The sequence below is a fragment of the Kineococcus anabasis genome (assembly GCF_054590795.1).
Genome location: NZ_BAAIHU010000006.1, coordinates 230,687 through 288,033 on the forward strand (window position 1 = coordinate 230,687; position 57,347 = coordinate 288,033).

Sequence of the window (57,347 nt, forward strand, 5' to 3'; positions counted from 1 at the left end):
GCTGGTCTTCGACGGGGACTCCCTCGTGGTCTCCCCGGACGGGGAGCTGCTGGCCCGGGGGCCGCAGTTCCGCGAGGACCTGCTGCTCGTGGACCTGGACCTGCCCGCCGCGGCGCCGGGGCCCCGGGAGCACCCGCACGTGCGGCGCGTCGTCGTCTCGGAGGAACCCACCGCCCCGTACGAGCCGGTGCCCGCGGCGCGGCACGAGCCGCTGCCGGACGTGGCGGACGTCTACGCGGCGCTGGTGACGGGGCTGCGGGACTACGTGCGCAAGAACGGTTTCCGCTCCGTGGTGCTGGGCCTGTCCGGCGGGATCGACTCCGCGCTCGTGGCGGCGCTGGCGGTGGACGCCCTGGGCCCGGAGAACGTCGTGGGCGTCTCGATGCCCAGCGTGTACTCCTCGGAGCACTCCCGCGGCGACGCGGCGGACCTCGCGGAGCGCACGGGGCTGCGCTACCGCACGGTGGCGATCGCGCCGATGGTCGAGGCGTACCTGGCGAACGTGGAGCTGACGGGCGTGGCGGAGGAGAACCTCCAGGCCCGCGTCCGCGGCACGACCCTGATGGGCATCTCCAACCAGGAGGGCCACCTGACGCTGGCCACCAGCAACAAGAGCGAGCTGGCGGTGGGGTACTCCACGCTCTACGGGGACTCCGTGGGCGGGTTCGCCCCCCTGAAGGACGTGCCCAAGACGCTGGTGTGGGAGCTGTCCCGCTGGCGCAACGCCGACGCCGCCGCGCGCGGGCAGCGGCCACCGATCCCGGAGAACAGCATCACCAAGCCCCCGTCGGCGGAGCTGCGGCCGGGCCAGGTGGACCAGGACTCCCTGCCCGACTACGCGGTCCTCGACGACATCCTCGACGACTACGTCGAGGGCGACCGGGGCCGCTCGGACCTCGTCGCGCAGGGTTTCCCCGCCGAGGTCGTCGACAAGGTCGTGACCCTCGTGGACCGCGCGGAGTGGAAGCGCCGGCAGTTCGCCCCCGGCACGAAGATCTCCCTCAAGGCGTTCGGGCGGGACCGGCGCCTGCCCGTCACCAGCCGCTGGCGCGAGCCCGCGGCACCGGAGGCCCTGGCGCCCCCGGCGATCCCCGAGGACGCCGGCCTCGGCACCGCCGCCGGCGCGGACACCCCCACCGGCACGGACGGAGCACCCTCGTGAGCGAGCAGGCCCCCTACGGCACCGGCCCGGCCGCCCCCGCACCGGGGCGCCGGCGCACCCGGCTGCACCACCTGCGCAACTGGAAGGAGAGCGGGCAGCGGTGGGCGATGCTCACCGCCTACGACCAGCTCAGCGCGGAGGTCTTCGACGAGGCCGGCATCCCCGTCCTGCTCGTCGGGGACTCCGCCGGCAACAACGTCCTGGGCCACGAGACGACGCTGCCGGTGACGGTGGACGAGATGGTCACGATGGTGCGCTCGGTGGTGCGCGGCGCACCGCACGCCCTGGTCGTGGCGGACCTGCCGTTCGGCTCCTACGAGGTCTCCGACGCCGACGCGGTGCGCTCGGGCGTGCGGATGATGAAGGAGGGCCCCGCGCACGCGGTCAAGCTGGAGGGCGGGCGCCGCTCCGCCTCCCGCATCCGCGCCCTCGTGGACGCCGGCATCCCGGTGATGGCGCACATCGGCTTCACCCCGCAGAGCGAGCACGCCCTGGGCGGCTACCGGGTGCAGGGCCGCGGCGCCGCCGGGGAGGACGTCGTCGCCGACGCCCTCGCCGTGGAGGAGGCCGGGGCGTTCGCCGTGGTGCTGGAGATGGTCCCCGCCGACGTGGCCGGCCGGATCACGAAGCAGCTGCGCATCCCCACCGTCGGCATCGGCGCGGGCCCGGACTGCGACGCGCAGGTCCTCGTGTGGCAGGACATGGCCGGCCTGCGCGGCGGGCGGGCGCCGAGGTTCGTCAAGCGGTACGCCGACCTGCGCGGCACCCTCGCCGACGCCGCCCGCGCCTACGCCGCCGAGGTCCGCGACGGCGCGTTCCCCGCGCCGGAGCAGTCCTTCGAGTCCTGAGGCCCGCCCCCGCGGCCCACCTCACGCACCGCCGTAACACGCGAGAGGCCCGCGTAACGCCCGCGGGCACGCGCCGACACGTCCCCGCAACGGCCCCTTCCTACCGTGGCGGACGGGGGCGGGACGTGTGCCCGCCCCCGCCACCACAGGCGCGAGGGAGGGCGGGGACGTGACCGCAGGAGCGACGCACCCACCGGACGGCGCGCCCGAGCGCGTGCGGACGGTGTGCTCCTACTGCGGGGTGGGCTGCGGCATGGTCCTCGACGTGGCCGTGCAGCCCTCCGGCCGGCGCATCCCCCTGAAGGTGGTGGGCGACCGGGAGCACCCGGCGAACGCGGGCCGGCTGTGCACCAAGGGCGCCACGAGCGTGGAGATGCTCACCGCCCCCGGCCGCCTCGACACCGCCCTGGTGCGCCCCACCCGTGGCGCCGAGCCCGTCCGCACCCCCGTCGACGAGGCGGTGGAGCTGACCGGGCGCCGGCTGCGGCAGGTCCTCGACGAGCACGGCCCCGACGCGGTGGCGCTGTACGTGTCCGGGCAGATGAGCACCGAGGCGCAGTACCTGGCGAACAAGCTCGCCAAGGGCTTCGTGCGGACCCACCAGATCGAGTCCAACTCCCGGCTGTGCATGGCCAGCGCCGGGACCGGCTACAAGCTCTCCCTCGGCGCGGACGGCCCGCCCGGCTCCTACGAGGACTTCGACACCGCCGACGTGTTCCTCGTCATCGGCTCCAACATGGCCGACTGCCACCCCATCCTGTTCCTGCGGATGATGGAGCGCGTCCGCGCCGGGGCGAAGCTGGTCGTGGTGGACCCGCGCCGCACCGCCACCGCGGACAAGGCGGACCTCTTCCTGCAGATCACCCCGGGCACCGACCTGGCGCTGCTCAACGGGCTGCTGCACCTGCTGCTCGCCGAGGGCCGCGTCGACGAGGAGTTCATCGCCCGGTACACCGAGGGCTGGGAGGCGATGCCGCAGTTCCTGGCGGACTACACCCCGGACGCGGTCTCCCGCACCACGGGCATCCCCGAGGCGGACGTCCGGGAGGCCGCCCGCCTCATCGGCGGCGCCGCGAACTGGATGAGCTGCTGGACGATGGGCCTCAACCAGAGCACCCACGGCACGTGGAGCACCAACGCGCTGGTGAACCTGCACCTGGCCACGGGCGCGATCTGCCGCCCGGGCAGCGGACCGTTCTCCCTCACCGGCCAGCCCAACGCGATGGGCGGGCGGGAGATGGGCTACATGGGCCCCGGTCTGCCCGGCCAGCGCACGGCCCTGTCCCCCGCGGACCGGGAGTTCGTGGAGGACCTGTGGGACGTGCCGCGCGGGACCGTGCGCGGCGAGGGCTTCGGGCGCGGCACCGTGGACATGTTCGAGCAGATGGCCGCGGGGCGGATCAGGGCGTGCTGGGTGATCTGCACGAACCCGGTGGCCTCCGTCGGCAACCGGGGGACCGTCGTGGCCGGGCTGGAGGCGGCGGAGTTCGTCGTCACACAGGACGCCTTCGCCGCCACGGAGACGAACGCCTACGCGGACGTGGTGCTGCCCGCCGCGATGTGGTCCGAGGCGGACGCGGTGATGGTGAACAGCGAGCGGAACATCACCCTGGCCCGGGCCGCGGTGGACCCGCCCGGGGAGGCGCTGCCGGACTGGCTGCTGATCTGCCGGGTGGCCCGCGCGATGGGCTTCACCGAGGGGTTCGCCTACGCCTCCTCGGAGGAGGTGTTCGAGGAGATCCGGCGCACCTGGAACCCGCAGACGGGCTACGACCTGCGGGGCGTGACGTACGAGCGGCTGCGCACCGGCCCGGTGCAGTGGCCCGCCGCGCCGGGCGGGCCGGAGCGCAACCCGGTGCGCTACCGCAACGACGGGGTCAGCCAGCGGGTGCTGGAGCTCGGGGACGGCACCCGCCCGGAGCTGGTGTTCGCCACGCCCAGCGGCCGGGCGGTGTTCTTCGCCCGCCCGCACGTGCCGCCGGCGGAGATGCCGGACGAGGAGCACCCGTTCGTGCTGAACACCGGCCGGGTGCAGCACCAGTGGCACACGCTCACGAAGACGGGCAAGGTCGCCAAGCTCAACAAGCTCAACCCGGGGCCGTTCCTGGAGGTGAACCCCGCGGACGCCGCCGGGCTCGGCGTGGTGGACGGGGACCGCGTGGAGGTGCTCTCCCGCCGGGGCCGGGCGGTCCTGCCGGCGGTGGTGACCGACCGGGTGATGGCCGGCAACTGCTTCGCCCCGTTCCACTGGGGCGACCTCTTCGGCGAGGACCTCGCCGTCAACGCCGTCACCAGCGACGCGGTGGACCCGCTGTCGTTCCAGCCGGAGCTGAAGGTGTGCGCGGTGGCGCTGGCGAAGGTGGCCGGCCCGACCACGGCGCCCGTGCCCGGGGCGGTGCAGGGTGCGCAGCCGGGCGTGCAGGTCCCGGCGCCCCGGTCGGGAGTGGACGCGGCGGCGGGCACCGCACCCGAGCCGGTCCAGGCGCCGGTCCAGGTTCAGGTGCCGGCGCTGGGTTCGGCGCTGGGCCTCGCGGACGTGCGCCCGCCGGAGTTCAGCGAGGCGGAGCGGCGCTGGCTGGCCGGGCTCGTCGCCGGGCTGCAGGCCGCGCCGCAGGCCGCACCGGCGCAGGCCCGGACGGTTCCCGCCCTGCCCGCGGGTTCCCCGCTGACCCCGGAGAACGCGCTGTGGGTAGAGGGTTTCCTCGCCGGGGTGTTCGCCCGTCCCGGCTCGACTGCCCCGGCGGCCCCCGGCCCGGGGAGCGCGCCGCTGCCGGCCGTGACGGCGACGGCCCCGGCGCGCCCGCTGCTGGTGCTGTGGGCCTCGCAGACGGGCACGGCGGAGGAGTTCGCGCAGACCGCGGCGGCCCGCCTGTCGGAGGCGGGCCTGCAACCGCAGCTCGCCGGGATGGACGAGCGGGAGCCGGGGGCCCTGCCGCGCCCGGTGGACCTGCTGCTGGTGACCAGCACCTTCGGCGACGGGGACGCCCCGGACAACGGCGCGGACTTCTGGCAGGCGCTCGTGGCGGCCGACGCACCGCGCCTGGACGGCTGCCGGTTCGCCGTGCTCGCCTTCGGCGACCCGAGCTACGACGACTTCTGCGGGCACGGCCGCCGCCTGGACGAGCGGCTGGCCGCGCTGGGCGCCACCCGCCTCGCCGGGCGTGCCGACTGCGGCCCGGAGGACGACGGCTCGGCCGCCGGGACCTGGCTGGACCGGGTGCTCGCGGCACTGGCGGACGACGCGGCCACCGGGGCCGCTCCCGGCAGCTCCCCCGCCGCGCCGCCCGCCCCGGGCGCCGAACCCCCGGTGCCGCTGCCCGCCGCCCCGCCCGCCCCCGCCGAGCGGGAGGTCCCCGCCGCCACCGCGCCCACCACCACCGCGCCCACCACCACCGCGCCCACCACCACCGCGCCCACCACCACCGCGCCCACCACCACCGCCACGCCCACCGCGGCGGGCGCCCCGGCCGCACGCCCCGCGGCCCGCACCGGCCGCTCAGCCACCGGCACGGCGCGCCTCGTCGGCAACCGGCTGCTGAGCCTGCCGGGGGCGACGAAGGAGGTGCGCCGGTTCGTCCTGGACACCGGCGACAGCGAGGTGCCCCTGGACTACGAGGCCGGCGACGCCCTGGGGGTGCTGCCGGTGAACGCCGCCGGGCTCGTGGCGGAGTTCCTGGACGTGACGGGGCTGGACCCGGAGGAGGTCGTCGACGTCGCCGGCGCGGACGGCGTGCCGCTGCGCGAGGCGCTGGAGCACCACCTGGACATCGCCCGCATCACCCCCGAGCTGCTGCGGTTCGTCACCGAGCGGACCGCGCGGCGGGAGCTGAAGTGGCTGCTGCGCCCCGACAACCGCGGGGAGCTGGAGAAGTGGGCGTGGGGCCGGCAGGTCGTGGACGTCCTCGCCGAGCACCCCGTCCCGGCGAGCGCGAAGGAGCTCGCCGGGGTCCTCAAGCGCCTGCAGCCGCGGCAGTACTCCATCTCCTCCAGCCCGCTGGTGGACCCGCGGCGGGTGGCGCTGACCGTCTCGGTGCTGCGGTACGAGTCCCCGCTGGGCAGGCCCCGCACGGGCGTCTCCTCCGCCTTCCTCGCCGACGCCCCGGCCGGCAGCCCGGTCCGGGTCTTCGTGCAGCGCAACGCCACCTTCCGCCCGCCCGCCGACCCGGCCACCCCGGCGGTGATGGTGGGACCGGGCACGGGGATCGCTCCCTTCCTGGGTTTCCTCCAGGACCGGCGGGCCCGCGGGCACCTGGGCCGCAACTGGCTGTTCTTCGGCGAGCACCGCCGCGCGCACGACTTCACCTACCGCGACGAGCTGGACGAGCTGTTCCGGGACGGCACCCTGACCCGGCTGGACACGGCGTTCTCCCGCGACCAGCGCGCCAAGGTGTACGTGCAGGACCGGATGCGCGAGCACGGCCGGCAGCTGTGGTCGTGGCTGCGGGACGGGGCGCACCTGTACGTCTGCGGCGACGCGGCGCGGATGGCCAAGGACGTGGACGCGGCGCTGCGGGAGGTCGCCGTCACCCACGGCGGTCTGGACGAGGCGGGGGCGGCGGCGTGGCTGAAGCAGCTCGCCAAGGAGCGCCGCTACGCGCGGGACGTCTACTGAGGCACCGCGTCCGGCGCGCCGCGGCGATCGTCCTGCGCGCGCGGGTGCGGGCGTCTACCCTGACCGCGGGTCGAGGAGCTGGCTGCTAGCTCCGCCACGCCCGAGGGAGAACCGGCCGGATGACGAGCGCACCGCAGGACCTGCCCGCCGATCCCGGGAGGGCACTCGCGGGAGTGCTGCTCACCGAGGTCGACGCGGGGTTCGCGGCGCTGTTCGAGCACCTCGCGGACCCGGCGTACCTGTGGGCGCGCAGCGGTGACGACTTCGTGCTCGTCGGCTACAACGCCGCGGCGGCCGCGCTGCCCTACGGGGACATCCACCTGCGCGCCGGGCAGCGGCCCACGGACATCCTGGGCCTGGCGGGCAACGGGCTGCGCGGCCGGCTGGAGCGCTGCGCCCGCTCGCAGCGGCCCATCACGCGCAGGCAGTCGATCCAGTACGACGCGCAGAACCGCCGGCACGTGCGGATCTCCATCCAGCCGGTGACGGCGGAGCTGGTGATGAGCAGCACCGTCGACGAGACGGAGGTCGTCGGGCAGGTGCTGCAGGCGTGGGAAGAGGAGACCGCCCACCTCGGCGAGCTGACCCGCTCCCTCGTCCACACCGGCGACCCGGCGCAGGCCCGCGAGCTGCTGTGCCGGGCGTCGCTGACCCTCTCGGGGGCGGACCGGGCGTACCTGCTGGAGCCGCGCGGCGGCGCGCTGCGGGAGAGCGCCTCGGCGGAGCGGGCGGGGCTGCCGGGCAGCGCCGGGCCGGTGGAGGTGGACCTGGCGGACGCCGCCTCGCCGTGCGTGCGGGCGTTCCTGACGCGCCGGCAGCAGTGGGCGGGTGACCTGGCGACGGGCCCGGCGGGCACGGCCCGCCTCGCGGACGCGCTCGGGGCGCGGGCGGTGCTGGTGGAACCGGTGGACCGCGAGCCGGACGTCCTGGGGGTCCTGACGGTGTGCTGGGCCGGTCCCAAGCCGGCCCCGCCGCCGCGCGCCCGGCGGCTGCTGCCCCTGCTGGCCGGGCACGCCGCAGCGGCGCTGGAGCGGTCGGACCTCGTGGCGAAGCTGCAGCGCGAGGCCCTGCTCGACCCGCTCACCGGGCTGCCGAACCGGCGCTCGTGGGAGGAGCACCTGGAGCGGGCGAGCACGCACGCGCAGCGGACGGGGCAGCCGCTGAGCGTCGCGGTGCTGGACATCGACGGCCTGAAGCAGACGAACGACACGCTCGGGCACGCGGAGGGCGACCGGCTGCTGCGGGAGGCCGCGCGGGAGTGGTCCTCGACGCTGCGCCGGCACGACGTGCTGGCGCGGGTGGGCGGTGACGAGTTCGGCCTGCTGCTGGTGGACACCGACTCCGCGGTGGCCGAGGAGGTGCTGGCGCGGATGACCGCGGCGGTGCCGGGGGTGGGGTTCTCCCGGGGGGTGGCGCAGTGGCGGCCCGGCGAGCCGGTCAGGGAGGTCGTGCACCGGGCCGACACCGCGATGTACGCCGACAAGCAGTGCCGCCGCGCGGCGCGCGACGGGGGGCCTCAGAGCCCGCGGCCGTAGCAGAGCGACAGCGGCGCACCGGCGTAGGGGCCGAAGTTCTCCACCCGGGTGTACCCCTCGCGCTCGTAGAAGCGCGCGGCCTCGGGCTGCTCGCTCCCGGTCTCCAGCAGCATCGTCGTCACGCCGAGGCTGCGGGCGCGCTCCTCCAGCCCGCGCAGGAGCGCGACGGCCACGCCGGTACCGCGGGCCGCGGGCTCGACGTACATGCGTTTGATCTCGGCACTGGAGGCGGACAGCAGGCGCAGCGCCCCGCAGCCGAGAGCCCGGCCCGCCCCGTCGCGGGCGACGAGGAAGACGCAGACGTCCGTGGCGGAGGGCGCGGCACCGGGCTCGTGGTCCTCGCACCCGTATCGGGCGTCGAGCTCTGCGCGCTGGGCGGCGCGCAGCCGGGCGCCGTCGGGGGCGTTCCAGTCCTCGGCGATGACGCGCACGGCCGGTGCGCGGGTGGTGCCGGCGGGGGTGGTCGTGGTCATGGGATCCTCCTCTGCGGGACGTGACAAGCGTTACCGTAACAGTTGTTACGGTAAGTCGGTGCGGACAGGGGGACCTCCCCCGGCACGGAGGAGCGGTGGCACGACGGCGTGACGTGGCCGGCCAGCAGGAGCGGCTGTCGGCGGCGGTGTGGGACGTGCTCGCGGGTGAGGGGCTGCAGGGCCTCACACTGCGGGCCGTCGCCGCGCGCGCCGGGTGCACCACCGGTCTGGTCCTGCACGCCTTCGGCGACAAGCGCGCCCTCCTCCTGCACGCCCGCGACCTGCTCCACGAGCGCACCGCGGCCCGCGCCGACGCCCTGGAGGCCGCGGGCGCACCGCCCGCGCAGGTGCTGCGCTCGCTGCTGCACCAGGCGGCCAGCCTGGACGAGGCGGAGCGGGAGGAGGCGCGCGTCTGGGTGGGCTTCCTCGCCGCCGCCCTCGCCGACCCCGACCTCGCCGAGCGGCACGTCCGCAACAGTCGCCGCTTCCTCGACCGCGTCACCCGCCTGCTCGGCGCCTGCCGCCCGGACACCGGTGCCACCGCCTCCCGGCAGGCGGCCGCCGGGCTCGTCGCCCTCGTCGAGGGCCTGAACGCCCTCGCCGCCGCGGACCCGGAGACCTACTCCCCCAGCACCCAGCGCGCCGCGATCGACGCGGCCCTCGAGGCGGCGGGGGTCGCGCCGGAGGCGGCGCCGGGCGGTGGGACGGCTGGTGAGGAGCGGACGAGCGCCGAGCGGCGCCGCTGAAGCGCGGCGCCGGATCAGCGCCCGGCGCCCACCGCCTCCCCCGCGCCCACCCGCGCGAGGAACCACTCCGCGATCTCCTCGCCCGCAGCGGCCCCGGAGGCGGCCGTCACCGGCACCGCGGGGCTGTGCCAGCCGGCGGCGAGCAGCTCCCCGTGCGCCGGGCGCCTGCCCTCCCGCGCCGCCAGCAGCAGGTCCGCGTCGAGCAGGGAGTCCCCGGCGGCGAGGAACCCCGCGGCGCCCGTGCGGCGCACCACCTCCGCCGCCGCCGCCGACTTCGTCAGCCCCCGCGGCACCGCGTACAGCTTGCGGCCCTGCAGGGACAGCCCGTACCGCCAGCCCGCGAGCAGGAACCCCAGCTCCTCCAGGCGCTCCGCGGCGAGGGCCTCGCGCTGCCCGGGCCGCAGCACCGCGTACGCGAACAACCCCGGCACCGTGTGCAGCCCGGCCGGCTCCGAGCCGGGCGCCGCGGCGAGCAGCTCCGCGGCGAGGTCGGCCAGCGCCGCCGAGACGTCCTCCAGCGGCGCGCACGCGGCGACGTGCGCGCGCACCCCCTGCGCCCACTCCTCGTCGGGCAGGCCGTCCACGAGCAGCACGCCGCCGTTGGCGCACACCGCGAACCGCGGCGGCGGGCCGGGCAGGTGGATGCGCGCGTACTGCGCCGGCGTGCGCGTGGTGACCGGCACGAGCAGTCCCGTGCCCGCCAGCGCCTCCAGCAGCGCGTGCGCGCGGGGGGTGACCCAGGAGATCTCCCGCCCCTGGTAGGTCTCCACGCACACCAGGCCTGCCACGTCCGCGCGGGCGGAGCGGGCGGAGAAGACGAGCGTCTGGTCGAGGTCGCTGGCCGCCAGCAGGGCGCTCACACCGCCCTGCCGTCCGCGCCGGTGGCGCCGCGGGTGAAACGCGGGTGGATGAGCCCGACCGCCGAGTACGCCAGCCCCGGCACCTCCTCCACCGGCACGCCGCGCTGGTCCGCCAGCAGCCGCACGTGCTCCAGGGCGCCGGGGTCGGCCAGCTCCTCCGCCGGGCGCACCAGGACCCGCCACGGCACCCGGCGCAGCAGGACCCGCGTGGTCTCCCCCACCCCGGGCTTGACGAGGTTCACGTCCCCGATGCCGTACGCCGCGGACACCTCCTCCACCGCACGCCAGCCCGCGAAGGTGGCCTCGCGCTCCCCCGCGGCCACCGCGTCCGCCTCCGCGGCGACGAGGGGCGCGACCTCCCCGAACCGCGCGCAGACCGCGTCGAGGAACCTGCTGGAGACGTCGGCCGCCGCGAGCTCCGCGTAGGACTTCGCGCCGTGGAACTGCCCTGGCCGCAGCAGCCGATCGTTGAGGACGGTGCGCGAGACCAGCCCCGAGACGGTGCTGTTCAGGCACGCCGACGGCACGAGGTAGTCCTCGCGGCTGCCGAAGGTGCGCACGCACTGCCCGGGGTCCGCCAGGACGGCCAGGTCGTCGCTGAAGCGCTGCCCCCAGGCGGAGGCGTGCCGGTCTAGGGCCGCCGACAGCTCCCGGACGATGGCGCCCTTGCCGGTCCAGCCGTCCACGAACACCACCGCGGCGGGGTCGTGGTGCGCGGCCAGCCAGCGCAGCGCCACGGTGTCGATGCCCCGCCCGCGCACGATGGACACCGCCAGGTGCGGCCAGTCCAGCTCCCAGCGGCGCTGCGCCCAGCGCCGCAGCAGCACGCCCACGGGGGTACCCGCGCGCGCCAGGGAGGCCAGCACGAGGTGCTCGCCGCGCTCGCGCCGCAGCAGTTCCGCGACGACCCCGACGCCGAGGGCGACCCGCCGCGCGCTGCGCTCCAGCGCCGCGTCGAAGAGGTGGGTGTACTCCGCGCTGGGCTGGTACTCCACCGGCAGGGACTCGGCGTAGTGGGCGCCGCCGGACTGGATGGCCTCCTCCCGCTCCTCCGCCGGCGCCTCCAGGCGCACGCCGGAGAGGTCGGTGAGGAGCCAGCGCACGTCCTGCGGGGCGTAGGAGCCGAACGCGGGGCCGGCCAGCGGCTCGGGCAGCGGGTCGGCCGGCGGCTGGGCCGGCGGCTGCGGGCGCGGGGGCGGCACGGAGCCGCGCGCGGGGGGTGCGGGCACCTCGGAGGGGGCGCCGGGGCTGTCGGCGGGCAGCGTCACGAGGAGCAGCCTGCCCGTGGTGGGCAGCAGGGCGAGCAGCGGCCCCCCCGGCGCGCGCAGGGCCTGCGGCTCGCTGGCGTCGTCGACGACCAGGACCGTCACGTCCCACGGCCCGGTGCCCGCCACGTTGTGGGCGTAGCGCGCGCCGGGCCCGTCGACGGCGGGGTCGGTGCTGTCGAAGCGCACGGTGGAGCGCAGCGCGTAGCCCGCGTCGTCCACCGCCAGCACCGGCGAGCGCGTCGTGCTGGAGGAGCGCACGCGCGCCCCGTCGAGGGCACCGGCCAGCACAGCCGCCAGGCGCGCCGGCACGTGCAGCAGCTCCTCGGTGCCCAGCACCAGGACGCGCCCGGCACCGGCCGCCCCGGCACCGGCGGTCCCGACCTCCGCCAGCGCCCCGCGCACCGCCGCCACCAGGCGGGCGCCCGCCACCTCCAGCGCCGCCTCCAGCCGGGCGTGGACGGCCGCGGGGGCGCCGTGCCGGCCGCCCACCGGCAGGCCCGCCGGCCAGCCGACGTCGACGGGCACGAGACGGGCGAGCTCCGCCGCGTCAGCCGGGGCGGGCACCGGCTCCCCGGGGGTGGCGGCCACCAGCGCCTCGCCCGCGGCCAGCACCCCGGCGGGCAGCTCCACCGTCCCCGCGGCGAGGGAGACCACGTCGACCCGGCAGCCGAGCTCGGCCGCGAGCGAGGCCAGCACCGCCCGGTCGTCCTCGGGGCGCAGGTCGAGCAGGCTCGCCACGACGTAGCGCTCGCGGGGCGTGGCGGCGTGCAGCGCCCGCACCGTGTTGGCGACCGTCCGGCCGGTGGAGAGCTCGTCGTCCACGAGGACCAGCGGCACCCCGGGCGCGGCGAGCGCGGCCAGCACCTCCGGGTCCGTGGGCAGCAGCCGGTGGTCGCTGGCGTGGGAGTGGTCCTCGGTGAACCCCGCGTACGGCGGCGCCGCGACCGCGCGGCGGGTGGAGTGCAGGTGCGGCGCGCCGAGCGCCTCCGCGACGCACTGGCCGAGGCCGGTCGCCGTCTCGGCGTAGCCCAGCACCAGCGGCGGCGCCGGGAGCGCGGCCAGGCGCCCGCTCACGTCCCGCTCCAGCAGCGCGGCGGCGCTCCCGTCACCGGCCAGCGCGGCCCGCCACACCGGCGCGCCCGCACCGGCGGGCACCGGTCCCCCGCGCAGCGCCGCCGCCACGACCTCCCCCAGGCGCAGCCCCGCGGCCCGCACGAGCCGCGGGTCGGTGGGCACGTGCTTGCCGAGGACCGTGGAGACCAGCAGGTGCGCCCGCCGGGGGTTGCGCCGCACCGCGAGCCCGGCGAGGTCCGCTAGGTGCAGGCCGTCGACGGAGGCGGTGGTGCGCAGGGTGATCCCGAGCCGCCCGGCCACCCAGCGGCCGGACCACCCGGCGGGCACCGGGGCCGCCGCGGTGGCCCGCGCCGCCGTCCCCGCGCTCACCGCGGCCCCCCGGCATCGGGCACGACGGCCTCCGGCACGGCGCCCGCCGGTGCGGCGGGGGCGGGCGAGGTCCCGGCGGCGCGCTGCCGGGCGGGGAACGCCAGGCGGTCCAGCCGGTCCGCGGCCTCCACCTGCGCCGCGACGACGTCGATCACCGACACCCCCTCCGCGGCCACCCCGAACGTCGTCGCGCGCGCCAGCACCCGCTCGGCCCACGCCCGGTGCGGCTTCGCCTCGTTCATCTTGTTGCCGTACGCGCTGGCCATCACGCCGTCCCCCGCGCCGACGACGTCCACCGCGTCGCAGAACTCCTCGTGCGGCACCACCGACATGGCGTGCACGACCGGCACGTGGCCGGGGTGGATCACCGTCTTGCCGACCAGGCCGTTCACCCGGTCCAGCTCCACCTCCCGCAGCAGGCCGTCGAGGTCGTCGCGCAGCATCCGCGGGCGCAGGTCCCGCACGTCGACCTGCTCGAAGGGGGTGGCCCGCAGCCCGGTGCGGAAGAGCCGCTCGCCGGAGGTGAAGTGCTCCCAGACGGGCCCCGTCACGCAGAACCCCGTCCCGTCGAGGCGGCCCAGGACGTTGACGACGTCACCGAGGACGTCCGCGACGACGCGCACGTCCCACACCGTCACCCCGCGCGGGCGGCGCAGGCCGTGCACGGCGGACAGGTCGGTGGCACCCGTGCGGACGGCCAGCACCACGTCGCGGGCCGCGCTCAGGACCTCGCGCACCCGCAGGAGCGCCTCCAGGCGCGTCTCGCGGTGCAGGACGTCGGCGGTCTCCACGACCGGCATGGCCCACAGCGGCCGCCCCAGCGCGCTGCGGGCCTCCACGACGGCGCCGAGGAAGCGCTCCGGCTCCGCCTGCCCCGGCGCGCCGAACTTCGGCAGCACGAACCCGGCCACCCCCGCGGCGTCCTCGCCGAGCCGCTCCACCACGGAGCACAGCTGCTCCGGGGTGCGGACCCGCACGAACAGCATCAGGGGCGCGGCCAGGCCGTCGGCGACGTCGCGGTGGTGCCGGCGCAGCTGCTCCACCAGCCGCGTCTCGGCCTCCGCCAGGCGCGCGTCGGGCACCGCGTCCTCCAGGCACGCCACGGCGCTGAGGAGTCCCCGCGCGGCCAGCCGGCCGAGGTCGGCGGCCAGCTCGGGCCGGGTCGCGGGGCAGTACAGGGTGGCGCCGAGGGCCCACGCCAGCTCCGGCACCGGGGAGGAGTGCGTCACCGGGTGCGGGTCGCGGTGGAAGAGCTGCGCCCGCACGTCCGGCGGGAGGTGGGCGAAGTGCTGCACGGGACCTCCTGGCTGGACCACGTGGGTGGACGGGGCGGGCCCCGGCGCGCCGGGGCGGGCACGACGGGGGTGGCACAGGGGCGGGTCCCGGGGGCGCCGGGCCGGCCTGGCGCGCCGGCCCGGCGTGCTCGCGGCGCCGCGGGAGCAGGCCCCGCGGCGCCGTCCTCGCCGCCGGCGGGCCGGCGGCGAGGGCTCACAGGTGCGGGGTGACCGCCGGCAGCAGGTCGCGGAACGTGCGCCCGTTGGCGGTCCCGCCCAGTGCGGTCATCGCCCAGCTGCCGCCCTCGCGGGTGAGCTTGGCCATGATCTGGGCGTTGTGGCTGCCCGAGCCGGACAGCTGGTAACGCGCCACCTCGGTGTTCGTCGTGGAGTCCACCAGCCGGCAGAACGCGTTGTCGATCTGGCTGAAGTCCTGCCCGGTGAAGCTGTTCACGACGAACACGAGGGTCTGCACCTGCGGGGGCACGGTGGTGAGGTCCACCGTGATGACCTCGTCGTCGCCCTCGCCGGCGCCGGTGAGGTTGTCGCCGGTGTGCAGGACGGAGCCGTCCTTGCTGCGCAGCTGCGAGAACCACACCTGGTCCACGAGGGCACCGGAGGTGTCGAACATCAGGCACGAGGCGTCGAGGTCGATGTCGGCGGACTTCTTCCGGCCGAACAGTCCCTTCTTCACCACGGCGTCCCAGCCCAGCCCCATCGCCACGCTGGTCAGACCGCCGCCACCGCTGCCGGACTTGGCCAGGGAGATCTTCTGGCCCTTGCCGAGGTTCACTGCCACGTCGTCGTCCTCTCGTCGTCCCGGCACGGTGCCGGGGTGTGCACTGTCAGGCAACTCCCGGAGCCTCCCACCGGTGCCCCGCACCGCGGCGCCGGGGGCGCTCGGCGGGTGCGGCGCCGGGGGCGCTCGGCCGATGCGGCGCCGGGGGCGCTCAGCGCGTGGTGGGCACCGACGTGCCGTCCGGGCCGAAAGGCAGGTCCCAGCCGTAGGCCTCGGCCACGGCGCGCTGCGGGCCGTCGAGGTAGTCCAGCTCCCGGCGCAGGACCAGGTCACCGCCGACGTTGTGGACGCTCACCACGGCGCAGCTCAGCGCGGGCCCGGGCGGCGGCTCCAGCGCGACGCGCAGCCGCTCGCCAGTGGGCAGCCGCACGGTGAGGACCGCGTCGAGGGCGGCCCAGTCCGGGCTCCTGCGGCGGCCGGTGGCGAAGAGGACCATGCGGCGCAGCGCGTCGACGTGCCGCAGGTCCAGCAGCAGCTCCTCCCCCGTCTCCTCCGAGCGGGGCCCCAGGCGCAGGACCTGCCGGGCGCCGAACCCGGGGGCGCTGAACGCACCGCCGAGGTCCTGCACGATCCCGGCGGGCCCGTCCCGCAGCTCCCACAGGCAGCCGAGGTGGACGTCCGTGGACAGCCGCACCCCGGCGCGGGAGAGCTGGGGCCGCCAGGTGAGGGTGGCGCGGACGGTGCCGCCGGAGCGCTGCGCCGCCCGCAGCGTCGTGACCGGCCGCTCCCGGTCCAGCACCGTGACCTTCTCGCTCACCCGCGGGGCGCCGACCTCCGCCGCCGGGGGCGGGGCGCTCGCGGGCGGGGCCGCGGCGGCCGGCTGCCGCGCCGGCGCCGGGTGCGGTGGCCGGGAGAGCACGAGCGGCGCAGGCCCGGGGACCGCGGGCGGCGGCGGCGTGGGCGCGGCACGCGGCGCCGGCCGGGGTGTCGCGGGCCGGGGGGCCAGGTGGTCGGCCAGGCCCCGGGTGCTGCGGGCGGGGCGCGGACGCCCCAGGAAGGTGTGCACGAGCGGGGAGGGCTGGTGCGGCCCGCGGTGCGTGTACTCCAGCGGCACTGCCCCTCCCTCCCCGCTCGGTGGCCGGCGTGCACCACGGCGTGCTCGGGGTCGCGCCGGTTGCGCACGATCGAGGACGCCAGGGCGGCACCGATGAACGCCACACCGATGAGGCCGGTGATGATCTCGCTGATGTGGATCTCGATGCTGATGATCAGGATGACCGCCAGCGCGCCGATGGCCCACATCGCGCCGTTCTCCAGGTACGGGTACCGGGAGAGGGTGCCGTCGCGGACCAGGTGGACCGTCATCGAGCGGACGAACATGGCGCCGACGCCGAGACCGATCGCGATGATGATCGGGTCGTAGGTGATGGCGAACGCCCCGATGACCCCGTCGAAGGAGAACGACGCGTCGAGCACCTCGAGGTACAGGAAGAGGAAGAACGCGGCCTTGCCGCCCACGCGGGCGGCCTCGCTGGGACCGCTGCGCGCCGGGGCGGACGCCGCACCGGCCCGCTCGGTCTGCTGGGCCTGCGCCGCGAGGTGCTTGTCCGCACCGGCGCCGGTCTTGTCGTCGTCGCCGTCCTCGTCCTCCACGTCGATGTTGAACACCTCGCCGAGGCCGTTGACGAGCAGGTAGGTGAGGATGCCGAGCAGACCGGCGAACAGGACGGTGTCCCGGTGGCTCTGGGCGAACGTCTCCACCGCCACCACGAGCACCGTGCCGGCGATGATGGTCGAGAGGCCCTCCAGCTTGCCCGCGTGCGAGAGCAGGCGCTCCACCGGCCCGATCCAGTACTCCTCGTGCTCGGACGTGATGAAGTCCAGGAAGAGCATCAGCAGGAACATCCCGCCGAACGCCGCGATCGTCGGGTGGGCGTCGTTGAGGATGGCGGCGTACGACGTCGGGTCGCTCTCCGGCCGCTGCTCCATGGCGAGCTGGATGGCCTCGATCGGCCCCAGGTTCGCGGTGACGGCCACGAGGAGCACCGGGAAGACCAGGCGCATGCCGAAGACGGCGATCAGGACGCCGACGGTGAGGAAGATCTTCTGCCAGAAGTCGTTCATCCGCCGCAGCACCGTGGCGTTCACCACGGCGTTGTCGAAGGAGAGGCTGACCTCGAGGACGACCAGGATCGCCGTGAGCAGCAGGGCCGTCGGGCCGCCGTACAGGATGGCGCCGACGAGGCCGGCGATGAGGACGGCGAAGGACCATCCGTAGGTCTTGAGCATCAGGTGGGCTCCGGGCTGGTGGCGAGGACGAGCGTGGCTCGGGGGCTCGGCGGGCAGGGCGGGCAGGGCGTGGCCCCGCCCCAGCCTGGCCCCCCGGGAGGGGGGGCGCAGGCCGGGGCGGGGCTGCCGGCTGTCGGGGGGTGGGTCAGACGTTGACGCCGAAGTCCTGGGCGATGCCGCGCAGGCCGCTGGCGTAGCCCTGGCCCACGGCGCGGAACTTCCAGTCGGCGCCGGCGCGGTAGAGCTCGCCGAACACCATCGCGGTCTCGGTGGAGGCGTCCTCCGACAGGTCGTAGCGCGCCACCTCGGCGCTGCTGTCGGTGTTCACCACCCGGATGAAGGCGTTGCGCACCTGGCCGAAGGACTGCCGGCGGGTGTCCGCGTCGTAGATGGCGACCGTGAAGATGACCTTGTCGACCTCGGCCGGGACCGCGGCGAGGTCGACGTTGATCTGCTCGTCGTCGCCCTCACCGGCACCGGTGAGGTTGTCGCCGAGGTGCTCCACGGAGCCCTCCGGGCTCTTGAGCTGGTTGAAGAAGACGAAGAACCCGTCGCCGGGCACCTTGCCGTCCGGGCCGACCATGATGGCCTGCGCGTCCAGGTCGAACTCCGAGCCGGTGAAGGTGTTCGCGTCCCAGCCGAGACCCACGGTGACGCGGGTCATGCCGGGGGCCTCCTTCGTGAGGGAGACGTTGCCGCCCTTGCTGAGGCTGACGCCCATGTGCTGCTCCATTTCCTGTCGCGTCGTCGTCGGGGTCCGGGTCCCCCGGACCCGCGGGGCCGTGCCCGTGGCGCCGTGCGGTGGTGCGCCTCGTTCCTACCGCATCAGGCCCGGCGCCCACAGGCTGCCCCTCCGGTCGAGGGGGCAACGATCGTGGCGCCCCGGCGGTGCCCGGCCGCCGCCGGGGCCCGTCCCGCCGGGGGGCGGGAGCGCTCAGAGGTCCAGGTCGGAGCGGCGGAACTTCGCCTCCAGGAACCGCCGCTGGGTCGCCAGGCGCTCGGCGTCGGCGCCGTGGACGGCCGCGCGCAGCCGCACCGCCCCCTCGTGCAGCAGGCGCAGCTGCTCGGTGAAGTCCTCCGCGGGTGTGGTGCCCGTCGAGGCGGTGCGCGAGGCCGCCACCTCGGGGGGCAGCCGCAGGAAGCCGTGCACGGCCTGCGGCAGGTACTCCCCGGCCAGGGCGTGCAGGTCGTGCACGGCCCGCGGGTCCACGCCCGGCTCCGCGGCGCGCGCCAGGAGGGGCCGCACCACCGCGTCGAGGTCGCGGACCCGGTCCAGCGCCCCGGGGGGCAGGTGCGCCGCGGCCTGGAGCGCGGTGCGCACGGCGCGGCTGAACTCCTGCGTGGCGCGCGCCCCCTCGCTGAGGGGCGGCGGCGCGGACGGCAGCTGCTGTGCCGGCGGTGGCGCCGGCGGGGCGGCCAGGCGCTGCTCCCGGCGGCGGTCCGCGGCGTAGCGGCCCTGCACGGCGCCCGCCGCGATCCACAGGAACATCACCGGCAGCGCCAGCTGCGGGATGCCCATCGCGAACAGCGCGATCCACGCGAAGAGCCAGAAGGTGTGCACCGCGTGGACCGTCGCGCCGGAGACGTGACCGATCCGGGGCAGGTCGAGCCCCGCGCCGCGGGCGCAGCCGCGGGCCGGGTGCGCACCGGGTGCGGCCACGGCCGCCGGGGCGACCCGCGCCAGGGCGCGGGCCTCCTTCGCGGCGGCGCCCGCCTCGCGCCCGGCCTGCCTACCCGCCTGCGCGGCCTGCTTGCCGGCCTCCGCCGCCTGCCGCCCGGCCTGCTTGCCCGCCTCCGCCGCCTCGCGGCCGGCCTGCCTGCCCGCCTCCGCCGCCTGCCGCCCGGCCTGCCGGGCCACCTCCGCGATCTCCCGGGCGGCCTGCCGCGCCACCTCCGCGGCGTCCCGCCCGACCTCGCGCAGCGCGGCGGCCTCCCGCGCCACGTCCCACGTCACAGCGGCCGGCGGGACCGGCGTCTGCCCGGGCCGGTGCTCCTCGTGCCCCTTGCTCAGGTCGACACCCACGGTGCGCTCCTCCCGGTACGGCTGCTGGCGGGACGGTCTACAGGTCCAGGTCGGAGCGGCGGAACTTCGCGTCGAGGAACCGGCCCTGGGTGGCCAGCGCCTGCGCGTCGGAGTCGTACACCGCCTGCTGCAGCTGCAGGGCGCCCTCGTGGAGCAGGCCGAGCTGCTTGAGCAGCTCCTCCGCCGGGGTCGTGCCACCGGACGTGCGGCCGGTGAGGGCGTACTGCGCGGGCAGCTCCAGGTAGCGGTCCAGCGCCCCGGGCAGGTACTCCCGGACGATGGCCTCGAGGTTGTGCATCTCCTCGGCGCTGGGCGAGCGGCGCCGGGCGCGCTCCAGCAGGGGGCGCAGCACGTCCTCGATCTCGCGGACCAGCGGCACCGCCCCGTCGGGCAGCTTCCCGCCGGCGGCGTTGACGCGGCGCACGAGGCCGTGCAGGTCCTGCTGGAGGCGCCCCACGACCTCGGCCGGCGACGGCGGCGCGGCCGGCACCACCGGCGCCGGTGGCTGCTCCGGCTCCAGGCCGAGGGCCGCCTTGATCCGCAGCCACGTCGGGTTCGCCATGATCGAGTGCACCAGCCCTCCGCCCCAGCCCGCGAAGGCCAGGACCACGCTCAGGAAAACGAGCCACCCGTTGTCGACGACCGAGCCGAGCACGAACAGGCCCGTCGTCACCGCGGCCGTGGCGAAGTACAGCAGGCTCGCCAGGACCCAGCCGGCCCGGCGGCCCTTGAGGCCCATGTAGAGGAACGCGATCCAGGACAGCCACACGCCGCCGACCGCGGGCATCACCAGCCAGGAGCTGTTCGCGGCCTTCCACCTGCGGCTGCGCAGCCGGCGGCCGACGACCTCCGACGGCGTCCCCGTGACGACGCGGCCGGAGACCGTGCCCGAGACGGTGCCGGGGACGGTGCCGCCCTGCTGCCCGGCGCGGCGGCGCAGGTGCGCGGGGACGCTCACCGCTCCTCCTCCTGCGACCGGACCCGCTCCAGGTAGGACTTCGAGCGGTTCACCTGACCCTCCAGCGCGTCCACCGTCGTCGCCATGCTCTGCACCGCCTGCACCTTGAAGGTGTCGATCGCGTCCATCGTCGCGAACACGTTGTCGAACGCCCGCTGCAGCGTGGCCACGTCCACCGTGGAGGTGGAGGCCTGCTGGTGGATCTGGCCGGTCTGCTGCCGCAGCATCTCCGAGGTGGAGAGGATCATCTGGTTCGTCGTCGTGTTCAGCGCGTTGATCTGGTCCAGCACCAGGCGCTGGTTGGCCAGCGCCTGCGCCACGACGACGGCCGTGCGCAGCGCGGAGACCGTCGTCGTCTGGGCGCGGTCCACGCCCTTGATGAGCTCGATGTTGTTCTTGCGCACGAGGTCCATCGCCAGGTAGCCCTGCACGCTCACCGAGAGCTGGGTGAGGATGTCCTGCTGGCGCTGGCGGATGGGGAACAGCGCGTCGGCCGTCAGGGCCTCGGCCGCCTGCGGGTTCGTGACCCGCAGCTCCTCCACCTTCTGCACCGTCGCGGCGTCCAGCGCCTTGGCGAGCGTGGCGTACTCCGACAGCTTGCCCATCGTCGCCCACAGGTTCGCCTTCTCCTGCTCGATGGCGGCGTTGTCCTTGCGCAGCTCGTCCTGCCCCGACGCGAGCGCCTTGATGATCGCGTCGAGCTGGGACTGCGCCGACTGGTAGCGCTCGAAGTAGCGCTGGAGCTTGTTGCCGCCGGGCAGGATGCCGAGCAGCTTCTTCGGCCCCCGCAGGTCCGCCCGGCCCGGGTCGAGGTCCGTCACGGTGCGGCGCAGCTCCAGCAGCGTGTTGGCCACCTTCACCTGCGCGTCGGCGCCCGGCCCGGCGGCCTTCTGGCCCTTCGCGCCCGCCAGCGAGGACGCGGGGCGCTCCAGCATCCGGTTGGACGCCTGGGCGCTGGAGCGGATCTCCTGCTCGCCCATGCGCACGATGTCGTCGACGCGCTTCTGGAAGGCCGGGCTGCGCGGGTCCTGGGTGGCGAGGTCCTCCACGAACACCTGGGCCTTGCGCGCCAGCTCCGCCCGGGTGGCCTCGTCCAGGGGGATCATGCCCTCGGCCTGCGCGTCGGGGACCACCGGGACCGGGGCGGGGGGCGTGAGCTGCAGGTCCACCGGCGCGGCCGGGGCGGGCGCCGCCGGCGGTGCCAGCGGCTTGCTCAGGTCCAGCGACTCCGACATGTGCTTCCCCTCGTCCGTCCATCCGGCACCCGTGCGTCCGGCACCCCTGCGCCCGGCAGGTGCCGGGCCCCCGCCGTCCCCGATCGTCCGGCCCCTCGATTGTTCAAGACGGTCGGGACGCCGTCCATGTTCCGGGCGGGACCGTCCGTGCGCATCCATCGTGGGGTGGACGGGCCCCGCCGCACATCAGGGCCTGCCCCCATCCTGGGGCCTGCGGCTCCGGGATGACCCCGAGACGTCCCGGAGCCCGCACCCGCCCCGGGCGGCGGCGCGGTCCGGGGGCAGGATGACGCCATGAGCGATCTGACCATCGGCTACGCCGCGATGCTCGAGCAGTTCGGGCCCCAGGAGGTCGTCGGCTACACCGCCCTGGCGGAGGAGCACGGCTTCTCCGGCTGCATGGCCGCCGACCACTTCCAGCCGTGGGTGCCGCAGCAGGGGCAGGCGGCGTTCGTGTGGAACGTCCTCACCGCCGTCGGGGAGCGCACCACCGGCGACCTCGGCCCCGGCGTGACCTGCCCGAGCTTCCGCTTCCACCCCGCGGTCGTCGCGCAGGCCTCGGCGACCCTGGCGGCGATGTACCCCGGCCGGCACTGGCTGGGCCTGGGCACCGGCGAGGCGCTCAACGAGCACGTCGTGCCCGGCTACTGGCCCGAGGCCGGGGAGCGCTCGGCGCGGATGTGGGAGGCGATCGAGGTCATCCGCAAGCTCTTCGACGCCTCGCTGGCCGGCAGGGACGTCAAGCACGCCGGGAAGTGGTTCTCGATGGAGACCACCCGGCTGTGGACCATGCCGCAGGAGGCCCCGCCGATCCTCGTCGCCACCGCCGGGCCGATCAACGCGAAGAAGACCGGGAGGTTCGCCGACGGCATCATCACGGTCGGCGCGCCCCTGGAGAAGATCGGCGGGCTGTTCGAGAAGTTCGCCGAGGGCGCCCGCGAGGCCGGCAAGGACCCCGACACCATGCCCAAGGTCCTCCAGCTGCACCTGGCGTGGGCGCGGACCGACGAGCAGGCGCTGGCCGACGCCATGACGGAGTGGCCCAACGGCGGCATGAAGTTCCCCAAGGCCGACATCCGCTCCCCCCACGACTTCGCGCAGATGGCGAAGCTGGTGCGCCCGGAGGACTTCGAGGGCCGCATGGTCATCTCCGCCGACCCGGACGTGCACCGCGCCGAGATCCAGAAGTACGTCGACCTCGGCTTCGACCGGATCTACCTGCACAACGTCGGGCGCAACCAGGCCGAGTGGATCGAGGTGTTCGGCCGCGAGGTCCTGCCGAAGCTGAAGCGCTGAGCGGGCGGGGGCGCCGGGGACGCTCAGGCCTCCTCGGCGTCCTCCCGCTCCCACGCGTCCGTGCGCGAGCGCGCCGTCTCCAGCGCCGCCGCGGCCGCCTCGTGCGTGGGGTAGGGGCCCATGAGGTCCTTGGCCTGCCCCCTGCGCTCCACCTTCTCCACGGCGCCGGTGGAGACGTTGTAGTAGTACTGGCCCTCGCTCATGGGCACATCGTGGCGCGCGGGCGCGGCGGGCGCCTTTCGTAGACTTCTCCCCATGCCGCCCGTCGCCACCCCCCTCGTGCCCGGAACCGTGAGCCCCCGGCGGCCGGTGCCCGGGGACATCGAGCGGCCCGAGTACGTGGACCGGCCCGCTCCGCGCCGCTACGAGGGCCCGCACGTCCTGGACCCGGAGACGGTGGAGCGCATCCGCGTGGCCGGCCGGCTCGCCGCGCGGGCCCTCGCGGCGACGGCCGCGCACATCCGCCCCGGCGTCAGCACCGACGAGCTGGACCGGGTGGCGCACGGGTTCCTGCTCGACCACGGCGCCTACCCCTCGACGCTGGGCTACCGCGGCTTCCCCAAGTCGCTGTGCACGAGCGTCAACGAGGTCGTCTGCCACGGCATCCCCGACTCCACCGTCCTGCGCGACGGCGACATCGTGAACCTCGACATCACCGCCTACACCGGCGGCGTGCACGGCGACACCAACGCCACCTTCCTCGTCGGCGACGTCGACGAGGAGTCGCGCCTGCTCGTCGAGCGCACCCGCACCGCCCTGGACCGCGCCGTCAGGGCGGTGGCCCCCGGGCGCCCCGTCAACGTCCTGGGCCGGGTGATCGAGGCGTACGCCCGGCGGTTCGGCTACGGCGTCGTGCGCGACTTCACCGGCCACGGCGTGGGCCCGGCCTTCCACACCGGCCTGGTCATCCCCCACTACGACGCCGCGCCCGAGCACGACACGGTGATGGAGCCGGGCATGGTGTTCACCATCGAGCCGATGCTCAACCTGGGCACGCACGAGTGGGAGATGTGGCCCGACGGCTGGACGGTCGTCACGAAGGACCGCCGCCGCAGCGCCCAGTTCGAGCACACCCTCGTCGTCACCGAGACCGGCGCGGAGGTCCTGACCCTCCCCTGAGCCGCGCCGCGCCGGACCCGGGGAGGCGACGGGCCGGGCCGCGCGGTGCGCGGGCACCCTCCCGGCGGCCCGCGCGTTGGCCGGGTACCTGATCACCCGTCGCGGAGGAGGACCCGTGTCCGTGCTCGCCCGTCCCACGTCCGGCAAGGTCGTCGCCGGCGTCTGCGCCGCCCTGGCCCGCCGGTTCGGCGTGGACCCGAACACCGTGCGGCTGCTGTTCGTGCTCTCGTGCCTGCTGCCCGGCCCGCAGGTGATCGTCTACCTGGTGCTGTGGGCCGTCCTGCCGCGGGAGGGATCCCCGCGCGCCGCCGGCCGCCCCTGACCCCGCCGGGGCGGGGCGGGAGCACGACGGGAGCGGACCCGGCGGGCGGGAGCGCGGAGCAATAGGCTCCCCCGCGTGACGACGACGACATCCAGCGCCTCCGTCCCGCCAGGTGCCGCCCGCGGCCTCGGGGTCGACATCGGGGGGTCGGGCATCAAGGCCGCCCCCGTCGACCTCCTCGCCGGGGCGTTCGCCGCCGAGCGGGTGCGCATCCCCACCCCGCGGCCGGCGAGCGCCGCCAACATCGCGCCCGTCGTGTCCACGGCGGTCAACACCTTCGCCGACTACTCCGGGCCGGTGGGCATCACGTTCCCCGCCGTCGTCCAGCACGGCGTGACCCGCACCGCGGCCAACGTCGACAAGTCCTGGATCGGCACCGACGCCGAGCGCGTCTTCTCCGACGCCCTCGGCCGGCGGGTCCTCGTCGTCAACGACGCGGACGCGGCGGGGCTGGCCGAGGCGCGCTACGGCGCCGCCCGCGACGTGCGCGGCGTCGTGGTCGTCACCACCCTCGGCACCGGTATCGGCAGCGCCCTCATCATCGACGGCACGCTCGTGCCGAACACCGAGCTCGGCCACCTGGAGATCGACGGGCACGACGCGGAGAAGCGCGCCGCCGACAGCGCCCGCGAGCTGCAGGACCTCAGCTGGGAGCAGTGGGCCAAGCGCCTGCAGCGGTACTACAAGCACCTGGAGGACCTGCTCTGGCCGGACCTCATCGTCGTCGGCGGCGGGGTCAGCAAGAAGCACGAGAAGTTCCTGCCGCTGCTGGACCTGCGCACCCCGATCGTCCCGGCGAAGCTGCGCAACGACGCGGGCATCATCGGGGCGGCGGCGCTGGCGGCGGAACTGCGCTGAGCAGCCCTGTCCCGGGTGCGGCGGGGGTTCCCACCGCACCCGGGACGGCTCAGGCGCGGGCCGCGGCGAAGGCGGCGGTGTCCGGCAGGACGACCTGGCGCGGCGTCTCCTGCAGCTCCGTGATGCGCGCGACGAGGCGCACCCACAGGGCGAAGGCGCCGAGGGCGAGCGCCGCGCACACCACGGACATCGCGGTGCCGAGGACCTCCACACCCGGCAGGACCGACGCGGTGCGGGTGAGCGGCACCGCGACGCCGCCCGTCGCGAGCGCCCCCAGCCACAGCGCCCACCAGGTGGCGAGCAGCGGGCCGGACGCATCCGGGGCGGCCGGGGAGGAGGCGCGCGCCACGTCCCGGACGACCTGGTACGGGAACCACCAGCTCACCACGGGCGCGATCCAGGCCAGCCGCGTCCAGCTCCGCGAGCGGGCGTGGTGCGCGCCGGGCGAGAGGACCTCCGCGTTGGCGCGCACCGCCTCCAGCCACCGCCACACGACGAGGGCGCCGGCGAACGGGGCGAGCACCGAGAGCAGGAGGACCGGCAGGACGACGGCGCCGGGCAGCACGCCGGTCCCCTGCGTCCGCCACACCGGCAGGACGAGGACGTGGACGAGGACCGCGAAGAGGACCGCCCCCGAGGCGAGGACCGCCGCGCCCGCCAGGTTCCGCACCGGGCGCACGCCGCCGGGCTGCGTGCGGCGCACGTGCCGGGCCAGGATCGTGTCCAGCTCCGGAGGCAGGGCGGCGGCCGGTCCCTGCCCGGCGACGGGCAGGGTGACGACGCGGGCGGCCCTGGTCCTCTCCGGGTAGAACTCGCGCCAGTCCGGCGGGGCGAAGCGCCCGTCCATGTGTCCCCCTGGTGGTCGTGGTCGTCCCCCGACGGTAGGCCGGGCACCACCAGCGGTGCGTGCGCGCGCACGCGACGTCATCCTCCCGGCGCACCCCGTCACCCGGAGGGCGCAGCAGCCCGCCCCGTCCGGGCGAGCGCGTCACCCCGCGTCACGGGCGGAGCGCCCCGGGGACGCGGCGAGCCCCCTCCCCGTTCCCCGGGAGGGGGCTCGCGTCGTGCCGCCGGGCAGGCCGGGCCCGCGGGCTCAGGGGCTCAGGACCCCGACTTCAGCGCCGCCAGGCGCGCCTCCACGTCCAGGTCCACCGCGTCGTCCTCCAGGCTCGCGAACCGCGACTCCAGCGAGTCCGCCTGCAGCTCCGCCTGGCCCGCCACGCGCGCCTCCTCCCGGCGGATGCGGTCCTCGAACCGCGCCAGGTCCGACGTCGGGTCGAGCACGCTGATGGAGCCGACCGCCTGCTGCACCCGGGCCTGCGCCTCCGCGGCCTTGGCGCGGGCCACGAGCTGGTCCCGCTTGGTCTTCAGCTCCGTCAGCTTCTGCTTCATGCCCTCCAGGCCGGCCTTGAGCTTGTCCACGACCTCCGTCTGCGCGGCGATCTGCGGCACGGCGGCCTGGACCTCCTGCTCGTAGGAGATCTGGCGCTTCAGCGCCACCTTCGCCAACTCGTCGAAGCGGTCCGCCTCCGAGGCCTTGCCGGCCGTGCGCAGCTCGTCGGCCTTGCGGGAGGCGGCCGCGGCCTTCTGCCCCCACTCGCGCACCGCGGCCTCGTCCTCCGCGCGGTCCTGCTCCGACAGGCGCAGGTTCCCGATGGTCTGCGCGATCGCGCCCTCGGCCTCGCGGATGCTGGCGCTGTAGTCGCGGATCATCTGGTCCAGCATCACCTGCGGGTCCTCGGCCTCGTCCAGGTAGGCGTTGATGTTGGCCCGCGCCATCTGCGCGATGCGCCCCAGGATCGACTGCTTGTCCGCCACGGTGTCGTCCTCCCCGCCGGTTCCCCGGCGCCTCAGTGCGTGCCCGACCCGGCGAGCGCCCGGCCGGCGTCCGCTCCGGAGCATGCCCCCAAACCGCCCCGCCCGCAGCCGCAGACGCCGCCGCGGCGGGGCCGCCGGGTCAGAACCGGCCGCCGCCGAAGGAGCCGCCGCCGCCGTCGGAGCCCCCGAAGGACCCCCCGCCGAAGGAGCCGCCGAAGCCGCCGCCGGCCCCGCCCCCGAAGCCGCCGCCCCAGCCGGAGCTGCGCCGGGTCCCGCCCCCGGCGAGGATCCCGCCGAGCACCGCGCCCATCACCTGCGCGCCCACGTCCGCCCCGCCGTAGCCCCTCCCGTGGCCACCGCCGTAGCCACCGCCGTAGCCCGCGCCGTGGCCGCCATAGCCGGCGGTGCCGCGCCAGACGTCCACGTCCGCCCGCGCCAGCTCCGCCGCCTCCTGCGCCAGGGCCGCGGCCGTCCGGGCGTGTTCCAGCGCCTCGCGGGCGCCGCCCGGGCGCAGCGCCACCGCCCGCGCCAGGTGCCGCTGCGCCTCGCCCAGGCGGGTGCGCGCGGCGCCGCCCACCGCGCCGCGCCGCGTGGCGATGAAGTCCTCCGCCGCGTCGATCTCCGCGCGCGCCACCAGCAGCGTCTGCTCCAGCGCCTCGCCCTCGCGCCGCCGGACCTCCTCCGCCTGCCGGACCTGCCCCAGCACCGCCTCCAGCGCCCGCTCCGCCTCCGCGAGCCGGCGCAGCGTGCCGAGCGGGTCCCGCCCGCTCCCGGACACCGCCGACTCCAGCGCCACGCGCGCCCGCGCCACCACGTCCCCGGCTCCGCCCGCCGCACCCGCCGGGAGGGAGCGGGCCTGCTCCAGGTCGGCCCGCAGCCGCTCCACGGCCACCGGCAGCTCCTCCCGGGCCCGCTCCAGGTCCGCCCCTGCGCGCGCGACCGTCTGCAGCAGCTGCGCGGCCTGCGCGCACGCCTCCTGCGCCGTGCGCACCGCCGCGACGACGGCACCGCCGGCGGACGGGTCGCCCGCCTTCTCCCGCCCCTCCCGCACCGCGGTGTCGGCGGCGTCCAGGCGCGCCTGCGCCTCGTCGGGGTCGTCGGCGGCCTGCGCGAGCGCCTCGGGGCCGTAGCGCTCCAGCAGCCGGGCCACCTCCCGGCGGGCCGGCTCGACCTGCGCGCGCAGCCGGGCCGCCTCCGCCGCGACCTGCTCCAGCCGCGCGGGGGCGTTGCCGACGAGGTCCCGCAGCTCCTCCACCCGCTGCGCCTCGGCGTCGAGGGCGGCACCGGCCTCGGTGCAGGAGGTGACGATCTGGGCGAGCAGGCGCCGCCGCTCCGGCTCGGACTCCGGCTGGTCGTCGTCGAGGCGCTGCCGCGTGGCGAAGGCGGCGGTCAGCGCGGCGCGGGCCCGCTCCAGGGCCGCGGCGAAGGCGGCGGTCTCCTGCTCGCCGAACTCCGCCCGCGCGAAGTCCAGCTCCTGGGCGCTGGAGCGCACCGCGTCGTCGGCCTGCACCAGCAGGGCGTTGGCGCGCTGGTCGAGCTGGTCGGTGGGCTCCCCCGCGAACGGGTCGGCCTCCGCCGGGGCCCCGGCGGGCACGCCCCGCGACCCCCCTGCGCCGCCGCGGCGCCTGCGGGCACCGAGGAGGACGGCGCCCGTGACGACGGCGCCGCCGAGCAGCAGCAGCGGCAGCACCCCGCCACCGCCACCGCCGGAGGCCGCACCGGGACCGCCGCCGCCCACCGCGTCCCCGACACCCTCCGCGGTGGCCACCACCGCGCCGGGCCAGTCACCGGCGCCCAGGCGCGGCTCGGTGCGCTCACGGGTCACCGCCTGCAGCTCGGCCTCGGTGATGCGGGCGCCCTGCCCGCGGCCGTAGCCGTAGGAGCGCTCCTCCACCGCCACCGCCAGCAGCACGTCGTCGGCGCCGAAGCCGCTGGCCGCGAACGTCCGCTGCGCCCACACCGGCCCGCTCAGCCCGTCGAAGGAGTCGACGTAGACCACCCACAGCTGGAGGCCGTCCTCGGCCTGCAGCTCCCGCAGCGCCGCCTCGACGTCACCGCCCGCCCCGGCCAGGGCGCCGACGTCGTCGGTGACCTGCTGGGCGAGGCGCTGCGGCGGCACCGCGAGGGCCGGGGCCGCGGGGGCGAGGAGCAGGGCGGCCAGCAGTGCCGGCACGGCCGCGGCGAACGCTGCTCCCGGGAACGGGCGTCGGGGTCGGTCCACCGAGCCAGTCTGTCCAACTCCCGGGCGGGCGCCACCGCACGCGCGGCGGTGCCCGGCCCCGCGCGGAGGCCCGGGTGTGCCCGGGACCGGCAGGGTGGGGGCATGGCCGACACCGAGCACCCCGGTGCGCAGGAGACGGAGCCGGCGCCGTTCCCGCGCCGCCTCGCGGCCCGGCTGCTCGACCTCGCGCTGGCCCTGGGGCTGACGTTCGTGGTGGTGGTCCCGCTCGTCCTGCTGGCCCTGCCCGTGCTGCTGCCCATGGAGCGCGGGTCGAGGGCGTACGACACGGCGATCGGTCTGCTCGCGTCCCTGGCGTACTTCCTCTCCTACGTCCTGCTGGAGTGGTTCCTCCTGGTGCGGCGGGACGGGCAGACCCTCGGCAAGGGGCTGCTGGGCCTGCGGGTCGTGGACGGGCGCAGCGGCGCCGCGCTGGGCGTCACGTCCTCGTTCCTGCGCCTGCTGGTGCTGTTCGCGCCGTTCGTCCTGCTGTCCGTCGCGGGCGGGGACGACGGCACCGGCGGGTGGGACGGCCTCGCCCCCGCCGGGGTGCTGGTGCTCCTGGTCAGCCTGGTCCTGAGCCTGCTCCCCGCGGTCCGGCACCGGGCGCTGCACGACCTCGCCGCGCGCAGCCGGGTGGTGCGGGCGCCCCGGCGCGGCATCAGGCTGAAGCAGGACCTGCGCATGATGGTCCCGGGCAGGGTGGACCTGACGAAGCGCTGAGGGCGGGCGCGGGCCGCCCGCGTGCGCGCCGGTGGGGCCCGGGTGGTGGACGAGCCGGCCTGTAAGCCGGATTCTGTGCCCCGGGCTCGCGCCCGGGCGGCGGCCATCCCTCTACGACGTGCGTCGCCGCACGCCTCCAGCGGCCTACCCGGCAGCTCGGGCGGGCCGCCCTCGAACGCTGCCTGTCTGACCTTGCTCCGGGTGGGGTTTACCGAGCCGCACCGGTCACCCGGTGCGCTGGTGGTCTCTTACACCACCGTTTCACCCTTACCAGCGCGAGCGCTGGCGGTCTCTTCTCTGTGGCACTGTCCCGCGGGTCACCCCGGGTGGGCGTTACCCACCACCCCGCCCTGTGGAGTCCGGACTTTCCTCGGCGGGCACCCCCTCGCGGGAGCCCCGACGCGGCCGCCCGGCCGGCTCGTCCGCCCCCAGCGTAGCGACCCGACCGGGTGCGGGGACGCCGCGCACGCAGGTGGGCCGGGGATCCCTAGGGTGCTCCCTCGTGCTCGTCGTCCTGCCGCCCTCGGAGACCAAGTGGAGCGGGCCGGCGCGCGGGGCCCCGGTGGACCTCGCGCGGCTGTCGGCCCCCGCCCTCACCGCCGCCCGCGAGCGGGTCCTCGACGCCCTCGTCGCCGTCTCGGCCCGGCCGGACGCCACCGGGGTGCTGGGCACGGGCCCGCGCCTGGCGGAGGCCGTCGCGGCGAACACGACGCTGCGCTCCCGCCCCGCCGCGCCCGCGGCGCGGGTGTACACGGGGGTCCTCCACGAGGCCCTCGACCTGCCGTCGCTGCCCGCGGCGGCGCAGCGCCGGGTGCTCGTCGTCTCGGCCCTGTGGGGTGCGCTGACCCCCCGGGACCGCGTTCCCGGCTACCGGCTCTCGATGGGGACCGACCTGCCCGGGGTGGGTCCGCTGGCGGCGTTCTGGCGCCCGCACCTGGCGGCCGCGCTGGAGCCGTCGGGCGTCGTCGTCGACTGCCGCTCCGCCGCGTACGCCGCGGCCTGGGACCCCGGCGCCGCCGTGCCCGTGGTCGCGGTGCGGGTCACCCGCGGGGGCAGGTCGCTCTCCCACGACGCCAAGCACACCCGCGGCCTGGTGGCGCGCCACCTGCTGACGCGGGCGGGCCGCCCACCCCGCACGCCGGGCCGGCTGCGCGACGCGGTGGCGGAGGCGTTCCCCGCGGCCCTGCACGAGCCGCCGCACGCCGGGCGGCCGTGGACGCTGGACGTCGAGGCGCGCTGAGCGGGCCGGTGCCGGGTGGGCGGGAGCGGCTCAGGCGCGGTTGACGGCGAGCACCTCGGCGCCGCCGTCGGCCCACAGCCGCAGCACCGAGCGCGAGCCGGGGTCCAGGCGCAGCCTGCGGTGGGCGGCGGGGCCGGAGTCGAGCGCGGCGCGCACCAGCAGCCGCACCGGGTCCAGGTGGGTGACGACCGCGACGCTGCGCCCGGCCCAGCGGCGCACCAGCGCATCGCGCGCCCCGGCGACGCGGCGCGCGAGGGCGTCGAGGGACTCCCCGCCGGGGGGCGCCACCTGCGGGGAGGTCCGCCACGCGGCGAACTCCGCGGGCCAGCGGCGGGTCACCTCCGGCACGCTCAGCCCCTCCCACCCCCCCAGGTCGGGGGCGTCCCACGCCGGGTCGGTGAGGACCTCCACGTCGCGGGCGCCGGCCAGCAGCCGGGCCGTCTCCCGGGCCCGGCGCAGGGAGGAGGCGACCACGACGTCGGCGGAGGAGACCTCCCAGGAGGTGGCCGCCGACGCGGCCTCGGCGCGCCCGCGCGCGCTGAGCTCGGGGTCGTCCCCGCCGCGGCCGCTGAGGCGCTGCTGCTCGGTCAGGGCGGTGGAGCCGGGCCGGACCAGGACGAGCGTGACCGGCTGCCCCGGGTCGGTGCCGGGCGCCGGGGCCGCGGGCGGCGCTGCTGGGGCCGTTCCCGTGGCCGTGGCGGCGGAGCGCTGCCACACCCCGCCCTTCGCCGCGGCGTCCATCGCCTCGTTCGCCAGCCGGTCCGCGGCGGAGTTCTGCGCGCGCGGCACCCACGTGTAGCGGACCCGCGCCCCCGGCAGGACGGTGCGGGCCTCCTCCACGAGACGGCGCATGTCCTCGTGCTTGACCTTCCAGCGGCCGGACATCTGCTCCACGACGAGCTTGGAGTCCATCCGCACCTCGATGTCGGCGCCGGGGTCGATCGCGGCGGCGGCGCGCAGGCCGGCGACGAGACCGCGGTACTCGGCGACGTTGTTGGTGGCGGTGCCGATGGCCTCGGCCGCCTCCGCCAGGACCTCGCCGCTGGCGGCGTCGCGCACGAGGGCGCCGAACCCGGCCGGGCCGGGGTTGCCGCGCGAGCCCCCGTCGGCCTCGACGACGAGGCGGCGGGCGCCGGAGGAGCGCCCGCTCACAGCCCGGACTCGGCGGTGCGCACGAGGATGCGACCGCACTCCTCGCAGCGCACCACGTCGTCGGGGGCGGCGGCGCGCAGCGCGTTGATGTCGGAGGTGTTCAGCTCCAGCCGGCAGCCCTCGCAGCGGCGGGCGCGCAGCATCGCCGCACCGACCCCGCCCCGGGTGGCGCGCAGCTTCTCGTAGGTGGCGACGAGGGCGGCGTCGAGGTCCATCGCGACGGCCTGGCGGCGCGCCTTCGCGGCGGTCTCCTCCGCCGCGATGCCCGCCAGGGCCTCGTCGCGGCGCTGCTCCGCGGCCCGCACCTCCTCGGCGTTGCGCGCCAGGTCGGCCTCGGCGGCGGTGGAGCGGGCCTGGGCGGTCTCCAGCCGCTCCATGACCTCCAGCTCCTCGTCCTCCAGCACGCCCTGGCGGCGGGCCAGGCTCTCCAGCTCGTGCTGCAGCCCCTCCAGGTCCTTGGCGGTGCCCCGGCCGGACCCCAGGTGGGCGCGGTTGCGCTCGGCGCGCTGGCGCACCACCGCGACGTCCGCCTCGGCCTTGGCGACCTCCCGCTCGATGTCGGAGACGGCGGTGCGCGCGGCGACGGCCTCGTCGGAGGCGGTGCGGTGCCGCTTGAGCAGGGTGTCGAGCTCGGCCTGCTCGGGCAGGGTGGCGCGCCGGTGGGCGAGCTGGGCGAGGCGGGTGTCGACGGCCTGCAGGTCCAGCAGTCGCTGCTGGTCGATCGCCGGGGCCTTGGGCATCCGCCGGTCACTCTCCTCGGCTGGGGACGCGCGCCGCCCAGGGGTCGGTGCGCGTGGTGGACACGTGGAGCCCCACCGTAGAGCCCCGCCGGGCGAGCCCCTCGCGCAGCCGACGGGCGCAGTCGGCCAGCCACGGCCACTCGCTGGCCCAGTGCGCGACGTCGAGGAGCGCGGGGCGCCCGGAGAGGTGCTCGCGGGCCTCGGAGGCGGGGTGGTGGCGCAGGTCGGCGGTGAGGTAGGCGTCGGCGCCGCTGGCGCGGACCTCGGCGAAGAGGCTGTCGCCGGAGCCGCCGCACACCGCGACGCGGGAGACGGGCGCGTCGAGGTCCCCGGCGACCCGCACCCCCTGCTCGGTGGGCGGCAGGGCGCGGGCCACGGTGGCGGCGAGCTCGCGCAGCGGCACGGGCGCGGGCAGCGTCCCGACCCGGCCGATGCCGAGCACCGGGTCGGGCCCGGTCTGCTCGGTGAACGTCACGACGGGCACCTCGTAGGGGTGGGCCGCCCGCAGGGCCGCCAGGACCGGCACCCGCAGGGCCCGCGGGACGGTGACCTCCAGCCGGGTCTCCGCGACGTGCTCGCGCCGCCCCACCCGCCCGATCGCCGGGTCCGCCCCCGGCAGCGGGGTGAACGTGCCGGTGCCCTCGGAGGTGAACGCGCAGCGCTCGTAGTTCCCCCCGCGCCCGGCGCCCGCGGCGCTCACCGCGTCGAGGACCCGCTCGGCGTCGGGGGTGGGCACGAAGGTGACGAGGGTGTCGCCCGGCTCGGCGGGCAGGGGCTGCAGCGGCACCAGGTCCCGCAGGCCCACGGCGGCGGCGAGGGCGTCCGAGACCCCCGGGGAGGCGGCGTCGGCGTTGGTGTGGGCGACGTGCAGCGCGCAGCCGGCGCGGATGAGCCGGTGCACGACGCCGCCCTTGGCGGTGGTGGCCGCCACCGACGTCACCGGCCGCAGCAGCAGGGGGTGGTGCACCAGCAGCAGGTCCGCCTCCCGCGCCAGGGCCTCGTCCACGACCTCGGCGACGGGGTCGACGGCGAGCAGGACGCGGCGCACCGGCTGGTCCGGGTCGCCGCAGACCAGACCGACGGCGTCCCAGGACTGCGCCCAGCGCGCGGGGTAGAGCTCCTCCAGGACGGCGAGGACGTCGCGCAGCAGGGGGGTGCCGCCCGCCGGGTCGGTGTTCACCCCAGGCACCCTAGGGGGTGCGCGGTGGGCCCGGCCGGGTTCGAACCGACGACGCCCGCGGTGTAAGCGCGGTGCTCTACCAGCTGAGCTACAGGCCCTCGTGCCGAGGTGTGGTGCAGGCAAAGGTACGGCCTGCGGGTCCCGGGCCGCTGCGGCTCGCCGGGGTCCGCGCCGGCTCAGCCGCGGGCCAGCGCCCCCAGCGCCGCGCGGTGCACCTCGTGCGGGCGTGCCCGGCCGGTGTCCTGCACCAGGGACCACCGCACCGTCCCGTCCGGCCCGACGAGCAGGGAGCCGCGCAGCGCCAGGCCCCGGGCGGCGTCGAACACGCCGGCCGCCCGGGCCGCCGCCCCGTGCGGCCAGAAGTCCGACAGCAGCGGGAACGGGTAGCCGCGGGCGTCGGAGAACGCGCGCAGCGAGGGCACCGGGTCGCAGGAGATCCCGGCGAGCTGCACGCCGTGCGCGTCGAACCCGCCGATGCCCGCCGCGAGGTCGTCCAGCTCCCCCGTGCACAGCGGGGAGAAGGCGAAGGGGTAGAAGACCAGCAGCGCGTGCTGGCCCTGCCACAGCTCCGACCAGCGCAGCCGCTGGCCGTGCTGGTCGGTCAGCCCGACGTCCGGGACGGCGCTGCCCACGGGCAGCACCGCCGGGGTGCCGCCCATCTCAGCGGCGCGAGCCCTTCGGGGTGGTCATGCGGGTGCCCGCCCAGTCCGCGGAGGCGCTCACGCTGGTGGTGGCGTGCAGGCCGGCGGTGGGCGCGCCCTCCTCGATCTCGTCCGCGGGCACGTGCCCGGGGCGGCCCTTCTTCGGCGTCAGCAGCCACACGATGCCGCCCTCGGCCAGGTTCGTCACCGAGTCCACCAGGGCGTCGACGAGGTCGCCCTCGCCGTCCCGGAACCAGCAGATGACGACGTCCGCCACCTCGTCGGCGTCCTCGTCGAGGAGTTCGCCCCCGATGGCGGACTCGACGGCGGCACGGAAGACCTCGTCGACCTCCTCGTCGTAGCCGAGCTCCTGCACCACCTGGCCGTGCTTGAAGCCCAGCTTGGCCACCGCGGTCTGATCAGCCGCAGGGTCCGCGGTCGCACCCACGAGTCCTCGCCCTTCGTCCTGGTCCCGACGCCGTCGGAACTCCCGTGTCTCCCGAGGGCCGTCGCCGGTGACGACCCGTCCGGTCAACGTAGTGCACTAGAAGATCCCACCACGGCGCAAGGTGCTGCGCCACCTCTCGCCCCGGTGGACGGCTGCCCGTGCGCCCGGACGGGTGGTCGGCGAGGGTGGAGCCCGTGGGACGGGTGACGACGAGGGTGCGGGTGCTCCGGCTGGACACCGACGCGGGTGCCGCCGCGCCCCGGGAGGACGCCCTGGCGGTGGAGGAGCCGCTCCAGGTGCGCGTGGCGGGCGAGGCCCTGACGGTCACGATGCGCACGCCCGGCGACGACTTCGACCTCGTCCTGGGCCTGCTGCACGCCGAGGGCCTGCTGCACACCGCGCAGGACGTGCGGGCGCTGCGGCACTGCACCGACACCGGCGAGGACGGCCTGCCCACCTACAACGTGGTGGACGTCACCCCCGCCCCCGGGTCGGTGCTGGCGGCGGGGGTCCCGGCGCGCACGTTCGCCACGACGTCCGCGTGCGGGGTGTGCGGCACGCAGAGCGTGGAGGACGTGCGGCGGCGCGGCCGCCACGACGTGGCCGCGGACCCGCTGGTCCTGCCCCCGGCGCTGGTGGCGCAGCTGCCGGGGCGGCTGCGGCAGGCGCAGAGCGCGTTCGAGCGGACCGGCGGGCTGCACGCCGCGGGGCTGTTCCGGGTGCAGGGCGCGGACGCGGAGGCGCTGTGCGTGCGGGAGGACGTGGGCCGGCACAACGCCGTGGACAAGGTCGTCGGCTGGGCGCTGCGGGAGGGGCGGCTGCCGCTGCGCGGGCACGTCCTGGTGGTCAGCGGGCGCGCCTCCTTCGAGCTGGTGCAGAAGGCGGCCCTGGCCGGCATCCCCGCGATGGTGGCCGTCTCGGCCCCGTCGTCGCTGGCGGTGTCCCTGGCGCGGGCGGCGGGCATGACGCTGCTGGGGTTCGTGCGACCCCCGTCGGCGAACGTCTACGCCGGGGCCCACCGCGTCCCCACCGGCTGAGGCGGCGGTCCGGGCGGGTGCGGCGGTCGTCCCCGGGTGCCTCAGCCGCGCAGGAACGACAGCCGCACCTGCCGCTCGGCGTTGTCGACGTTGGTGTCGACGAGGCACACGCTCTGCCAGGTGCCCAGGGCCAGGCGCCCGCCCAGGACCGGCACGGTGGCGGTGGGGGCCACCAGCGCGGGCAGCACGTGGTCGCGGCCGTGCCCGGGGGTGCCGTGGCGGTGCACCCAGCCCTTCCCGCCGGGCCCGGCGGCGGGGACGAGCTCGGCCAGCAGCCGCAGCAGGTCCTCGTCGCTGCCGGCCCCCGTCTCCAGGACGGCGACCCCGGCGGTGGCGTGCGGGACGAACACGTTGAGCAGGCCGTCACCGCCCCCGGAGACGAACGAGGAGCACTCCGCGGTCAGGTCGACGACGCGCTGTGAGCCTCCGGTGCGGACCTGAAGGACAGTCGTGAGCACAGCGGCCTAGCCTATGCGGGTGGCTCCCGCGGACCGCGGGGGCGCCGACCAGCGACAGCGGGAGGACCACGACCGTGGCCAGACGCGACGAAGCAGGCTCGAGGGGAGGCTCGGCCTCCCAGGGGCCGATCCTCAACGGCCTTCCGAGCCAGTTGCCGGACATCGACCCGGACGAGACGGCGGAGTGGCTCGCCTCCCTCGACGCCGTGGTGGACGAGCGCGGGCAGAACCGCGCCCGGTACCTGATGCTCCAGCTCCTGCAGCGTGCGCGGGAGCGGCAGGTCGGCGTCCCCAGCCTCACGGCGACCGACTACATCAACACCATCGGCCCGGAGCAGGAGCCCTGGTTCCCCGGTGACGAGGAGGTCGAGCGCCGCTACCGCGCCTGGATCCGCTGGAACGCCGCGATCATGGTGCACCGGGCGCAGCGCCCGGGCATCGGCGTCGGCGGGCACCTCTCCAGCTACGCCTCCTCGGCGACGCTGTACGAGGTGGGCTTCAACCACTTCTTCCGCGGCAAGGACCACGCCGGCGGCGGCGACCAGATCTTCATCCAGGGGCACGCCTCCCCCGGCGTGTACGCCCGCGCCTTCCTCGAGGGCCGCCTCTCCCAGGAGCAGCTGGACGGGTTCCGCCAGGAGGTCTCCCACCCCGGGGGCGGGCTCTCCTCCTACCCGCACCCGCGGCTGATGCCCGACTTCTGGGAGTTCCCCACCGTCTCGATGGGCCTGGGGCCGATCAACGCGATCTACCAGGCGCAGTTCAACAAGTACCTGCACAACCGCGGCCTGAAGGACACCTCCTCCCAGCACGTCTGGGCGTTCCTGGGCGACGGGGAGATGGACGAGCCGGAGGCCCGCGGCCTGGCGCACATCGCCGCCAACGACGAGCTCGACAACCTCACCTTCGTCGTCAACTGCAACCTGCAGCGCCTCGACGGCCCGGTCCGCGGCAACGGCAAGATCGTCCAGGAGCTGGAGGCGTTCTTCCGCGGCGCCGGCTGGAACGTCGTCAAGGTCGTGTGGGGCCGCGAGTGGGACCCGCTGCTGGCCGCCGACGCGCAGGGCGCGCTGGTGAACCTCATGAACCGCACCCCCGACGGGGACTACCAGACGTACCGGGCGGAGAACGGCGCCTTCATCCGCGAGCACTTCTTCGGCCGGGACGAGCGCACCGCCAAGCTGGTCGCGAACCTCACCGACGAGCAGATCTGGGGCCTCAAGCGCGGCGGCCACGACTACCGCAAGGTGTACGCGGCCTACCGCGCGGCGGCGGAGCACACGGGCCAGCCCACGGTGATCCTCGCCAAGACGATCAAGGGCTACGCCCTCGGCCCGCACTTCGCCGGCCGCAACGCCACCCACCAGATGAAGAAGCTGACGCTGGAGGACCTCAAGCTCCTGCGCGACAGCCTGCGCATCCCGATCTCCGACGCGGACCTGGAGCGCGACCCGTACCAGCCGCCGTACTACCACCCCGGCGACGGCGACGAGACGATCCAGTACCTGCGCAAGCGCCGCACCGACCTCGGCGGGGCCGTGCCGCAGCGCCGCGGGCAGGGCGGCACCCTGCACCTGCCGGGCGAGGAGTCCTACGCGGTCGTCAAGCGCGGCTCGGGCAAGCAGGAGATCGCCACCACCATGGCGTTCGTCCGCCTGCTCAAGGACCTCATGAAGGACAAGGAGTTCGGCACCCACGTCGTGCCGATCATCCCCGACGAGGCGCGCACGTTCGGGATGGACTCCCTCTTCCCGACGCTGAAGATCTACAACCCGCAGGGGCAGACGTACACCTCGGTCGACCGCGACCTGATGCTGGCGTACAAGGAGGCGACCGACGGGCGCATCCTGCACGTCGGCATCAACGAGGCGGGCGCCTCCGCGGCCTTCACGGCCGTCGGCTCCTCCTACGCCACCCACGCCCTGCCCATGGTGCCGATCTACATCTTCTACTCGATGTTCGGCTTCCAGCGGACGGGCGACGCCCTGTGGCTGGCCGGGGACCAGATGGTCCGCGGCTTCCTCATCGGCGCGACGGCCGGGCGCACCACCCTGACCGGTGAGGGCCTGCAGCACGGCGACGGGCACTCCCCGCTGCTGGCGTCGACGAACCCGGCGGTCGTCACCTACGACCCGGCGTACGGCTACGAGCTCGGGCACATCGTGCGCGACGGCCTGCGCCGGATGTACGGGGAGAACCCGGAGAACGTCTTCTACTACCTCACCGTCTACAACGAGCCGATGGTGCAGCCGGCGGAGCCGGCGGACGTGGACGTCGAGGGCATCCTCAAGGGGATGCACCGCATCTCGGTGGCCACCGGCGACGGGCCGCGGGTGCAGCTGCTCGCCTCGGGCGTCGGCGTGGCCTGGGCGCTGGAGGCCCAGCAGCTGCTGCGCGAGGACTGGGGCGTGGCCGCCGACGTGTGGTCGGTGACGTCGTGGAACGAGCTGCGCCGCGAGGCCGTCGAGTGCGAGGAGGAGGCCTTCCTCAACCCGGGCCGGGACGCGCGGGTGCCGTACGTGACGCGGCGCCTGCAGGAGACCCAGGGCCCCGTCATCGCGGTCAGCGACTACATGCGCGCGGTGCAGGACCAGATCCGCAACTGGGTGCCGAACGACTGGGCGTCCCTGGGCGCGGACGGCTTCGGCCTGTCCGACACCCGCGCGGCGGCGCGGCGGCACTTCCACATCGACGGCCCCTCGATCGTGGTGCGGGCGCTGGAGATGATCGCCAAGCGCGGCGAGGGCGACTGGCGCGCCCCGGGCCACGCGATCGAGAAGTACCAGCTGCACGACGTGCGCGCCGGCCGCTCCGGCAACGCCGGCGGCGAGTCCTGACCCGGCGCTGAGACGCAGGACGGGCCGGTCCCCCCGGGGGGACCGGCCCGTCCTGCGTGTGCGGGGTGTGCGTGCGGCGGGGAGGCGGTCCCGTTCAGCGCCGGGCCCGGTCCGCCTCGGCGATCAGGCGCTCCAGCTCCTGCTGCAGCGGCGCGACCCGGCCCTTGTCGGGGTGGTCGGACAGGGCTCTGAGGTGGCGGCGGGCCTCACCGAGGCGGCCGGAGTCGACGGCGGCGGCCACGAGGTGCCGGCCCGCCTCCACGTCGTGCTCGCGGGGGCGCCAGTGCCCCACCCCCAGGCTGAGTGCCTCGTCGGGCAGGCCCGCCTCCCGCAGGATGGCCAGCCCCTCCGCGAGGGCGCGGCCGGTGCTGTCGCGCTCGGCGGCGATGCCCAGGCGGCGCAGGGCCGCGTCGTGGTCGTCCCCGACGGAGAGCCGTGCCAGCTCCAGCAGCGGCCGCCACGCCCTCGGGCTCTGCGCCAGCTCCTCGGCCAGCGCCCACACGGCGTTGTCGGCGGCGCGCTGGGGGTCGCCGGTCTGCTCCGCCTCGTGCCCCTCCGCCGCGCGCCGGCGCACCGTCTCGGCCAGCTCGCCGAAGGCCTGCTCGTCGTTGGGGTCCTCGCGCAGCGCGTCCCGCAGGGTGGCCTCGGTGGCGCGGGACACGGCCGGTGCGGGGGCCCCGGGGGGCTCACCCCGCCGCTTCAGCCGGCTCAGCTCGCGCGTGCCGGGGGTCTGTGTGCCCGTGGCCGCGGTCTCGCCCTGCGGCGCGGACCTGCGGCGCAGGCGGTCGAGCAGTCCCATGCGTCCCCTTCCGTCGCCGTCGCCCCGCGGGAGCCGCGGCTGTGCGCGACGACGCTCTCGTCGGTACCTCTGCGGTGTCGTGCTCCGTCGGTGCGGTCGGTCGGTGCGGGTCGGTGGCTCGTGCGCGGCGGGTGGCCGACGCTCGGCACACTAGCCCAGGTGGGTGACAGCGGCCCCTCCCCTCCCGGCCGGGCCGGGCACCGCGCGGGGTGGGCCCGGGAGGGGCCGGCGGCCCGCACTACGCTGCCCGCCCGTGGACCCGGCCCGCACCTCGCTGTCGGAGGGGACCTTCCGCCGGCTCGAGGCCGCCCGCGGCGCGTTCGGCTCGGCGATCGCCTCCCGGATGGAGGAGTCCCTCCCCTGGTACCGGGCGCTGCCCCCCAGCGAGCGCTCCTGGGTGGCGCTGGTCGCGCAGGCCGGTTTCGCCTCCTTCATGCGCTGGCTGCGCGACCCCGAGGCGGTCCCGGTGGCCGGCACGGACGTCTTCGGCACCGCCCCCCGGGAGCTGACGCGCGCGGTGACCCTGGAGCAGACGGTGGAGCTGGTCCGCACCGCGATCACCGTGTGCGAGGAGGGTGTCGACGCGGTGGTGGACCCCGAGGACCTGCCGCGGGTGCGCGAGGCGCTGCTGCGCTACTCCCGGGAGGTGGCCTTCGGCGCGGCGGGGGTGTACGCGCGGGCCGCGGAGTCCCGGGGCGCGTGGGACGCGCGCCTGGAGGCCCTCGTCGTGGACGCGGTGCTGCGCGGGGACGCGGAGGAGACGGTGTCCTCCCGCGCGGTCGCCCTGGGCTGGCGGCTGGACGCGGCGGCCAGCGTCGTCGTGGGCACCGTCGCGCTCGGCGACGGCGGCGGCGCGGGGGACGAGGGGCGCCTGGTGCGGCGGGTGCGGCGCGTGGTGCGCGGCGCCGGCGGGGACTGCCTCATCGGGGTGCAGGGCGAGCGGCTGGTGGTGGTGCTGGGCGGCCCGGCCGACCCGCTGGCCGTGGCGGAGGAGCTGGCCGGCTCGGCGTTCGGCGGCGGGCCGGTGGTGGTGGGCCCACCGGTGGCGGCGCTGCCGCTGGCCGCCCGCTCGGCGCGCGCGGCGCTGGCGGGCATGGTGGCGGCGCGGGCCTGGCCGGGGGCGCCGCGCCCGGTGCTGGCGGACGACCTCCTGCCGGAGCGGGCGATGTCCGGTGACGTGGCCGCGCGCCGGGCGCTGGTGGACCGCGTGCACCGGCCGCTGGAGCAGGCGCAGGGGGCCCTGCTGGAGACGCTGACCGCGTACCTGGAGCACGGCTCGTCGCTGGAGGCCTGCGCACGGGCGCTGTTCGTGCACCCCAACACGGTTCGGTACCGGTTGCGGCGGGTGGGCGAGGTGTGCGGATGGACCCCGACGTCGCCGCGGGAGCGGTTCGTGCTGCAGACGGCGCTGGTGCTGGGCAGGCTCGCCGCGCCCCCGGCGCCGCGCGCCCCGGTCCGCTGAGGGCCCGCCGCGGGGCCCGCGGTGGGGCCGCCCGCCGCGCGGTGGGGCTGCGCCGGTCCCGGGTGTTTGTAGGATCCGCACAACCACGCGGCTGAAAACTCGTGAGCGTCGTGACCGCGTCGGCGCTCGTTGGCAGGGGAGATTGGGTCCGTGCTCGTCATCGTCTGCCCGGGACAGGGCTCGCAGGCCCCGGGCTTCCTCGCCCCGTGGCTGGAGCTGCCCGGCTCCGCCACCCGACTGGGATGGCTCTCCGCCGTCGCCGGTCTCGACCTCGTCGCGCACGGCACCACGTCCGACGCCGCGACGATCCGCGACACCGCCGTCGCGCAGCCGCTGATCGTGGCGAGCGGCCTGGCGGTCCTCGGGGAGCTCGTGGCGCCGGGCGCGCCGCTGCCGGCCGCCGTGACGAGCGGCCACTCCGTCGGGGAGATCACCGCCGCGGCCGCCGCGGGGGTCCTCACCCCCGAGCAGGCGGTCGTCCTGGTGCGCGAGCGGGGCCGGGCCATGGCCGCCGCGAGCGCGGTGACGCCCACCGGCATGAGCGCCGTCCTGGGGGGTGATCCGGCCGAGGTGGCCGGGGCCCTCGCCCGGCACGGGCTGACCGCGGCCAACGCCAACGGCGGCGGGCAGGTCGTGGCCGCGGGCACCGCCGAGGCGCTGGCGGCGCTGGCCGCGGACCCGCCCGCGAGGGCCCGGGTGGTGCCCCTGCAGGTGGCGGGCGCCTTCCACACCGAGCACATGGCTCCCGCGGTGGAGGTGCTCGCGGGGTACGCCGCCGCGCTCCGGCCGCAGCCGGCGCGCACCCCGGTGGTCTCCAACGCCGACGGGGCCGTCCTCACCGACGGCCCGGAGGTCCTGCGCCGCATCGTGGCGCAGGTCAGCCGCCCGGTGCGCTGGGACCTGTGCACAGAGCGCTTCGCGGAGCTGGGCGTCACGGCGCTGCTGGAGCTGCCGCCCGCGGGCACGCTGACCAACCTGGCCAAGCGCCAGCTGAAGGGTGTGGAGGTGCTGGCGCTGAAGACCCCCGACGACCTCGAGAGCGCCCGGGCGCTGATCGCCGAGCACGGCGCGGCCGTGCCCGGCGCGCAGGGCGCCACGGCCCCGGCGGGTGCCCTGTGAGCGGCCCCGTGCGCATCGGCACGACGCCGACCCGGCAGGCGCGCATCCTCGGCGTGGGCGCGCACCGCCCGCCGCGCGTGATCGGCAACGAGGAGGTGTGCACCTGGATCGACTCCTCCGACGAGTGGATCCGCCAGCGCACCGGCATCGTGACCCGCCGCTGGGCGGCACCGGACGTCGGCGTGGTGGAGATGTCCGAGGACGCCGCCGCCAAGGCCCTGGCCGCGGCGGGCCTGTCCGGGCAGGACCTCGACGCGGTCGTCCTGGCGACGGTCTCCTACCCGCTGCAGACCCCTGCGGCCGCGGCGGTCCTCGCGGACCGCCTCGGCGCGACCCCGGCGGCCGCGTTCGACGTCTCGGCCGGCTGCGCGGGCTTCTGCCACGGCGTGGCCCTGGCGGCGGACCTGGTGCGCGGCGGCACGGCCCGCAACGTGCTCGTGGTGGGCGTCGACAAGCTGTCCGACTTCACCGACATCCACGACCGCTCCACCGCGTTCCTCTTCGCCGACGGTGCGGGCGCGGTGGTGGTGGGCGCCTCCGACGAGGTGGGCATCGGCCCGACGGTGTGGGGTTCCGACGGCGGCCAGGCCGACGCGATCCGCTCGAAGGTGTCGTGGCTGGACCTGCGCCCGGGTGCCGCGGGCGCGGAGCAGGTGGCGGTGGAGGCGGCCGCCACCCCGCAGGCCGGCGAGGACCGGGCCGGGGCCGCGCCGTGGCCGTACCTGGAGCAGGCCGGGCAGACGGTGTTCCGCTGGGCGGTGTGGCAGATGGCGCCGGTGGCGCAGCGCGCGCTGGACGCGGCGGGGGTGCGGGCGGAGGACCTCGACGCCTTCATCCCGCACCAGGCGAACGCACGGATCATCGACGCGATGGTCAAGCAGCTGAAGCTGCCGGAGACGGTGCACGTCGCGCGGGACATCACCGACATGGGCAACACGTCGGCGGCGTCCGTGCCGCTGGCGATGGAGCGGGTCCTGGCGGACGGCGAGGCGCCCTCCGGCGGCCTGGCCCTGCTCATCGGCTACGGCGCCGGGCTGTCGTACGCGGCGCAGGTCGTCCGGCTGCCCTGACCGGCGCTGCGCGCGGCGCAGCAGCGGGCCCGCCGCGGCGGGCCCGGAACGAGCTCCTGGCCCGCGTCCCCGCGGGCCGGGCCCACGGCGGGACCACCACGGTCCGGCCAGCGACAGAAGGAGAGCGAATGGCCAGCGAGCAGGAGATCCTCAGCGGTCTCGCGGAGATCATCAACGAGGAGACCGGCCTGCCCACCGACAGCGTCGAGTCGCAGAAGTCCTTCACCGAGGACCTCGACATCGACTCCCTGTCGATGATGACCATCGTCGTGAACGCGGAGGAGAAGTTCGGCGTCCGCATCCCGGACGAGGACGTCAAGAACCTCAAGACCGTCGGCGACGCCGTCTCGTACATCTCCCAGGCCCAGGGCTGACCCGGTCCGGGGCCGGCACCGGGTGGTGGCGGCCCCGGCCTCCCCGCACCGGCGCCCGTGGGCGGCGCCCCCGCTGTGTCCCCCTCTCGCTGACCGCTCGTGAAGGAGTTGACCGACCATGACCGCAACCCCACGGCGCGTCGTCGTGACCGGGCTCGGCGCCACGACGCCCCTGGGTGGAGACGTGGCGTCCACCTGGGAGGCCGCGCTGGCGGGCCGCTCCGCGGCCCGGCCCATCGAGGCCGACTGGATGGAGCAGTACGACCTGCCGATCCGCTTCGCCGCGCAGGCCGCGCAGCCTGCGGTGGAGGTGCTGAACCGGCAGGAGACCAAGCGCCTGGACCCCTCGGCGCAGTTCTCGGTGATCGCCGCCCGCGAGGCGTGGCGGGACGCCGGCAGCCCCGAGGTGGAGAGCGACCGCCTCGGCTCGGTCATCGGCACCGGCATCGGCGGCATCTGGACCCTGCTGACGGCCTACGACACCCTGCGCGAGAAGGGCGCCCGGCGCGTCCTGCCCCTGACCGTGCCGATGCTCATGGCCAACAGCTCCACCGCGGCGGTGAGCCTGGAGTTCGGGGCGGGTGTGGGCGCCCACTCCCCCGTCAGCGCCTGCGCCTCGGGGGCGGAGGCCATCGCCTACGCCCTGGACATGATCCGCACCGGTCGCGCCGACGTCGTGATCGCGGGCGGCACGGAGGCGGCGATCCACCCGCTGCCCATCGCCTCCTTCGCCGCGATGCGGGCGATGTCGCAGCGCAACGAGGATCCGGAGCACGCCTCGCGGCCGTTCGACAGCTCCCGGGACGGTTTCGTGCTGGGCGAGGGCGCGGGCATCCTCGTGCTGGAGGCGGAGGAGCACGCCCGTGCCCGCGGGGCGCGCGTCCACGCCGAGCTGGTCTCGGCGGGGCTGTCCGCCGACGCCCACCACATCACCGCGCCGGAGCCCACCGGCGCCGGAGCCGCCCGCGCGCTGCGCGACGCCCTGCGCACCGGGGACCTGACCCCCGCCGACGTCGTGCACGTCAACGCGCACGCCACCTCGACCCCGATCGGCGACATCGCGGAGGTGCAGGGCCTGCGGGCCGGTCTCGGCGAGGCGCTGGACGGCGTGGCGGTCTCGGCCACGAAGTCGATGACCGGGCACCTGCTCGGCGCCGCCGGCGCGGTCGAGAGCGTCCTGACGGTGCTGGCCCTGCGCGAGCGGGTCGCACCGCCCACCATCAACATCGACGACCTGGACCCGGCGGTCACCCTGGACGTGGTCCGCAAGGACCCGCGCCCGCTGCCCGCCACGGGCGACCTCGTCGCCCTGAACAACGCGTTCGGCTTCGGCGGCCACAACGCGAGCCTGGCCTTCCGCACGGCGGGCTGATCGCGGGCGCACCGCGCCCCCCGGCAGGACGAGAGCCCCGCACCTCCCGACGAGGAGGAGCGGGGCTCTGGTCGTCGCGGGGCGCCCGGCTCAGCCGACCTGGTGCAGCCAGCGCACGTCCGCGCCGTCACCGGCGTAGCGGAAGGGCTCCAGCTCCGCGTCCCAGGGGTCGCCCATGGCCAGGGCGAGGGCGTCGCGGCAGCGCTGGGAGTCGCCGAGCTCGAGGGCGGCCCGGATGCGGTCCTCGGGGACGAGGACGTTGCCGTGGACGTCGGTGGTGGCGTGGAAGATGCCGAGGGCGGGGGTGTGGCTCCACCGGCTGCCGTCCACACCCGCGCTGGGCTCCTCGGTGACCTCGAAGCGCAGGTGCGCCCAGCCGCGCAGGGCAGAGGCCAGGCGCGCGCCGGTGCCGGCGGGTGCCTGCCAGATCAGCTCCGTGCGCTGGCAGCCCGGCGCGACCGGCTGCGGCGTCCAGTCGAGCACCACGCGCATGCCGAGGACACCGCTGGCGGCCCACTCGATGTGCGGGCACAGCGCACGCGGTGCGGAGTGCACGAAGAGCACGCCACGGGTCGTCGCACCGGACATGCGTTCCTCCTCTGCGTCGGTGTGAGGGCGCCTTCCCCAAAACGACCTCACCGCAGCGGACGGACCGGGTGCACGGTCGACGGTGTGACACGTATCTCGTTCGCCGGGCCATCATGCCGCACGGCCCAGTCGGGAACCAGCACCCCGGCGCGTCGTCGTTCCGGCGCGTCGCATCACCCTGCGCAGTCGGGTGGCTGCTCCCGGTGCACCTCCCGGGGTCGGCGGGGGTTCCTCAAGGGCGCAGGGGGTAACGCCGATGCAACGCGCGGGGGACCGCCGGGGAACGGGAGCAGACGTGGCAGAGCAGCACAGCGGCGCCGCCGCGCACGCCGCGGGCGAGGTCTCGGAGGTGATCCGGCCCGCCGCGGTGGTGCCCGAGGACGAGGCCCGCGCGATCCTCGCGGCGCTGGCCGACCGCGACGTGCACGCCGGCGGTACCTGGCAGGCCGAGCCGAGCCTGTGGACCCGCTTCGACCGCCAGTGGGACGCCCCCGCGGCACCGGGCGGCGCCGTGCCGGTGGGCCGCCTGCACGTGGCGTACGGCACGCCCACCCGCTACGAGGTCACCGTCTTCCGCGTGACGGTCACGGCGGCGGGCAGCGCGCTGGGCTGGTCGGTGGAGTCGCTGTGCGACGAGGCCCTCGGCTACGGGGGCCTGCGGCTGCAGGACTGCCCCCGCGCGGCGCTGACGCCCCCTCCCCCGCCGTTCCGCTTCTGATCCCCGCCCGCACGCCGGCCCCGCACCGGCGCCGGGCCGGGCCCGTGCGAGCATCGACGGGTGCCCCGTCCGAACGACGCACGACGTCACCACCGCCCCGTGCTGCGGGGCCCGGACGCCCTGGCCGACCTCGCCGGGGGTCTGGACCCCGCCGAGCGCGAGGAGGCCGCCCACGCCGTCGCGGCCGCCCTCGTGCACGGTGCCCGCTCCGCCGCCGACGCCGAGGTGACCCGCCGGATCGTCTCCCTCGCCGAGGACGAGGGCATCGACCTGCTCGCCTCGCTGTGGGCCGACGCCCCACCGGACTCCCTCGCGGGCGCCCTGTGGCGGCTGTACGCGCTGCGCACCTGGGTGCGCGCGGACGCCACCTCGGTGGCGCGGCAGTTCCACGAGGGTCGCAAGCGCGCACCGGTGCACGAGGTGGTCGCCGGCGTCGCCGACCCGCCGGGCCCGGCGGAGGTGGTCCAGCTCGTCGACGCCGTGCTGTCCGGGGTCGCCGGCGGGGACCTGGCCGTCACCTTCGAGCGCGCCGCCGCCTTCTGCCGCGTCCTGGCCGTGGGCCGCGCGCACCACGCCGACGAGGTGCCCGCCGCCACCCGCCGGGGCGACGGCGACGCGGGCCGGGGCGGACCGGACGCCGCGACGGCGCTGACGCGCTCGGCGGCGCGGCTGGTGCGCACCGCCGAGCAGCTGGAGGCCGCCGCGCGGCGCTGGCGGGAGGGCGACGAGGGCCGCTGAGCGGCGCGGAGGGGCGGGCCCGGCTCCCCGGTGGTTACACTGGGGGTGGCGTCGGGCCGCGGTAGCCCCGGGTCCCATTTGATGAAGCCGCTACGAGCGGCCGTGTGCCGAGAGGCGCTCCCGGTCCGGCGTCACCACCTCGTCCACGCGCAGGCGCCCGCCGCGCGTGGTCCTCCGCCCTCCACTACGGTCGGCGACCATGTCCACCGTCCCGAGGGTTCCCCTGAACAACGGCGTGGAGATGCCGCAGCTCGGCCTGGGCGTCTGGCAGGTGCCGGACGACGAGGCCACCGCAGCCGTCACCACCGCCCTGGAGGCGGGGTACCGCCTCGTCGACACCGCCGCGGTCTACGGCAACGAGGCCGGGGTCGGCCGCGCGCTGGCCGCCGCCGGCGTGCCGCGCGAGGAGCTCTTCGTCACCACCAAGCTCTGGAACGCCGAGCAGGGCGCCGAGCGGGCGCTGCGCGCCTTCGACGCCAGCCTGGAGCGCCTCGGCCTCGACCACGTCGACCTGTACCTCATCCACTGGCCCGTCCCGGCGCAGGACCTGTACGTGCAGACGTGGCGGGTGCTGGAGCGGATCTACGCCGACGGCCGGGCCCGGGCGATCGGCGTGTCCAACTTCGAGCCGCACCACCTGCGGCGCCTGCGCGCGGAGACCGACGTGGTGCCCGCCGTGAACCAGGTCGAGCTGCACCCCTACCTGCAGCAGCGTCCGCTGCGCGAGGAGTGCGGCCGGCTCGGTGTGGTGGCCGAGGCGTACAGCCCGCTGGCCTCGGGCGGGGACGTCCTCGGCGACCCGGTGATCGGCGCGATCGCCGCGGCGCACGGCGTGAGCCCGGCGCAGGTGGTGCTGCGCTGGCACCTGCAGCAGGGGCACGTGGTCATCCCGAAGTCGGTCACCCCGGAGCGCATCGCCGCGAACATCGACGTGTTCGGCTTCGAGCTCGACACCGCCGAGCTCGCCCAGCTCGCCGGGCTGGACCGCGACGGCCGCGTCGGCGCGCACCCGGACGAGATGAACTGGACGGGCTGAGCGCCCCGGGCCCCACCGGGCGCGGGCTGTGGCTGCGCAACGGGGGGCCGGTCGACGACGCGCAGGTGGCGTTCGCCGTGGCGCACTACCGGGTGGCGGTGCTCCAGCCGTGGGAGACGCACGTCCTGCACCGGCTCAAGGACGCCCGGCCGGACATGACGGTGCTGGCGTACAAGTGCCTGTCCTCCACGCGGGACTACGAGCCCGGGCCGGTGTTCACCTCGGGCGTCTCCCACGCCGAGGCGGAGGAGGCCGGGGGCGGCTGGTTCGCCCGGCGCCGCGACGGCAGCCGCGTGCAGTGGCGCTCCTACCCGGGGCACTGGCAGATGGCGGTGTGGGACGCGGCCTACCGGGAGCGGTGGTGCCGCAACGTGGTGGCGGAGGTCGCGGGTTCGCGCTGGGACGGCGTCCTGGCGGACAACGACGTCTTCGACGACTACTACGGCATCGACCCGCCGCTGGCGGGCGGGTACACGATGGCGGACGTGCGCGCCGGGCTGGAGGAGCTCGTGGCGCGCGCGGGCGCCGCGCTGAACGCGGTGGGCTCGCTGCTGGTCCCGAACATCGCCGAGTCCCGGCGCGAGCCCGGCCGCTGGCAGCGGCACGCCGCGTTCGGCGGTGGCCTGGAGGAGGTGTGGCTGGCGTGGGGACCGCGGGAGTTCCTCGACCCGCCCACGGCGCTGGCGCAGGCCCCGCAGGTCCCCGGCCCGGGCCTGACGCTGTTCCGCACGGCCACCGACGGCAGCGACACCCACCCGAACTTCCGCTACGGCCTGGCGGCGTTCTGGGTCTTCGGCGGCGGGGCGGGCGGGGCGATGACCGCCACCGGTCGCGACGAGCACTCGGGCACGCCGTGGGTCCCGGAGCTCGGCTGGGACCTGGGGGCGCCGCGGGAGGCACCCCGCCGGGAGGGGCCGTGCTGGGTGCGGGCGTTCTCCGGCGGCTGGGCGGCGGTGCACCTCGGGGACGGTGGCGCCGCGGCCGCGTGCCCGGTGCCGCCGGGTCTGCTGGACGCCGGGGACCGGCCAGCACCGCAGCGGGTGTGGCTGGCGCCGCACGAGGGAGTGCTCCTGCGCTCGGCAGGCCGGTGACGGCGGCCCGCGGACCGGCGCCCGGAAGATGTCAGGGCCCTGCGGTCTCGGCGCCCGGAGGTGTCAGGGCCCGGCGTGCGGGCCGGGGATCCTCGGCCTCGCGGCCCGTCGCAGGGCGGCCGCGCCGGGCGGGGTGCCGGACTCCCCCGCCGGGGCGGGCAGGAGCGTGCGGGGCGGCGCGGCACCGAGCCCGCCGAGCTCGCGGTACAGGCGGTTGTACGCGGCCATCGCGTCCCGCAGCTGGAAGAAGTCCCGCACGCGGCCCTGCGCCCGCCGCGCCATGCGGGCGTAGCCGGCGGGGTCGGCGAGGACCTCCTCCACCGCACCGGCCAGGGCGTCCGGCCGGCGCGGGGGGACGAGCACGCCGCACGGCCCCCAGGTGTGCCCGGCGGGGGTGGTGAGCGGGTCGGCCACGAGCTGGGCCATGCCGCCGACGTCGGTCCCCACGACGGGCACCCCGGCGCTCATGGCCTCCAGCACGACGACCGGCTGGCCCTCGTTGTGGCTGGAGACCACGAGCAGGTCCACGTCGCCGAGGGCGTCGCGGACGTCGACGGGACCGTGGAAGGTGACGTGCCGTGCGAGGCCGAGCTCCGCGGCCCGCGCGCGGCACAGCTGCGCGTGCGCGGGGTCGTGGTCGGTGGGCCCGAGGACGTCGAGGTGCACGTCGGTGCGCCCGCCGCGCAGGAGCAGGGCGAGCGCCTCGAGGAGGTCGGGCAGGCCTTTGATGGGCACGACCCGGCCGATGTGCGCCAGACGCCACGTCCGGTGCCCGTCGGGGTGCCCGTCCGGGTGCCCGTCGGTGCCCGCCTGTGCGGCGAGCAGACCCGGCAGGGCGTCGCGGCGGCGGGCGGCGGCGGCCGCGAAGTCCTCGACGACGACCCCGTTGGGGATGACGACGCTGCGCTCCAGCGGCGCCCCGAGGTCGGCGGCCTCGGTGACCGCGCCCGGGTACAGGTAGGTGACGGCCTCCGCGCTGGGGTAGCACAGGCGCCCCATCTCGATCCACCACGACATCCAGGCGCGCTGCCGCGGCGGCAGCGCCGGGTCGAGGTGGTCGCGCGCCGTGACGGGCAGCGCCAGGTCCCGTCCCCGCAGGGTGTTCACGGTGTCGCGGACGTAGAGGTTGTGCTCGGTGAGCAGGAACGTGCCGGCGTGCCGGCGGGCGGCGGCGGCGGCCAGCAGGGACGCGTAGCCGGTGGTGTGCGCGTGGTAGACGCGGGCGGGCGGGACGTCGGCGCCCAGGACCGCGTAGGACAGCGAGGAGAACTCCCGCAGCAGCCAGAACGTGTCGGTGAGGGAGAGGCCCAGCCCGGCGAGGCGGTCACGGGTGGCCGCCATGAACTCGCGCGTGCCGAGCAGCGCCCACAGGGGGTAGGAACGCTCGGTGGGGTCCATGCCCTCGTCGTGCAGCCGCCAGAACTCCGCGGGGTCCCCGGCGGCGATCGCGGCCAGGGCGTCGTAGAGGCGCCGGGCCAGCGCGGCGCGCCCGGAGCGCCGCATGCGCAGGTCCGCGGGGCGCAGGTCGAGGAACCCGGCGCGGTGCTCCTGCATGGACAGGAAGCGCCGCCGCACCCAGCGGACGTTGGGCGGGACGCCGTAGAGGTCCTCCGCCGGGCAGGTGGAGTCCCAGGTGAGGTGGGCGACGCCGAACGTCAGGTCGGGGTTGCTGCGGACGATGTCGTGCACCACGGCGGACACCCCGCCGCGCAGGTACGGGTAGGTGGACTCCAGCACGAGGGCGACGTCGACGGGCGGCTCGCCGCGGGGGGCGCCGGGCGGGGGGGACCCCGCGCCGGGGGCGCCGTCGTCGGGCACCTGCGCCTCCTCCTCCGCCCCGCGGCCTGCGCCGCTGTCCCTCACCGCGTCCCGTCGCACCGCCTTCCCCCGCACCGTGCTCCCCGTCTCACCAGGCGGTGGCGTGCCGCCAGAACAAGGTGTACTCGGCGTCCTGCCAGTGGCGCAGGCACAGGCGCACGGCGACGACGAGGACGGCGGCCTCCGCCAGCGCGATCCACGCATAGGCCGCGGGAGCGGTGGGGGCCAGCGCGAACGCCACGGCGCACACGGCCAGGTGCACGGCCCCGAGGAGCTGCGCGGTGCCCCGCTCACCGATGTAGTCGATCTTGTAGCAGAGCACGGAGAGCACCAGGAAGGCCCAGGACGCGACCGCCACGGCGGCGAGCAGCGGCAGCCACCCGGGTGCCAGCACGGCCACGGCGGCGACCTCGGCGGCGGTGAGCGCGGCCCCGGTGGCGGCGGTGCGCACCAGGGTTCCCCGCACCGTCGCGGACAGCTCCGCCGAGCGCACCGCGAGCACCCGGTACGGCTCGTGCTCCATCGCCTGCCGGACCCGCAGCACGGCGGCGTCGAAGGCCGGCGCCAGGCGCACGAAGTAGTGGTTGGTGGCCACCACGGTGGGCAGCAGCGCCACGAACACCACCGTCACGGGGAGCCGCCCGTCGGCGACGAGGAGGAACACGACCTTGTCCGCCCACAGCACGGCGCCGAGGAGCAGGCCGCGGAGCAGGTCGCGGGCGGTGTCGGCGAGCGGCGCCCGCTCGGCGTGCCGCAGGCGCGGCAGGTGCGGGCGCAGGGCCGGGGCCAGGGCCAGCAGGCCGGCCACCGGCGGCAGGAACCACGCGGTGGGCGCGGCGAGCAGCGCGGCGGCGTAGGCGGCCCAGGCCAGCGCCCAGCGGTCGCGGCGGCGGGTCACGTTCGTCAGGACGAGGGCCTGGGTGAAGGCGACGTGCAGGACGCAGAGGGTCAGGAAGGCCGCGGCGGCGCCCGCCGGCCAGCGCAGCACGAGGTGCACGGGGACGGCCAGGACGAGGACCGCGGCGAGGGACTGCAGGAACATCCAGGGCCACACCTCGCAGAACCTCTCCCCCAGCGCCCGGTGGTCCCCGCCCGGCAGGAGGGCACCGAGGCCGCGGTACAGGGGGGTGCACACGGCCTGGCTGAGCCAGGGGACGGTGAGCGAGGTGGCGAGGAGGAGGGCGGTGAGCGGCACCCCGCCGGCCTCCGCGGCCCCGATGCGCCAGGCGGCGAGGGGGAAGGCGACGGTGAGCATCGCGACCGGGGACAGGTGCAGCGCCAGGTCGCGCAACGACCCGAGCTCGCGAGGTGCCGACCCTGCGCCCACGTCCGCGCTCCCGTCTCCACCGTGGTGGGACCACCCACGTCGTGGGGACGGTCCCGGCCGGTTCCCGGTCCCGGACAGTACCGCAGCGCCGCCGCGGCGTCGGCGGAACACACGGGCAGGGCCCCGCGGACGGTGCCTGCGGGGCCCTGCCTCGTGCTCGGGGTGCGGTGCGCGTCAGGCCCTGGCGCTGGTGATGGTGAGCCGGTGGGTCTCCGAGTCGTACGAGAACCGGGTGCGGGCCCCGTCGGCCGGGACGGTGAAGGCGATGTTCGCGCCACCGGCCTGACCGCCGTCGCCGTAGCTCTCGTCCCACGACCGGCCCAGGGCGATCTTGGTCTCGTAGCTGCCCGCGGGGATGGCCGTGGTCACCCACGTGTAGGTGCCGTCGCCGTTGGGGTCCTGCAGCCACGGCCGCAGGCACTCCGGCGCCCAGTCCGCGGCGCAGCCGAGCTCGCTCTGGTGGGTTCCGGGGGCGGTGACGAGCTTGCCGTCGGAGGTGGTGGTGATCCAGTGCGTCTTGTGGTCGTAGACGAACGTGATCGGCCCGCCCGGGTGGTCCAGGGCGATGTTGCCGCCGTCCCGGGCCCCGCCCGCTCCGTAGTTCTCCGTCCAGGCCCGGTCGATCGCGGCCTTGTAGGAGTAGCTGCCGGCGGGCAGGTCGGCGGTGAGGGTCCACACCTGCGCCTGCGGGTCCAGGCGCATCTGCGCCTGCTCGCAGGTGGGCTCCCAGTCCGCGGCGCAGCCCAGCTCCGAGTCCACCGTGCCGGCGACCGCGACGGCGCCCGGCTGGGTCACGGGCGTCCCGTCGCCGCCCTCCTCGGGGCCGGCGGGCCTCTCGGTGCCGACGGTGGCGGACGTGCCGCTCGCGGCGAGGCGGCCGGAGTGGTCCTTCACGACGGCCCGGTACTCCAGCAACGTGCCGGGCGCGAACGCCGAGACGTCCTGGAAGACGCGGTAGGGGGCGTTGTCGTCGGTGCCGAGGACGGTCCACTCCTCGGTGCCGGCGGGACGGGCCGCGAACGTCACCTGGTTGAGGCCCCTGCCGGGCAGGTCGACGCCGATCTCGGCGCGCCCGCCGGTGGTGCCGAGCACCGCGGGGGTGGTGGAGGTGGGCACGGGTGCCGCCTTGGTCCTCGGCAGCGACCCGGTGGCCTTCCACACCACCGCAGACAGGGCGGGCACCTGCACGGTGACGCGCCCGTCCGCGCCGGTCCGCACGTCCTTCGTGCCCGCGGGCCAGACGGCCTTGAGGTTGCGCTCGCGGCCCTGCGCGGTGTCGAGGGTGACGGTGCGGGCCTGCTCGGAGTTGTTCACGGCGACGAGGTACTCCACGTCGTCGCGGTCGTCGATGCGGCTGAAGGCGTACACGCCCTCACCGGTGTCGGCGTGGCGGTGGATCTGCGCGCCGTCGGCGAGCGTGGGGTGCTTCTCGCGCAGCTCCGCCAGGTCCTTGATCCAGCGGTACATCGGGTGCTTGGTGTCGAAGTTGTAGCTCGCGGTGGTGGCGTCGGTGCCGATGAGGTCGTCGTCGTTGTACGTGGCGACCTTGGAGGGGAACATGTCCTGCCGCGCGTCCTGGTCCCCGCCGTCGCCGGTGAAGCCCTGCTCGTCGCCGTAGTAGACGACCGGCTGCCCGCGGGTCAGGTACATCAGGGAGTGCACGAGCTGGTCGCGCTCGAGCAGCTCCTCGCCGGTGGCGCCGCCGTCGGTGAGGAACCTGCCGATGCGGCCCATGTCGTGGTTGCCGAGGAACGTGGGCAGGGAGTACGCGTTGGAGTCGGCGTCGGTGTAGAGGTCGTCGTCGGCGAACAGGTCCCGCAGCTCCGTGGTGGGGCGGCCGTTGCCGAACCCCTGCGCGCGGTTCTGGAAGGGGAAGTCCAGGGCGCCCTGGAGCCGGCCCGTCGTGGTGAACTTCGACGTGTTGCGCGGGTTGGAGTCGAAGACCTCCGCGAAGGAGAAGAAGTCGGGGTTGCCCTTGGCGGCGGCGTGCTGCTCGATGGCGGGGGCGAACTCCTGCCAGAACTCCGTGTTGACGTGCTTGACGGTGTCGATGCGGAACCCGTCGATGCCGAAGTCGACCCACGCCTTGTAGATGTCGGCCATGCCGTCGACGACCTTCGGCTGCTCGGTGAACAGGTCGTCGAGGCCGAAGAAGTCGCCGTAGAGGTCGGACTCGCCGCCGTTGAAGAGGGCGTCGCCGCGGTTGTGGTAGAGCGTGGGGTCGTTGAGCCACTCGGGGACCTTGACCGTGGCGTCGCCGGGGTTCGGGAAGAACGGCGTGTACGGGAAGGACTTCTCCGCGTCGAGGGCGGGGAAGGTGTCCTTCCCGGCGAAGTCCCGGTCGTCGAAGGGGTTGCCCGCGGCGTCGCGGTACGGCTCCTTCGCCTTGGTCACGTAGGCGCCGGTGTTCTCGCGGTAGGCGATGACGTCGGCGGTGTGGTTGGTGATGATGTCGAAGAAGACCTTCATCCCCTTGCCGTGCGCCTCGTCCACGAGCTTCCTGAGGTCGTCGTTGGTCCCGAGGTGGGGGTCGATCTGGGTGAAGTCGGTGATCCAGTAGCCGTGGTATCCGGCGGAGACGTTCGAGCCGGTGCCCTGGACGGGCTTGTTCTTGAAGGACGGCGTCAGCCAGATCGCCGTGGTGCCCATGCCCTTGATGTAGTCCAGGCGGTCGGTGAGGCCCTTGAGGTCACCGCCGTGGTAGAAGCCCTTGGAGGTGGGGTCGAACCCGCTGGCGAGCCGGTCGCGGGCGTAGCCGCCGTAGTCGTTGGCGGCGGTGCCGTTCTCGAACCGGTCGGCCATGACGAAGTAGAACCGCTCGCGGGTGAGGTCCTCGCGCAGGGAGGCGCGGGCGAGCTTCCCGTCGGCCTCCTGCAGTCCCGGCTGGGCGGCGGCCGGCGCGACGGTGACGGTGTGGGTGGCGTGGTCGTAGGTGAACCGCAGCTTCGCCGGGGCCTGCAGCACGAGGGGGGCGTTGGCCGCTCCCCAGCCGTAGCTCTGCTCCCAGGACCCGTCGAGGCGGACCTTGTACTCGTGGGTGCCGGCGGGGACGTCGGCGACGAGCTGGAAGCGGGTGGGGCTGCCGGGCACGGGGGCCAGGTCGTTGCTGGTGCAGGCCTCGTCCCACGCCGTCGCGCAGCCGAGCGCGGGCTGCAGGGAGCCCATGAGGCTGACGCGGGCGGGCGCGGCGGAGTGGTCCGCGGCGGCGGGCGCGACGGGGGCGAGGGCGAGGGCCACCAGGGCGGTGGCCACGCCGGAGGAGCGCAGACGGGAACGGGTGGGGCGGGGGTGCACGGAGGTGCGCACGGCGATCCTCTCGACGGTGAGCGGCTGCGGCGAAGGTAACCCGCAGACGCCCTCCGCGGAAAGCCCCCTGCAAAGCTTGCAAGAACACGGCACCATCGCCCGTGCGCGGCGGGCTCGTCAGCGTCCCGCTCCCCCTTCGCGCACGACCTCGGCGACGCGTTCCAGCTGGAGGCGGGCGTTCCAGACGCCGATGTGGCGCCCCAGCCCCTCCACCTCGCACGGCGCGGGCTCCCTCCCGGGGTCCGCCGTCGCCGCGGGCGGTGCCTGCACCTGCGCGTACAGGCGGTCCAGCTCCTCCTCGAGCGCCGCGTCGGCGGCCTGCACCCGCTGCCGGACGGCGGGGCCGGAGAGCAGGGCCAGCCGGGCGCCGGCGGTGCGGTGGGCGACCTCGCGGTCGAAGGCCTCGCGCACGGCGGGGGTGCGGGGCAGGTCCGCGGCGCAGTGGTCGACCCGGGCGAGGGCGTCGAGGAGGGCGCCGCTGCGCCCGAGGTACTCGGCGGAGGCGCCGTGCAGCGCGGCCCGCTCCTGCTGACCGCGCTGCTGCACGAGGGAGACGGCGCCGGTGGCCGCCGCGAGCAGCGCGGCGGCCGCCGCCGCCACGAGCAGCGCCCGGTCCCCGCGCCGCAGGACCACCTCACCACGTTCGGGCGGGGGGTGGACCGTCACCTCGAAGCCGCGCCCGGGCCCGTCGTCGGGCTCCGTCCCCGGCTCCCGGCCCCCCTGGGTGGCCGACATGCCAGGAGGGTACGGCGCGCCGGGCCGCGCGCGAGGCGCCGAGCGGCCCGGCCGGTGCGGGCGGGGTCAGGCCACGGGCGAGGAGGCGCCGCGGACGAGAGCGTCGGAGGCCGCCGGCAGGGTGTCGAGCGGGCGGACGAAGCGGTGCACGGGCACCGGCGCCGGGCCGGGCGCGGGGGCGCTCACGTCGTCGCCGAGGAGCGTGCCGCGGTAGCGGTCGAGGTCGGGGTGGCGGCTGAGGA

50 protein-coding genes, 1 tRNA gene and 1 other RNA gene (2 of these 52 running past the window's edge) are annotated in these 57,347 nt (G+C 76.3%); 22 read left to right on the plus strand and 30 right to left on the minus strand.

All coding sequences use genetic code 11. The features are described 5' to 3' along the window. The 4 genes from ACYQBY_RS09875 to ACYQBY_RS09890 form a co-directional block, all read left to right on the plus strand. A protein-coding gene (locus tag ACYQBY_RS09875; protein WP_459643679.1) for an NAD+ synthase crosses the window boundary here: on the plus strand, positions 1-1,162 show its 3' portion. Its footprint begins 683 nt before the window's first position; 1,162 of the gene's 1,845 nt are visible here — the last part of the coding sequence; the start codon falls outside the window, past its left edge; its stop codon occupies positions 1,160-1,162. Continuing rightward, the gene (panB, locus tag ACYQBY_RS09880; protein WP_459643680.1) at positions 1,159-2,010 is read left to right on the plus strand and encodes a 3-methyl-2-oxobutanoate hydroxymethyltransferase; all 852 of its coding nucleotides are present in this window, start codon (positions 1,159-1,161) and stop codon (positions 2,008-2,010) included. The genes ACYQBY_RS09875 and panB overlap by 4 nt, the downstream gene beginning before the upstream one ends. 169 nt (positions 2,011-2,179) lie before the next feature. Then, positions 2,180-6,622: a molybdopterin-dependent oxidoreductase gene (locus ACYQBY_RS09885; RefSeq protein ID WP_459643681.1), complete on the plus strand. Its 4,443-nt coding sequence runs from the start codon at positions 2,180-2,182 to the stop codon at positions 6,620-6,622. A gap of 119 nt (positions 6,623-6,741) precedes the next feature. Continuing rightward, a complete protein-coding gene (locus ACYQBY_RS09890) occupies positions 6,742-8,157 on the plus strand; it encodes a GGDEF domain-containing protein (protein WP_459643682.1) in 1,416 nt (471 codons plus the stop codon). On the opposite strand, the gene ACYQBY_RS09895 is transcribed toward ACYQBY_RS09890, so the two are convergent. Beyond that, positions 8,139-8,630 carry a GNAT family N-acetyltransferase gene (locus ACYQBY_RS09895; RefSeq protein ID WP_459643683.1) on the minus strand — a complete coding sequence of 164 codons (492 nt, stop codon included), beginning with the start codon at positions 8,628-8,630 and terminating at the stop codon, positions 8,139-8,141. The genes ACYQBY_RS09890 and ACYQBY_RS09895 overlap by 19 nt on opposite strands. 95 nt (positions 8,631-8,725) lie before the next feature. On the opposite strand from ACYQBY_RS09895, the gene ACYQBY_RS09900 reads away from it, so the two are divergent. After that, the gene (locus tag ACYQBY_RS09900; RefSeq protein WP_459643684.1) at positions 8,726-9,376 is read left to right on the plus strand and encodes a TetR/AcrR family transcriptional regulator; all 651 of its coding nucleotides are present in this window, start codon (positions 8,726-8,728) and stop codon (positions 9,374-9,376) included. A 14-nt stretch (positions 9,377-9,390) separates the two neighbouring features. Here ACYQBY_RS09900 and ACYQBY_RS09905 read toward each other — a convergent pair whose 3' ends face one another. From ACYQBY_RS09905 to ACYQBY_RS09950, 10 genes are all read right to left on the minus strand, one after another. Then, entirely contained in the window at positions 9,391-10,236 is an 846-nt protein-coding gene (locus ACYQBY_RS09905; protein WP_459643685.1) for an HAD family hydrolase, read from the minus strand. Then, the gene (locus ACYQBY_RS09910; protein ID WP_459643686.1) at positions 10,233-12,947 is read right to left on the minus strand and encodes a phosphoribosyltransferase; all 2,715 of its coding nucleotides are present in this window, start codon (positions 12,945-12,947) and stop codon (positions 10,233-10,235) included. The genes ACYQBY_RS09905 and ACYQBY_RS09910 overlap by 4 nt, the downstream gene beginning before the upstream one ends. Then, on the minus strand, positions 12,944-14,242 hold the full coding sequence (locus ACYQBY_RS09915) for an HpcH/HpaI aldolase/citrate lyase family protein (RefSeq protein ID WP_459643687.1): 1,299 nt from the start codon (positions 14,240-14,242) through the stop codon (positions 12,944-12,946). The genes ACYQBY_RS09910 and ACYQBY_RS09915 overlap by 4 nt, the downstream gene beginning before the upstream one ends. A gap of 193 nt (positions 14,243-14,435) precedes the next feature. Beyond that, a complete protein-coding gene (locus ACYQBY_RS09920; RefSeq protein ID WP_459643688.1) occupies positions 14,436-15,020 on the minus strand; it encodes a TerD family protein in 585 nt (194 codons plus the stop codon). 151 nt (positions 15,021-15,171) lie between these two features. Beyond that, complete coding sequence (locus tag ACYQBY_RS09925; RefSeq protein ID WP_459643689.1) at positions 15,172-15,777, minus strand: hypothetical protein; 606 nt, start codon at positions 15,775-15,777, stop codon at positions 15,172-15,174. Beyond that, positions 15,774-17,249 (minus strand): DUF475 domain-containing protein, encoded by a 1,476-nt coding sequence (locus tag ACYQBY_RS09930; RefSeq protein WP_459643690.1) that lies wholly within the window; start codon positions 17,247-17,249, stop codon positions 15,774-15,776. Before ACYQBY_RS09930 ends, ACYQBY_RS09925 begins: the two co-directional genes overlap by 4 nt. Positions 17,250-17,394: 145 nt before the next feature. Continuing rightward, positions 17,395-17,970 (minus strand): TerD family protein, encoded by a 576-nt coding sequence (locus ACYQBY_RS09935; protein ID WP_459643691.1) that lies wholly within the window; start codon positions 17,968-17,970, stop codon positions 17,395-17,397. A 213-nt stretch (positions 17,971-18,183) separates the two neighbouring features. Beyond that, complete coding sequence (locus ACYQBY_RS09940; protein ID WP_459643692.1) at positions 18,184-19,272, minus strand: hypothetical protein; 1,089 nt, start codon at positions 19,270-19,272, stop codon at positions 18,184-18,186. A 37-nt stretch (positions 19,273-19,309) separates the two neighbouring features. Then, positions 19,310-20,230 carry a hypothetical protein gene (locus ACYQBY_RS09945; RefSeq protein ID WP_459643693.1) on the minus strand — a complete coding sequence of 307 codons (921 nt, stop codon included), beginning with the start codon at positions 20,228-20,230 and terminating at the stop codon, positions 19,310-19,312. After that, complete coding sequence (locus ACYQBY_RS09950; protein ID WP_459643694.1) at positions 20,227-21,465, minus strand: toxic anion resistance protein; 1,239 nt, start codon at positions 21,463-21,465, stop codon at positions 20,227-20,229. The genes ACYQBY_RS09945 and ACYQBY_RS09950 overlap by 4 nt, the downstream gene beginning before the upstream one ends. A 294-nt stretch (positions 21,466-21,759) precedes the next feature. Between ACYQBY_RS09950 and ACYQBY_RS09955 the strand changes: the two genes are divergently transcribed. Next, positions 21,760-22,761, plus strand: a complete 1,002-nt coding sequence (locus ACYQBY_RS09955; RefSeq protein WP_459643695.1) for a TIGR03557 family F420-dependent LLM class oxidoreductase — start codon at positions 21,760-21,762, stop codon at positions 22,759-22,761. A gap of 23 nt (positions 22,762-22,784) precedes the next feature. Here the strand turns inward: ACYQBY_RS09955 and ACYQBY_RS09960 are convergent, their stop codons facing one another. Beyond that, positions 22,785-22,964: an SPOR domain-containing protein gene (locus ACYQBY_RS09960; RefSeq protein WP_459643696.1), complete on the minus strand. Its 180-nt coding sequence runs from the start codon at positions 22,962-22,964 to the stop codon at positions 22,785-22,787. A gap of 52 nt (positions 22,965-23,016) precedes the next feature. Between ACYQBY_RS09960 and map the strand changes: the two genes are divergently transcribed. From map to ppgK, 3 genes are all read left to right on the plus strand, one after another. Then, complete coding sequence (gene map / locus ACYQBY_RS09965) at positions 23,017-23,880, plus strand: type I methionyl aminopeptidase (RefSeq protein ID WP_459643697.1); 864 nt, start codon at positions 23,017-23,019, stop codon at positions 23,878-23,880. Between the two features lie 115 nt (positions 23,881-23,995). Further along, positions 23,996-24,202 carry a PspC domain-containing protein gene (locus ACYQBY_RS09970; RefSeq protein WP_459643698.1) on the plus strand — a complete coding sequence of 69 codons (207 nt, stop codon included), beginning with the start codon at positions 23,996-23,998 and terminating at the stop codon, positions 24,200-24,202. Between the two features lie 75 nt (positions 24,203-24,277). After that, entirely contained in the window at positions 24,278-25,060 is a 783-nt protein-coding gene (gene ppgK, locus ACYQBY_RS09975; RefSeq protein WP_459643699.1) for a polyphosphate--glucose phosphotransferase, read from the plus strand. Positions 25,061-25,109: 49 nt separating this feature from the next. Here ppgK and ACYQBY_RS09980 read toward each other — a convergent pair whose 3' ends face one another. From ACYQBY_RS09980 to ACYQBY_RS09990, 3 genes are all read right to left on the minus strand, one after another. Then, the gene (locus tag ACYQBY_RS09980) at positions 25,110-25,907 is read right to left on the minus strand and encodes a DUF4328 domain-containing protein (protein WP_459643700.1); all 798 of its coding nucleotides are present in this window, start codon (positions 25,905-25,907) and stop codon (positions 25,110-25,112) included. Between the two features lie 254 nt (positions 25,908-26,161). Beyond that, positions 26,162-26,878, minus strand: coding sequence for a PspA/IM30 family protein (locus ACYQBY_RS09985; RefSeq protein WP_459643701.1), 717 nt, complete (start codon positions 26,876-26,878; stop codon positions 26,162-26,164). A gap of 139 nt (positions 26,879-27,017) precedes the next feature. Further along, on the minus strand, positions 27,018-29,099 hold the full coding sequence (locus ACYQBY_RS09990; protein WP_459643702.1) for a TPM domain-containing protein: 2,082 nt from the start codon (positions 29,097-29,099) through the stop codon (positions 27,018-27,020). Between the two features lie 102 nt (positions 29,100-29,201). On the opposite strand from ACYQBY_RS09990, the gene ACYQBY_RS09995 reads away from it, so the two are divergent. Next, entirely contained in the window at positions 29,202-29,819 is a 618-nt protein-coding gene (locus tag ACYQBY_RS09995) for an RDD family protein (RefSeq protein WP_459643703.1), read from the plus strand. 46 nt (positions 29,820-29,865) lie between these two features. Here the strand turns inward: ACYQBY_RS09995 and rnpB are convergent. Next, positions 29,866-30,240, minus strand: an RNA gene (rnpB, locus tag ACYQBY_RS10000) — RNase P RNA component class A. 81 nt (positions 30,241-30,321) lie between these two features. On the opposite strand from rnpB, the gene ACYQBY_RS10005 reads away from it, so the two are divergent. Beyond that, positions 30,322-31,059, plus strand: coding sequence for a YaaA family protein (locus ACYQBY_RS10005; protein ID WP_459643704.1), 738 nt, complete (start codon positions 30,322-30,324; stop codon positions 31,057-31,059). Positions 31,060-31,089: 30 nt separating this feature from the next. Here ACYQBY_RS10005 and ACYQBY_RS10010 read toward each other — a convergent pair whose 3' ends face one another. From ACYQBY_RS10010 to ACYQBY_RS10035, 6 genes are all read right to left on the minus strand, one after another. Further along, on the minus strand, positions 31,090-32,211 hold the full coding sequence (locus ACYQBY_RS10010; protein WP_459643705.1) for a bifunctional RNase H/acid phosphatase: 1,122 nt from the start codon (positions 32,209-32,211) through the stop codon (positions 31,090-31,092). Beyond that, positions 32,208-32,951 carry a zinc ribbon domain-containing protein gene (locus tag ACYQBY_RS10015; RefSeq protein ID WP_459643706.1) on the minus strand — a complete coding sequence of 248 codons (744 nt, stop codon included), beginning with the start codon at positions 32,949-32,951 and terminating at the stop codon, positions 32,208-32,210. Before ACYQBY_RS10015 ends, ACYQBY_RS10010 begins: the two co-directional genes overlap by 4 nt. A gap of 7 nt (positions 32,952-32,958) precedes the next feature. After that, positions 32,959-34,131, minus strand: coding sequence for a Nif3-like dinuclear metal center hexameric protein (locus ACYQBY_RS10020; protein WP_459643707.1), 1,173 nt, complete (start codon positions 34,129-34,131; stop codon positions 32,959-32,961). Between the two features lie 25 nt (positions 34,132-34,156). After that, positions 34,157-34,229: transfer RNA gene (locus tag ACYQBY_RS10025), tRNA-Val, on the minus strand. A 78-nt stretch (positions 34,230-34,307) separates the two neighbouring features. Further along, positions 34,308-34,790 carry a redoxin domain-containing protein gene (locus ACYQBY_RS10030; protein WP_459643708.1) on the minus strand — a complete coding sequence of 161 codons (483 nt, stop codon included), beginning with the start codon at positions 34,788-34,790 and terminating at the stop codon, positions 34,308-34,310. 1 nt (position 34,791) lies between these two features. Then, positions 34,792-35,220 carry a DUF3052 domain-containing protein gene (locus ACYQBY_RS10035; RefSeq protein WP_459643709.1) on the minus strand — a complete coding sequence of 143 codons (429 nt, stop codon included), beginning with the start codon at positions 35,218-35,220 and terminating at the stop codon, positions 34,792-34,794. 194 nt (positions 35,221-35,414) lie between these two features. Between ACYQBY_RS10035 and fdhD the strand changes: the two genes are divergently transcribed. Next, the gene (gene fdhD / locus ACYQBY_RS10040; protein ID WP_459643710.1) at positions 35,415-36,257 is read left to right on the plus strand and encodes a formate dehydrogenase accessory sulfurtransferase FdhD; all 843 of its coding nucleotides are present in this window, start codon (positions 35,415-35,417) and stop codon (positions 36,255-36,257) included. A gap of 41 nt (positions 36,258-36,298) precedes the next feature. Here fdhD and ACYQBY_RS10045 read toward each other — a convergent pair whose 3' ends face one another. Beyond that, on the minus strand, positions 36,299-36,715 hold the full coding sequence (locus ACYQBY_RS10045) for a YjbQ family protein (protein ID WP_459643711.1): 417 nt from the start codon (positions 36,713-36,715) through the stop codon (positions 36,299-36,301). A 74-nt stretch (positions 36,716-36,789) separates the two neighbouring features. Between ACYQBY_RS10045 and aceE the strand changes: the two genes are divergently transcribed. Then, positions 36,790-39,552 (plus strand): pyruvate dehydrogenase (acetyl-transferring), homodimeric type, encoded by a 2,763-nt coding sequence (aceE, locus tag ACYQBY_RS10050; RefSeq protein WP_459643712.1) that lies wholly within the window; start codon positions 36,790-36,792, stop codon positions 39,550-39,552. 94 nt (positions 39,553-39,646) lie between these two features. Here the strand turns inward: aceE and ACYQBY_RS10055 are convergent, their stop codons facing one another. Next, entirely contained in the window at positions 39,647-40,351 is a 705-nt protein-coding gene (locus ACYQBY_RS10055; RefSeq protein ID WP_459643713.1) for a hypothetical protein, read from the minus strand. Between the two features lie 253 nt (positions 40,352-40,604). Between ACYQBY_RS10055 and ACYQBY_RS10060 the strand changes: the two genes are divergently transcribed. The 5 genes from ACYQBY_RS10060 to fabF all read left to right on the plus strand — a co-directional run bounded on the left by ACYQBY_RS10060 (position 40,605) and on the right by fabF (position 45,748). After that, the gene (locus tag ACYQBY_RS10060; protein ID WP_459643714.1) at positions 40,605-41,813 is read left to right on the plus strand and encodes a PucR family transcriptional regulator; all 1,209 of its coding nucleotides are present in this window, start codon (positions 40,605-40,607) and stop codon (positions 41,811-41,813) included. A gap of 150 nt (positions 41,814-41,963) precedes the next feature. Then, entirely contained in the window at positions 41,964-42,932 is a 969-nt protein-coding gene (locus ACYQBY_RS10065) for an ACP S-malonyltransferase (protein ID WP_459643715.1), read from the plus strand. Continuing rightward, positions 42,929-44,002, plus strand: coding sequence for a beta-ketoacyl-ACP synthase III (locus ACYQBY_RS10070; protein WP_459643716.1), 1,074 nt, complete (start codon positions 42,929-42,931; stop codon positions 44,000-44,002). The genes ACYQBY_RS10065 and ACYQBY_RS10070 overlap by 4 nt, the downstream gene beginning before the upstream one ends. A 128-nt stretch (positions 44,003-44,130) precedes the next feature. Continuing rightward, positions 44,131-44,376, plus strand: a complete 246-nt coding sequence (locus ACYQBY_RS10075) for an acyl carrier protein (protein ID WP_459643717.1) — start codon at positions 44,131-44,133, stop codon at positions 44,374-44,376. A 118-nt stretch (positions 44,377-44,494) separates the two neighbouring features. Continuing rightward, positions 44,495-45,748, plus strand: coding sequence for a beta-ketoacyl-ACP synthase II (gene fabF / locus ACYQBY_RS10080; protein ID WP_459643718.1), 1,254 nt, complete (start codon positions 44,495-44,497; stop codon positions 45,746-45,748). Positions 45,749-45,838: 90 nt separating this feature from the next. On the opposite strand, the gene ACYQBY_RS10085 is transcribed toward fabF, so the two are convergent. Then, complete coding sequence (locus ACYQBY_RS10085) at positions 45,839-46,336, minus strand: DUF3145 domain-containing protein (protein ID WP_459643719.1); 498 nt, start codon at positions 46,334-46,336, stop codon at positions 45,839-45,841. A gap of 295 nt (positions 46,337-46,631) precedes the next feature. Here ACYQBY_RS10085 and ACYQBY_RS10090 point away from each other — a divergent pair, with 295 nt between their 5' ends. The 4 genes from ACYQBY_RS10090 (at position 46,632) to ACYQBY_RS10105 (ending at position 49,919) form a co-directional block, all read left to right on the plus strand. Continuing rightward, positions 46,632-47,054, plus strand: a complete 423-nt coding sequence (locus ACYQBY_RS10090; RefSeq protein ID WP_459643720.1) for a hypothetical protein — start codon at positions 46,632-46,634, stop codon at positions 47,052-47,054. A 60-nt stretch (positions 47,055-47,114) separates the two neighbouring features. After that, complete coding sequence (locus ACYQBY_RS10095) at positions 47,115-47,792, plus strand: hypothetical protein (protein WP_459643721.1); 678 nt, start codon at positions 47,115-47,117, stop codon at positions 47,790-47,792. A gap of 199 nt (positions 47,793-47,991) precedes the next feature. After that, complete coding sequence (locus ACYQBY_RS10100) at positions 47,992-48,828, plus strand: aldo/keto reductase (RefSeq protein WP_459643722.1); 837 nt, start codon at positions 47,992-47,994, stop codon at positions 48,826-48,828. A 65-nt stretch (positions 48,829-48,893) separates the two neighbouring features. Further along, positions 48,894-49,919, plus strand: a complete 1,026-nt coding sequence (locus tag ACYQBY_RS10105) for a putative glycoside hydrolase (RefSeq protein WP_459643723.1) — start codon at positions 48,894-48,896, stop codon at positions 49,917-49,919. 63 nt (positions 49,920-49,982) lie between these two features. Here the strand turns inward: ACYQBY_RS10105 and pelF are convergent, their stop codons facing one another. The 5 genes from pelF to ACYQBY_RS10130 all read right to left on the minus strand — a co-directional run. After that, entirely contained in the window at positions 49,983-51,737 is a 1,755-nt protein-coding gene (pelF, locus tag ACYQBY_RS10110) for a GT4 family glycosyltransferase PelF (RefSeq protein ID WP_459643724.1), read from the minus strand. 88 nt (positions 51,738-51,825) lie between these two features. Further along, positions 51,826-53,064 carry a hypothetical protein gene (locus ACYQBY_RS10115; protein WP_459643725.1) on the minus strand — a complete coding sequence of 413 codons (1,239 nt, stop codon included), beginning with the start codon at positions 53,062-53,064 and terminating at the stop codon, positions 51,826-51,828. A gap of 174 nt (positions 53,065-53,238) precedes the next feature. Beyond that, positions 53,239-56,370, minus strand: coding sequence for a pullulanase X25 domain-containing protein (locus tag ACYQBY_RS10120; RefSeq protein WP_459643726.1), 3,132 nt, complete (start codon positions 56,368-56,370; stop codon positions 53,239-53,241). A gap of 117 nt (positions 56,371-56,487) precedes the next feature. Next, positions 56,488-57,105, minus strand: coding sequence for a hypothetical protein (locus ACYQBY_RS10125; protein WP_459643727.1), 618 nt, complete (start codon positions 57,103-57,105; stop codon positions 56,488-56,490). Between the two features lie 66 nt (positions 57,106-57,171). After that, positions 57,172-57,347 carry the 3' portion of a hypothetical protein gene (locus tag ACYQBY_RS10130; protein ID WP_459643728.1) on the minus strand. It continues 145 nt past the right edge of the window, so the window shows 176 of its 321 coding nt (coding positions 146-321); the start codon falls outside the window, past its right edge; it ends in the stop codon at positions 57,172-57,174.

Coding starts and splice junctions, on each gene's coding strand:
- ACYQBY_RS10075 (WP_459643717.1), top strand. CDS start 44,131: ATGGCCAGCGAGCAGGAGATCCTCAGCGGTCTCGCGGAGATCATCAAC.
- ACYQBY_RS09930 (WP_459643690.1), bottom strand. CDS start 17,249: ATGCTCAAGACCTACGGATGGTCCTTCGCCGTCCTCATCGCCGGCCTC.
- ACYQBY_RS09935 (WP_459643691.1), bottom strand. CDS start 17,970: ATGGGCGTCAGCCTCAGCAAGGGCGGCAACGTCTCCCTCACGAAGGAG.
- ACYQBY_RS09955 (WP_459643695.1), top strand. CDS start 21,760: ATGAGCGATCTGACCATCGGCTACGCCGCGATGCTCGAGCAGTTCGGG.
- ACYQBY_RS09960 (WP_459643696.1), bottom strand. CDS start 22,964: ATGAGCGAGGGCCAGTACTACTACAACGTCTCCACCGGCGCCGTGGAG.
- ACYQBY_RS09950 (WP_459643694.1), bottom strand. CDS start 21,465: ATGTCGGAGTCGCTGGACCTGAGCAAGCCGCTGGCACCGCCGGCGGCG.
- ACYQBY_RS09890 (WP_459643682.1), top strand. CDS start 6,742: ATGACGAGCGCACCGCAGGACCTGCCCGCCGATCCCGGGAGGGCACTC.
- ACYQBY_RS10085 (WP_459643719.1), bottom strand. CDS start 46,336: ATGTCCGGTGCGACGACCCGTGGCGTGCTCTTCGTGCACTCCGCACCG.
- ACYQBY_RS10030 (WP_459643708.1), bottom strand. CDS start 34,790: ATGGGCGGCACCCCGGCGGTGCTGCCCGTGGGCAGCGCCGTCCCGGAC.
- ACYQBY_RS09980 (WP_459643700.1), bottom strand. CDS start 25,907: ATGGACGGGCGCTTCGCCCCGCCGGACTGGCGCGAGTTCTACCCGGAG.
- ACYQBY_RS10015 (WP_459643706.1), bottom strand. CDS start 32,951: ATGCCCAAGGCCCCGGCGATCGACCAGCAGCGACTGCTGGACCTGCAG.
- ACYQBY_RS10100 (WP_459643722.1), top strand. CDS start 47,992: ATGTCCACCGTCCCGAGGGTTCCCCTGAACAACGGCGTGGAGATGCCG.
- map (WP_459643697.1), top strand. CDS start 23,017: ATGCCGCCCGTCGCCACCCCCCTCGTGCCCGGAACCGTGAGCCCCCGG.
- fabF (WP_459643718.1), top strand. CDS start 44,495: ATGACCGCAACCCCACGGCGCGTCGTCGTGACCGGGCTCGGCGCCACG.
- ACYQBY_RS09895 (WP_459643683.1), bottom strand. CDS start 8,630: ATGACCACGACCACCCCCGCCGGCACCACCCGCGCACCGGCCGTGCGC.
- ACYQBY_RS10125 (WP_459643727.1), bottom strand. CDS start 57,105: ATGTCGGCCACCCAGGGGGGCCGGGAGCCGGGGACGGAGCCCGACGAC.
- ACYQBY_RS09995 (WP_459643703.1), top strand. CDS start 29,202: ATGGCCGACACCGAGCACCCCGGTGCGCAGGAGACGGAGCCGGCGCCG.
- ACYQBY_RS10055 (WP_459643713.1), bottom strand. CDS start 40,351: ATGGGACTGCTCGACCGCCTGCGCCGCAGGTCCGCGCCGCAGGGCGAG.